Here is a 56,736-nt window from a genome sequence, read left to right on the forward strand (position 1 = left end):
TTGGGGAGATCGACAAGGATGGAGATATCTACATTGCGATCGTTCGTGGCATCTCTGCTGAGAATCCCGCTCACTATCGCGTACTCATCACCTCGCGGCTACCCTCCGAGGATAAACGTTCTGGCAACGGGTCATTAATGGTGGCGTCTCGAATTCAAACAATGCACGCGGAATCCGATGCCAACCTTGTGCGCTTTCTCGACGCGTATGGGCGATCGCAAGCTTACTTGCTTGTGCCTGCGATATTGCGGAGCGGGAGTTCACCGCAGTTCCTGCTGGAGCTTGCCATCCTGAAGCGGAAATTGAGCGTAAAGAATGCGTCAGAGGTGGGGGAGCATGAGATAGAAATGATGGCGCTTGAACCCGAGTAGTGCCGTGATCGCTACGGTGATTGAAACGTAGTGCCAAGCTGCATGTTTAGATGGTGGCATCTGGTTCAGTTGTGAACCTGTGAATGGGGCGTGTCTTGCGCTGTCTGACATCCGGCCCCTTGGTGACGTTTGTGGAGTTGGATCGCGAGGCTTGCTTGCGCATCTCGATCCAGGCTTCCACTTCAGCCAGATCCCATACGACGCACCTTGGTGTCAGGTTGAAGCGGCGCGGGAACTCACCGCGTCGCTCCATTTCGTAAATCGTTGTTTCAGCCAAAGGGACAATCTGACGCAGTTCGTGGCGGCGGATGGTGCGCCGGAAAGGAAGCGGACTGCGCTTGGGGAACTGTGGCAGCGCCTCATAGGCTTCCGTCCCAGGCAAGGGGAGAGATTGGCCAAGGGCGGCGTCGAGAACATTGGATGCCTGCGATAGGGTTTTCACCTCGAACTCCATGAATACGCTGTATGGAGACATGGTGAATTTCAGTACCTATCGGCACAACCTGTTGTGGCGTAGGTGGGCATAGAACGTTTACGCCTTCGTGCTCATCCGGTTACACAGTTACACATCGTGTCCCGTCCAGCGCGCTTCGCCTCGCCCAATACGGCGGATGCTGACACTCGTTCCGTCCGGCAGCGGCTCGACTTCAAGCAGGCTCGGTGCTTCGGCCTGAAGCTTCTGTCTGATCGTCGTGAGCTGCACAAAGTCAGGCGTTGCAACAGACACTTGACCACTTTGCGGATCAATCTCCACTCGCATGGGGAATGCGGAGCGCGAGGGCCATTGCATCGTCCACTCTTGCGATGCCCATTTTCCATCTACGCTTGAAAGAACGTCGCGCCGGAACTGCTGCCAGATTGACTTTGTTTCGAGCGTAGGCCAATTGGGGACATCATCGAAAGCTTCCACTGCCGCTGAACGCAGCCAGGTCTTCATCTCTGCGCGAGTGGTGAAGTCAGGCGCCATTTGCTCAACTACCGCCTTGGCCGCGACGCGAGAGGGCAAGCCCGCTCGGACAAGCATAGCCATCGCATTGGATGGAAGCCCAGCTTCCAGGCATGCGGCGGCGGCACCTTCAACAAGCATCTCTGATTCGCCACCATTGATGCGTCGATTCATTCGGACGGCTTCTATCGCCCATACCAGGCGATAGACGAAGGCATCGTCCACCACGCGCATTCCCTCTTGGCCGATGACAGCCACGTCCTCACCTCGAATCCAGGCGCTGAGAAGATCTTTCCAGTTTGCAGGCAGTGGATCATCTGGAACAAAGGGCCGGATCGCAAGAAGCTTGTCTCCCATTCCACTGAGTGCGGCAGTCAAGACTTCCACATTGCCAAGGAGGGCGGCAGCATCGCCAAGGTCAAGAAGCTCCGTCAGTTCTGTAGCTATTGCATCGATGGCGAGCCCAGATTCCAGGCCCACACCCATCGCAAACTGTCCCTTGCGCTGCTCGATCGTTGTCTTGTTCCAGATGAGCTGTGCTCTACTGACGAGAATCCAGAGCTGCTTTTGCTTTTCGAGGACATCAAGTCGAGCAATTTGCCTTGACCAAAGTGAGCCAACAAGGGCCTCATCAAGCAGCCGTGGAAGATCCGCGCTCTCTGCATCAAGCGCTTCGATCAGGCCGAGGACAGTTGCGTCCAACCGCTCGATAAGGCTTTCTATCGAGTCCGACTCTTGATCGCTCTCTACTGCGTCGGGGAACCAAGCACCCTGTGTGCTTGACAGGTAGTCCATGGCATCCTCCCGCGCAAATACTCCCGAAGTAGAGAGACGCCTGATCACCTCGTTGACGACGACGATGATGCCACTCGAAAGCGAGCGGGCCTTGGCCGACGTGACCAGCTCTCGCCACCTCTGATGACGCCAGTCTTCCGGTTGATGCATCACGTGGATCACCAGTCCTTCAAGATCCACAAACGCGCGGCCGGCGCGTCCTGCGACGTTGGCAAACTCTTCTCCCGTGATCAGCGTGCCCGCCCTGTACAGGTTGGGGATCAGGAGCACCGCAGCATTGAGGTTCAAGCCTTGGGCCAACGTCGGTGAGGCCACAGTAACGCGCAGAACGCCTGCGGCAAGCAGTGCCTCTACTTCACGCAAGAAGGGGCCTGGGAGGCGCCCATGATGAATGGCGACGCCGATGGCCAGGCAACGGACTGCTGGGTGCTCGGCTCCCAGCCATTCCCGACCCACGGCCATAGCACGCTCGACTTCCTGGGGATTGGCAAGCAGTGACGGAAGAAAGCCTCGTCGTTGCAACTCCAGAGCGGTTTCTGCAAATCCCTCAACATGATCACGTTGGGTGCAAAAGACGAGCGCTCGTTTTCCTTGCTCGGAGAATTTCCACGCTGCCGCCAGCGTCAACTCTTTGTTGTCTCTGGGGAACGGCGTCCGACGGGGGCGAATAGGAGGAACTTCCGGCACAAAATGGCGAATGAATGGCCCATCGTGCTCAAGGTCGAAGCTCAGACGTGCGGAATTGCCAATCCAGGACAACGTGCCAAATCGCTGGCGCGTAGGTCGCCAATCTGACTGAATCGGGTCGCCTGGAGCATCACTGCGAATCCATGCAGTCAGGTCATCGAGTTGATCCCCTGCCGGCAGGATCGCTGAAAGACAAACGATTCGTCGGTCGTCATGGTCAGGGCGCCGCAGCAATCGCTGCACCAGATTCTCATAGCGGATCTCGCGCTCGCTCGGGCCGATCAGATGCCCTTCGTCGAGGACGATCAATCCAACGTCGTCAATGATGTTAGGATCATTTCGCAGCGCAAAGTCCAGTTTTTCTGGCGTGGCGATAACGATGCTCTGTTCCCGAAGAGCGTCCTCATCTGTTCCAGCTACGCCGCTGCTTCCATAAAGCGATGAGACAGAGAACCCAAGAGGCGTGAATGTCTTGCGAAATGAACGCTCGGTTTGGGCCGACAGTGCACGCAGTGGCGTCACGATCAAGACCCGATGTCCACAAGCCAGTGCCATCAATGCCGCGATCTCTGCTATTCGAGTCTTGCCCGCACTAGTAGGAAGCGCGACCACCAAGTCGTCGGATACGTCGGCAGCTCGTTGCGCTGCCAGCAACTGAGAAGGCCACAGTTCCACCTCTGATGAGCGCCGACTATACAACTCGGAAACAAACAGCTTCCTGAGCTGGGCATAGTCTCCTGAACCGGGCGGGCCTTGGATGGGCAAGACCTTGTGTAGGCTGCTTGACCAAAGGTCATCGATGAGGTTTGCGGTGATCCGGAGAATCCACCAAAGTGAAACTGCACTGGCTGCCTTCGTCAGCGAAGTTGCTCGCCTTAGCAGGTTGCGCGCTTCCACAACGAGGGAGTCATGGCCGGTTTGCAGGCCAAACTCGAAGAACACCAGCGCCCTGAACATTGTTGATGTCGCCACGCGGGAGACTACGTCGTCGGGGTCAAGTTCCCCTTCTGCCGCTGCTCGGCTGATGGCTTCATCGCCGTTGACGGGGTCGTGTAGCCACGCCCTTGCACGCTGTCCAAGTCCTTTCAGATCGCGCACGATCAGCAGTGCAAGTGCATCCTCGGCTGGCGAGCGGTTCTGGTCAGCTTGCGCTTGTGTCAGAAGAGAGAACGCCAGTGCGGAGTAGTTTGCCAAGTGATAGGCAGCAGCCCCGACCGTTCGATAGAAGCCTCGGAATGTTTCTTCCTGCGGGCCGTTCTGGACCAGTGCCTCGAAAGCACCACCCGCATGCACGAAGCCACGCCGCCAAGTCTCCTGATCCCCCCCAAGCTCCCGCAATGCCAGTGATGCTCGCAGTACGGAAAAGCCATAGTCAGCGAGGTCCGCGTCGATTCCTTCACTGAAAGCGGGGGCATCCGGTGGCAAATGTCCGTCATGACGAATCAGCGCTCGCGCCTGACCACGGGCCTGCAGGCGACCTCGATATCCGTCTTGGGTGGTTTCGCGCAGGAAGCCGGTTAGTTCTTCAATCGTTTCCAAGTGCCAGCGCCCTTTCGTAGCAGGCCCGGATAAAGGCCTGGTGATCCTCTATGCGCAGGTGTGCAGATAAGTGAGGGCGGTTTCCGCCCGCCGCTGCCAGATCATCAAGCTGCGCCTGAGGGGTCGCGTTGCCTGACATGGTGAACAGCATGTGGCTGGTCCTCGCGGGGGGCGCTGCTCTGCTGGCGACTTCGTTGCGAATCTTCCGGCCGACGTCCCAGCGCTCACCGCCGCCTTCCATAAGGCGATCCGCGACGAACAGCAAAGATGTGGCAGTGGGGCGACCGTCATCCCGAGATAGCGCCTCGCGGGCCTCTGAGATGGTGGCTTTGGCAAGGTTGGCGCGACTTTTCGACTCGCCTTTCAGAAAATGCAGATTGGCTTGGTCATCGAGCCTCAGTCCAACGAAGTCATCGCCACGCAGCGCCATTTCCCGACCGTCCTTGTAACGCAACCGACGGACCGGAACTTTGAAATCAAGGTGTTCTTCGACCAACTCGGTTGCGAGTATTTCGCCGAGTTCTCCCGAACGCGCTCGGACTGAGCGTGGCATGCGCTCGGACAAAATAGCAGCTGCACCTGGATACCCCAGCTCGCGCACGTCATCGGCTATTTGGACCAGGTTGTCGTAGTGAGATCGGATGCGGGTGGTGAGAATCGCTTCAATAGCGGCTCTTCCCCCTTCACGCTCGGCTAATCGCCATAGCTGCTTGCCGGCGTCTTCCTCGACTTCTTTGTCGCACCAAGGTTGATACAGCACGTCCCCTCCCTAATTTACTTGCTACGTTTTGCTACATTGTGCCGGAGACTTCCTGTTCATACACCCAGGACAAGACGGACTTCGATTCCGCACCCGTGCTCAAGCTGTTTACGCCCGACGCCGGCGCGACCTGGTTGCTCAGTGCGATCGACCGGGAGGAGCATGACCACGCCTTTGGCTTGTGCGACCAGGGCTTGGGTTTTCCCGAGCTGGGCTGGGTCAGCCTGCAGGAGTTGTCCACGGTACGTGGTCGGCTGAGGTTGCCGATTGAGCGTGATCGGGCCGAGAAGCGGCTGAACGCCCATGTGCGCGATGCGCGGCACGCCGGCCGGATCGTCGCTTGAGCTTGAACGGGGTGTCGAGAGAGGCCCCGTTCCTTGTGCAGCGCGTTACGGCGCCGAATCAGCTTTCTTCAATGAACCTTCAACGAGGCCAGTCGTCGCTGCGCACGTTTTCGAAGAAGTCGGGGCCGACCTCGATGCGCAGCGAAGCGTGGCGCTGCAGGATCTTCCGTGCCACTTCGGGTGAGGCGTAGTCCGTGAAATCGAGGATGTAGCTGTAGATCATCTCGCCGCTGTGGCCATCCTGCGGTTCGGCGTCCACATCAACGAGGTTGCCCACTTCGTGCGGGTCCAGGCCCAACAGATCGGCATAGGCCTGGGACATGCTGCGCACGGGCGGCCCGTCTTCGTGGTCGTCGCCGCCCCAGTCCATATCGAGATCTGCGTTGGTCACTTGGCAGTCCACCGACCCAAAGCAGTGGCGGCCCAAACGCTGCACGCTCAGGGTGCCTTCCACATTGACGATGTGGCCCGCGTAGGGGCGCTCGGTGTCGATGCCAAGGCCAACGTGTCCGTCGAGGTCGATATCCAGCGCACCGCCGACCGGGACTTTCTCGAACTCGACCTCGAAATCGAAATAGACCTCATCGACGCCATCGTAGTTGGCGTTCGCCATTTCGCTGTTCACGTCGTCATCCTCGATGACCACCTGGTCAACGTGCTGGCGCAGGTAGTCCTCGAAGGCGGCATAAGAGGCATGGATGCGCGTGTGGGGCGCTCGTTCCCGGAAGGCTGTTTCGATCAGTTCATGCAAGCGATTCGGGGGCGGGGCTGCCCCCAGTTCACTGGCGCGTTGATCGAGCAGGTCTTCGTCCAGCACGACGTGGGAAACGTCGGTCAGGCTCGCGGGTTCTTGCGTGGTGGCTTGCGCCACCTGGTAGGCGGCAAACGTCTTGTAGCCCAATGCGGCGGCGATGAGTTGCTGCGCATGTCCAAGCGGCACAGGCACGGCAGCAGCGGCACTGTTCTTGCGAAGGGAATGGGCGAGGTCGGAAATGCCGGGGGACATACGATTCTCCTGTTTTAGCGGGGACCAATCGAGCGCTTACTTGGTCCACGCCCAGGCGACATCGCATGGTGGGTGGCACAAAAAGGGAGAAATCAGGAAAACCGGTCTTGATTGAGCCGCTCGAAGCTCAGGCGGACGAGGCCTTGGCGACATTATCCGCAAAATCAGCCCAAGCACAAACCCCATCCGGGGTCAGATCGTCGCAGGGGCGTCCCCGGCCAAGGGATGGCCGGTCGCGCTGTCGTGCTGCGCATCGAGCCCCACTGCGCGGGTCTCGCCCCCGGTGGGCTTCCATCGTTCCCTCGCTGCGCTCGGCTGACGCCTCCGGCCCCGCTTTGTGATCGGGGCCTGCGCGCTCCGCTTGCCCGGTCAAGTCTGTTGGGCGGGGAGGGCGGTCTTGCTGTTCCCTTCACCGTATCACGGCGTTCTCGCTGTCAAGGGCTGCGCGCCTTCGGCGCTTGCGGCCGTGGCCGTCTTCGACTCTGTGACGGCTTGCGCTGCGCCGTGCTGCGGCCGGTTCCAGGCAATTCCGCCTGAGCAACCGGAGCACGATCATGTCGCAACTTTCTCTGTCTCTCGATTCTTCGCTGCTGGTGCGTGACGCGCAGGGGCGTTACCTGCTGGCGTCGGCGGACCAGATCCTGGCGGCGGCACGCCAGGTCATCGATCTGAAGAACCCACGCGGGACGCTGTTCACTTCGCCGGCGCTGGTCAAGGACTACCTGCGCACCAAGCTGGCCAGCTTCGAGCACGAGGTCTTCGCGGCGCTGTTCCTCGACAGCCAGCATCGGCTGATTGAGTACGTGGAACTGTTCCGCGGCACCATCGATCAGGCATCGGTGTATCCGCGCGAGGTCGTGAAGGAGGCCCTGCGGCTCAACGCAGCAGCGGTGGTCTTTTCGCACAACCATCCGAGCGGGAGTCCCGAGCCTAGCCAGGCCGACAGGGTTCTGACCCAGCGCCTCAAGGAGGCCCTGGCGCTGGTGGACGTGCGCACGTTGGATCACATCGTCGTCGGCGGCGCGGTCACCACATCGTTCGCCGAATGTGGCCTGCTTTGACCCAGGGGGCTTCGGCCCCCTTTTTTGCTGCGCCCGGCGGCGCAACTCCGGCCCTCGCGGGCCTGCACGTGCTGCGCACTTGCCGAAGGCAGGTCTGCGTGGGTGGTGGGCTGGGGCGGTCTTGCTGTTCCCTTCATCGTGCCACGGCGTTCTCGCCGTCAAGGGCTGCGCGTGCAAGCACGCTGGCGGCCTTCGGCCGTCTTCGACCCCTGACCGCTTGCGCTGCGCCGTGACCCGGAGGTGACGGGCAATTCCGCCCGGCAATCTTTAGGAGTTCACTATGAACAACGCACTCATCACCGACGAGCAACGCGCAGTGCTGCTGGCCAATGGCCGCGAATCTTTGGATAACCCGGACTTCGATCCGGCCCCTGTGGTCAAGCTGTTCACGCCGGATGCCGGTGCGACCTGGCTGCTGACCGAGATTGATTCCGACGACCACGATCACGCTTTCGGTCTTTGTGACCTGGGCCTGGGGATGCCGGAAATCGGCTGGGTCAGCCTGGGCGAGTTGGCGACCGTGCGCGGTGGGCTGGGCCTGCCGATCGAGCGCGACCTGTCGTTTCGCGCCGGGAAGCGGTTGAGCGCCTATGCGCGCGATGCGCGGCTGGCCGGGCGGATCGTCGCCTGACCCGGCCCTTGGAGCGCCGCGAGGCGCTCCTTGCGCTTTCTCAACCATCACAGGAGATCAATGCCATGAGCAGCCATCACGACTACATCATCGAAATCACGGGACAGCACGATGCGCTCAAGCCGTTCGCACCGGAGAACGGCCAGCCCTTGCGCTTCAGGATCGGCGACGGAGTGATCTACACGAACGATGCCGGCCGTTCTCGCCAGCTGATTCCGCCGTGATGCAAGGGCTGAAGTTTTCGCCCTTGTTCGGTATCATGTATGTCGATTGACGATGGTGTTGCCAGAGTCGTCGCCCCGCAAATCGCTCCATCTCCCGCGCCAGCAATAGATGCTCGCTTCTGACGGTAAAGGCGACGGTAAGGCCTCATGTTGATCACTGCCATTCCCTTTAACCACGCGGGTTTAGGTGGCCTGTTGATGATGGAGTGGGAATGATGTAATGGGTCATATATGAGTTATTGACTGCTTCGAGCAGCAGCATGAACTCATATATGATTGATTAAGGACTAATTAACAAAAGCCAACAAGATTCCATATATGATCCTTACTACACCTTCTTTGGTTGTAAGGATTCGTATATGAGCGACAATGTCTCTCCGCAAATCAAGCGCGAGTTGGCCGTACTGGGGCAACGGCTCGCCGACTTGCGTCTCGCCTTGAACCGCACCCAGGCAGAGACAGCACGGCAGGCCGGTATCGGTGTCAGCAGCTTGCGGCGTCTGGAGTCGGGTGAGAACGCCTCGCTCGATACGTTCCTTCGCGTTTTGACGGCACTTGAGCTGTCCTCGGGCTTGAGCTCCTGGATCCCTGATGCCGCCGTCCGACCGGTTGATCGAGTGAAACTGTCCGGGCAGCAGCGCCAGCGTGCCTCCGGCAGTCGAATTGCCGACTCCCGTCACGGGGCCGCCTCAGCCTGGGCTTGGGGCGATGAGTCCGCGTCCGCGGAGCCTTCGGAATGACCGATGCCACCGTCCGCCTTTGGGGACGCGATGTGGCTGCTGTCAGTTGGCTGGCCGATCGGGGCGTTGCGGCGTTTCAGTACATGCCGGCGTTCGTTGAGAGTGGTGTGCGGTTAGCCCCGCTGACGATGCCATTGTCGTCTGCCGTCCGGCAGTTCCCCGAGCTTCCCCGTGCATCTTTTTATGGCTTGCCGGGTCTTCTGGCCGACTCCTTGCCGGATCGCTTTGGTAGCGCATTGATTGATGCGTGGCTGGCTGCGCAAGGGCGAGATAGCACTTCGTTCAATCCTGTTGAGCGTCTGTGCTACATCGGTACGCGTGGCATGGGGGCGTTAGAGTTTGCGCCTGCAATTTTACGCGGCGGCACCGCAACACAGCCGGTCGAGTTGGATGCATTGCGCCAGCTCGCTGCCGACGTGCTCAATGATCGCCGCGCGTTGGTTGGCGAACTGCGCGGCGGCGATGATCGCGTGGCCTTGCGGCAGATTCTGCGAGTAGGTACATCGGCCGGTGGGGCAAGGGCCAAGGCGGTACTGGCCTGGAACGAACACACCGGGCAGTTTCGCTCCGGTCAGAGTGAATCCGACGAGGGCTTTACGCAGTGGATTCTTAAATTCGACGGCATCGCCAATAACCGCGACAAGGAACTGGCGGATCCGCAGGGATTCGGACGCGTCGAATATGCGTGTCACTTGCTAGCACTCGCAGCGGGGGTGGACATGACGCCATCAAGACTGCATGAGGAGGGTGGGCGCGCGCACTTCATGACGCGCCGCTTTGATCGCGATATGCAGGGTCGAAAGCTCCATATGCAATCGCTGGCAGCTATGCGTCACTTCGACTTCAATGCCGCCGGTGCCTATTCCTACGAGCAGGCAGTGGAAACTGTACTCCGTCTGCAACTTCCTGCGCACGATAGGGAGCAACTGGTCCGACGCGCATTCCTCAATGTGTTATTGCGCAATCAGGACGATCATGTCAAAAATATCGCGTTCCTGATGAATCGGGCAGGCGAGTGGCGTCTCGCTCCGGCGTTTGATGTGACCTATGCGTATAACCCGCAGGGGCTGTGGACCGGACGACACCAGATGACCTTGGCCGGCAAGCGTGATGACTTTACGGTCAGTGATCTGCTGCAGTTCGCTGCTGTTGCAGGCATCAGGCGAGCAGCGGCGTCGCGACTTCTCCGCGAGTTGCATGCGGCGGTACGTCGCTGGCCGGAGTTTGCAGAGCAGGCCGGTGTCAACGGCGAGACCATGCGCACCATTCACGGCGCGCTCCGTCTGGACCTGGCGCCGCCTTCGGCAACAGTACAATAAGCGGCATGACCATCGAGAACCCCGATCTGCATTTCATGCGCATGGCCTTGGATCTGGCCGTGCACGCTCGTGACACCCACGGTGAGATTCCGGTTGGTGCGCTGGTGGTGAATGCACAGGGTGAGGTGATCGGTCGCGGCTTTAACCGCAACATCATGGACCGCGATCCGTCCGCCCATGCGGAAATGGTCGCATTGCGTGAGGCCGGCGCTGCAGCAGATAACCACCGACTGTTAGGTTGCACTGTCTATGTGACGCTGGAGCCCTGCACGATGTGTGCCATGGCGATGATCCACGCGCGAGTCGGACGAGTTGTTTATGGCGCGGCGGATCCAAAGACGGGAGCGGCCGGCAGTGTCTTTAATGTGCTGACCGATGAGCGCCACAACCACAAGCTGCTGGTGACCGGCGGAGTGCTCGCCGAGGCCTGCGGAACGCTGTTAACCGACTTTTTTCGCGGGCGGCGCAGCCGACGAGTCTGATGCCGGGCGGCGGTGCGTTTCAATCTCGTAATCAATTTCGCTGTTGAACGTCATCATGGCGATGCGCACTTCGCGCCACATGTAGATGCAGCCCAGCAGCATCAGCGATACACCTAAGATGCTGAATCCAATAGGCAGGAAATTAAGTCGCTCATGGCCGAGTATGTTAAACGCCAGGGCCAGACTGCAGCCCACGTAACTGGCCATTGACGCATAGAGCATAGAAACTGCCTGCAGTATGAGCTTGGAACGCTGACGATGGCGCAGAATTTGAACTGCTTTGTAGGTTTGCTCCTCGCGCGCGTGATCGTACTCGCGCAGCAGAACGCGCAGACGATCGACAACACGGGCCAGACGCGCGTTGGCGGATGTCAGCAGACCGGCCGTGCCCGTCATCAACAGGGCGGGTGCCAGCATGGCGCCCAGCACGCTAGTAGGGTCCAGCTTGGGCAGTGGAAGGGCAATGGCGGCCAGAATTTCGGACATGCGACTACTGTAACAAACCCGCTACACTGAGGCATTCGTTTAGTAACGCCGGAACTGTGTTTTGCCCATGATTGCCGATCGCGACAACCTGATTTGGATTGACCTGGAGATGACCGGCCTCGATCCGGACACCGATACGATTCTTGAAATCGCCACGCTGGTCACCGATTCGCAGTTAAACATTCTGGCGCAAGGTCCCGAGTTTGCGATCGCGCAGCCGTTGGACCGCCTCGAAGCCATGGACGACTGGAATCGTAACCAGCATCGCGGATCGGGTCTATGGCAGCGGAGTCTGGAGCAGGGCGTGAGCCTTCAGCATGCAGAGGCGGCCACGGTCGAATTTCTGCAGCAGTGGGTGCCGGCCGGGGCATCGCCAATCTGCGGCAATTCAATCTGTCAGGATCGGCGTTTTCTGGTGCGGCACATGCCCGCGTTGAACTCGTATTTCCACTACCGCCAGATTGATGTCAGCAGCCTTAAGGAGCTGGCACGTCGTTGGGCCCCGAATCTGCTCGAAGGCGTGGTCAAGCGCAACGCGCATACCGCAATGTCGGATATCGCGGACTCGGTCAACGAGCTGCGACATTATCGGCAGTTCCTCGGGGCCTTCGCCGGTAACTAGTCGGCCTTACTTGGCGGCAGGCGGTTCCGGATAATCGCCGTCGCCGTCGTGTGCAACCGATCGCGTCACTTTCAGCAGATCGCGGCCATCGGCATCGTGATGATAGACATGCAGATCGCGCGTCGGATACGGAATATGCAGGCCGTTGGTCATCAGCGTCTCGCGCACGGCGCGGTTCAAATCGCTACGTGCATGCAGCAGGTCCGAGTTGGCAACCCATGCACGCAGTTCCAGATCGACGCTGCTTTCGCTTAGCGCGGTGACGAGCACTTCGGGGGCCGGGTCCTTGAGCACGCGTGCGTCGGCTGCAGCCAGCTCGAGCAGGACGCGGCGGGCGTCGTCGAGATTGTCCTCGTAGCCGACACCGACTTTGATCTCCAGGCGACGCTCGGCCTGACGACTCATGTTGATGATCGCTTGCGAAGTCACCATCGAATTGGGCATGACCACATCGCGGTTGTCGAGCGTGCGCAGATTGGTCGTAAAAATACGCACCTGCGTGACTTTGCCTTCCTGCCCGCCGATTTGCACGAGATCGCCGACGTGGAACGGTTTCTGCACAATCAGCAGAACACCTGAGGCAATGTTCGCCAGCGAGTCTTTGAGCGCCAGGCCGATGGCCAGACCGGCGGCACCCAGCATGGCCAGCAGCGATGCCGGCGGGACGCCCAGCTGCTGCAGCACGGCCACGCCAACCAGCACCATGCAGAACGCATAGGCAAAGTTCTTTAGGAACAGGCGGGAGATCGTCTCGATGTGTGAGCGTGCCAGCACACGATCCAGGCCTTGGATCAGGCGGCGAACGAGCCAAACACCAATCAGTGCAATAGCAACCGCACCGAAGACGCGCAACCCCAGGGTTTCCAGGGCGGCGCGCCAATCGATGCGTTGGGCGTTATCGAGCGTATCGGAAATCAGAAACATTCCGATATTTTACTTGTTTACGCCTTGGCTGCCTTGACCTTAGCCAAACGCAGCCACGTATCCACCACGGTGTCGGGATTGAGCGACACGGATTCGATACCTTGTTCCATCAGCCACTCGGCCAGATCCGGGTGGTCCGAAGGACCTTGACCGCAGATGCCGACATACTTGCCCTTGGCGCGCGCGGCTTGAATGGCCATGGACAGCATCTTCTTGACGGCTGGATCGCGTTCGTCGAACAGATGCGCCACGATACCGGAGTCGCGGTCCAGACCCAGCGTCAGCTGCGTCAGGTCGTTGGAGCCGATCGAGAAGCCATCGAAGATGTCGAGGAATTCGTCGGCGAGCAGGGCGTTCGAGGGCACTTCGCACATCATGATGACCTTGAGGCCGTTCTCGCCCTTGACCAGACCGTTGGAGGCCAGCACTTCGAGTACTTTGCGGCCTTCGTCGAGCGTGCGCACAAACGGGATCATGATCCAGCAGTTGGTCAGGCCCATTTCTTCGCGGACCTTGCGCACTGCACGGCATTCAAGCGCAAAGCAGTCAGTGAACGAAGGATCGACGTAACGCGAAGCGCCGCGGAAACCGATCATCGGGTTTTCTTCGTGCGGCTCGTATGCGGCGCCGCCGATCAGGTTGGCGTATTCGTTCGACTTGAAGTCGGACAGACGCACGATCACCGGATTCGGCGCAGCCGATGCCGTAATGGTGGCAATGCCTTCGGCCAGACGATCAACGTAGAAATCAACCGGCGAGCTGTAGCCGGCCATGCGCTCTTCGATGCGTTGGCGAATCTCAGCGGGCTGCTTGTCAAATTCAAGCAAGGCCTTGGGATGCACGCCGATGTGCGAGGCGATGATCATCTCCAGGCGGGCCAACCCGATACCGGCATTCGGCAGCATGGCGAAGTCGAAGGCGCGCTCCGGGTTGGCCACGTTCATCATGACCTTGAGCGGCGCTTCAGGCATGGATTCAAGGTCGGCGACGTGACGGTCGTAGCCCAGCTGGCCGTCGTAAATGAAGCCGGTATCACCCTCGGCGCAGGAGACGGTGACGGGTTGGCCGTCGACGATGGTGTCCAGCGCGTTGCCGGTGCCGACTACAGCCGGAACGCCGAGTTCGCGCGCAATGATGGCGGCGTGGCAGGTACGGCCACCGCGGTTGGTGACGATGGCAGCCGAACGCTTCATCACCGGCTCCCAGTCGGGGTCGGTCATGTCGGCAACCAGCACATCGCCGGGCTGCACACGGCTCATGTCGCTAAGTGAGCGCACCACGCGAGCCACGCCGGTACCGATGCGCTGACCGATAGCACGGCCTTCGGCAATGACTTCACCGCGTTCGGTGAGAGCAAAGCGTTCGATCTGCGTAGCCTTGCCGCGCGATTTCACTGTTTCAGGGCGGGCCTGCACGATAAACAGCTTGCCGCTGACACCATCTTTGGCCCACTCGATATCCATCGGACGGCCGTAATGCTTTTCGATCGTCAGTGCCTGACGGGCCAGTTCCTGCACGTCCTCATCGCTGATGGAGAAGGTGTTGCGCAGTTCCATCGGCGTGTCTTCGATGCGCACGCGCTCACCCGGCTGATCCGAGTAGACCATGCGCAGTTGCTTGGCACCGATTGAACGGCGCAGGATGGCCTTTTTGCCTTGCTCCAGCGTGGGCTTGTAGACGTAGAACTCGTCGGGGTTCACAGCGCCTTGCACGACCATTTCACCCAGGCCGTACGACGAAGTGATAAACACGACGTCGCGGAAGCCGGATTCGGTATCAAGCGTAAACAGCACGCCGGATGCGCCCACATTGGAGCGCACCATCAGCTGCACACCGGCGCTCAGGAAAACGTCTTCGTGCTTAAAGCCGTGGTGCACGCGATATGCAATGGCGCGGTCGTTATACAGCGAGGCAAACACTTCCTTGACTTTGTGCACGACATCGTCGGCGCCGGTCACGTTGAGGAAGGTTTCCTGCTGGCCTGCGAACGAAGCATCCGGCAGATCTTCGGCGGTGGCCGAGGAGCGCACAGCGACCGCAACGTCACCGCCGCCGTTCTCTTCGCACAGTTGCTCATAGGCGGTGCGGATATCGGCATCCAGCTGGGGTTGCAGCGGCGCATCAATCACCCACTGGCGGATTTCCTGACCGGCACGGGTGAGGGCGGGGACATCTTCGACATCGAGCGTGGCGAGCTTGTCGAAAATCCGCTGATGCAGCGTGTTATGGGCGATGAAGTCCTTGAAGGCATCGGCCGTCGTTGCGAAACCACCGGGGACCGAGACGCCCAGACCGGACAGATTGCCGATCATTTCGCCGAGGGAGGAGTTCTTGCCCCCCACGCTGGCGAGGTCATCGAGACGAAGGGCGTGCAACCACAGAATATTCTGGCTCAAGCGGGAACTCCAAGGCTTGTGATAGGTTGGAAAGGCTACGCATACGAATGCGGGCTGGCCATATTGTCGCCGCCTGGCCCCTCGGATTCAAGCAAATTAGCCCTAATCTACCCATTAACGATCCAATTTCTCATTTCCATGCCCGATACTCGATCTGTTTTCTACGTCTCCGATGGCACCGGTATTACTACCGAAACGCTGGGCCATACGCTGTTGTCGCTGTTTCCGGGCAGCAAGTTCGTCTCGGAGCGCATGCCGTTTGTGGACACACCGGAAAAGGCGGAAGAGGCAATCGCGGAAATCATGGCGAAGTCCGCTGCATACGGAACGCGGCCGATCGTGATCAATACCTGTATGGATCCGCAGATCGGGCAGATCCTTGCTCGATCCGGCGGAATGATGCTGGACGTGCTCGAGCCTTTTATCGCCCCACTTGAAGCGGAGTTGGCGGCGTCCGCGCAACGCAATATCGGCAAGGCGCATGGCATCGTCGATTTCGACCGCTATCATCGGCGCATCAACGCGATGAACTTTGCGTTGGCCTATGACGACGGTCAGCAGATCAATTACGACGAGGCCGATGTCATCCTGGTCGCGGTGTCGCGTGCCGGCAAGACGCCGACCTGCGTGTACCTTGCGCTGCACTACGGCATCCGCGCCGCGAATTACCCGCTAACGCCCGAGGATCTGGAGCACGATCGGCTGCCGGAGCGCCTTCGCAAATATCGGAACAAACTGTTTGCGCTGACCATTGATCCGATGCGTCTGTCGCAGATTCGCCAGCAGCGTCGTCCCAACTCAAAGTATGCCGATCTGAGTAACTGTCGTTCCGAGGTGTCCGCGGCCGAGGCGCTGTTCCGTTCCGAGCGCCTCCCGACCTTGTCCACCACCAACAAGTCCATTGAAGAACTGGCGTCGAACATACTTTCGACGCTGGATATTCAGCGGGAGATGTACTGATGGGGGGGAAGTGGATCGTGGATCGCGAGACCCGACTGGTTCTGGGTCGGGCCAGCGGTCGTCATATTCGCTTGCCGCGCTTGAGTCGGCTGTCCTATCTGATGGGTTTGTATGCGGAGAATTTCCGCAAGTTGAATTCATGGCTGCCCGTGCGGACCATGGCTCCGGGTGTGCATCATCTTGAGGTCGAAGGCAGCCCCGCCGTTCGCGTCGAAGTCATCGAACAGCATCGGTTCACTACGGAGCTGCGTCTGTCTTACGACATGACCGATACGGTGACGGGAGAATACGATCCGTCGGCACATGTGCGGGTCTATCACGACACGCACCAGACGGAAGTGACGCACTGTTACGTCGGTCGCAACTGGCAGGACGCGATTGGGATGTCGCCGCCACGCGACATGCTTTATGCGCATCGGCTACAGATGAATGTCTTCTTCGGTAAGTGGCTCGATTACCTGCATCAGCAGGGATACTGATCAAACCACGTCGCCACATGCCGTGTGGCGATGTCCCCACGGGGATTGGATGCGGTGCACTCCATGCACCGCACGCTCGCAAGGCTCGCGCAACCTGCGGTTGTCCCGCAGGGCCATCCTTGGCCCTGCGTCGAACCCCTGGGGGTTCATCATCCCGTGTGGAACGCACATAGCAAAAGAGCCACTCTTGCGAGTGGCTCTTTGCTTTATAGTGGCGTCCCCACGGGGATTCGAACCCCGGTCGTCGCCGTGAAAGGGCGGTGTCCTAGGCCTCTAGACGATGGGGACGCAGTAAACAAAATCAAAAACTTTGTCGGCCTAAAACAAATTTTATTTCTAGTCCTGGTGGAGCCAGGCGGGATCGAACCGCCGACCTCTTGCATGCCATGCAAGCGCTCTCCCAGCTGAGCTATGGCCCCGTAGGACTGGAAAGACGACTATCTTAATTTGGAATTTCACTTCCGTCAAGCCCATCGTGAAAAAATTTTGCAATGTTTTTCTGATGGGGTCATCAAGGAGCGCAATGGTACCGACTTCCGCCGATTTCGACAAGGGGGAATCGGCCCAATTTCGGGTGAATGATAAACTCAGCATCCAACCTGGCTGACGTTCAAATTGCTCATGACCACTACTGCTGCGCAAGCACTCGCCCGTCCCGGCTTCGATGCCAACAACCTTCCGTACGGTGCATTTGTGCGCACAGGGCAGGCGCAATCGCGTCTTGGTGTGCGTCTGGGTGATCACGTGCTGGATCTGCAGGCACTGGCACTGGACTTGAATTCGGATCTTGCAAACTGGTTCGAAGGCGGCAATCTCGACTCCCTGTTGCAGGGTACCCCGGCTGATTGGGATGCTGTACGCGCAGCCATCGTAGAGTGGGTCTCGACGCCTGCACATGCGCAAACGGTAGAGGCGCACGCCATCGCGCTGAGCGACGTGGAGATGGTGATGCCGTTTACTCCGGCGGACTATGTCGACTTCTACGCCAGCGAACAGCACGCGCTGAATGTGGGCAAGATTTTCCGTCCGCAGAATCCTGATCTGCCGGCGGCTTGGAAACAACTGCCAATCGGCTACCACGGTCGCAGCGGCACCCTGTTTGTTTCCGGTACGCCGGTTGCGCGCCCGAACGGACTGCGTCGCGTCGACGGCAATATCGAATACGGTCCTTGCCGCTTCCTCGATATCGAGGCGGAGATGGGCTTTGTGTGCGGTAACGGACGGATGGGACCGATCAGCTTGGCCAATGCCGATCAGCACGTCTTTGGTGCCTTCATACTCAACGACTGGTCCGCACGTGACATTCAAGCCTTCGAATACGTGCCGCTGGGACCATTCCTGGGCAAATCGTTTGCCACATCGATCTCACCATGGGTCGTGCCGCTGGCCGCACTGAGCGCTGCACGCATTTCCACGCCCACGCGCGATCTTCCACTGGCTGTGTACCTTGATGACGCTCGCACCACGCCTAGCGGTCTGGACGTGCAACTCGAAGTCCTGTGGAACGATGAGATTGTCTCGCGTCCGCCATTCCGCGTGATGTATTACAGCTATGCGCAGATGGTGACGCACATGGTGGTCAACGGCGCATCGCTGCGAGCGGGTGACGTGTTCGGTTCGGGGACGATCTCCGGTGACGATGTGCGTCAGCGAGGTTCATTCCTGGAGTTGACCTGGAACGGCGCCGAGCCCATTACGCTTGCCAATGGCGGCGAACGCAAGTCACTGGTCGATGGCGACGTAATTGAAATGCGGGCGACGGCCCCGGGCCCCGACGGCAGCATCATTGATTTCGGCAGCGTCATCGGGCGCATTACCGCCTAATCACCGCTCGTCATGCAGTCCCTTGCTCCACAGTCGCGGAGCAGAGGATTGCATCACTCGGGATCGTAGTCGAGATTCGAGGCCAGTAAGCGCTCGGCCTGCGCTTGTGTGAGCCCCTTGCGGCGCGCATAGTCCTGCACTTGATCAACGGTCAGGCGACCCACCACGAAATACGTGGAATCGGGATGCGCAAAGTAAAAACCGCTCACGGCCGCTGCCGGCAACATGGCAAAGCTTTCGGTGAGTTGCATGCCAATACCCCGCGCGTCGAGCAGACGGAACAGCGTGTCTTTTTCTGAGTGTTCGGGACAGGCAGGGTAGCCTGGTGCCGGACGAATTCCGCGATATGCCTCGGCGATGAGCGAGTCATTTTCCAGAGTCTCAGAACTTGCATAACCCCAGTGCTGCGTGCGAACTTGCTGATGCAGCCACTCGGCGCAGGCTTCAGCCAGGCGGTCAGCCAGGGATTTCAGCAAAATCGAGTTGTAGTCATCGAGCGCGGCATCAAAACGTGCCAAATGCGGTTCAATCCCCAGTCCTGCAGTGCAGGCAAACGCACCAATGAAATCCTGAGAATTGCCCTGCGCATCCGGACCTTCAACGAAATCTGCCAGACAGTAGTTCGGGCGGTCGAGCGGCTTGTCGACTTGCTGGCGCAGAAAGTGCAGGGGGACATCGCCGGTATCGGTGTGGGCGATTACATCGTCACCTTGGCGAGTAGCCGGCCACAAGCCAATGGCGGCGCGCGCCTGCAACCAGTTCTCGGCCACGATGCGATCCAGCATCTCGCGCGCATCATTGTACAGTTCGGTAGCCTGTGTGCCGACGACCTCATCCTTAAGAATGGCGGGAAATTTTCCGGCCAATTCCCACGTCTGGAAGAACGGCGTCCAGTCAATGAAGGGAACCAGCGCGCTCAAGGGCACGTCCAGATGCTGCACACCCAAGGTACGGGGCGTGACGATGGCATCAATGGCAGATTTCGCAAAGCCGCGTTGCCGCGCTGTGTCTAGGTTGATCAGGCGACTCTGATCGTTCTTCAGCAGATGGCGCTCGCGAATCTTGCCGTATTCCGCATCGTTGGCGGCGACAAACGGCTCTCGCAAATCCGGTGAGAGCAGGGATTGCGCAACACCAACGGCACGCGATGCATCTTTGACCCATACCGTCGGTGCGGCATAGTGCGGATCAATCTTAATCGCCGTGTGAGCGCGGGATGTCGTGGCACCGCCAATCAGCAAGGGCATCTCAAAGCCCTGACGCTTCATTTCGCGTGCGACGTGCGACATTTCCTCGAGTGACGGCGTAATGAGCCCCGACAAACCGATCATGTCAGCGTTTTCACGCTTAGCTGCATCCAGAATCGTCTGCGCTGGCACCATGACGCCCAAGTCAACAATCTCAAAGTTGTTGCAGGCGAGCACTACACCGACAATGTTCTTGCCGATGTCATGCACATCGCCCTTAACGGTGGCTAGCACGATCTTGCCTTTGGAGCTGCTGCTGTCGCCACCGGCGGCTTTCTCGGCCTCGATATAGGGCAGCAGATGGGCAACGGCTCGCTTCATGACACGTGCGGACTTGACCACCTGCGGCAGGAACATCTTGCCGGCGCCGAACAGATCACCAACGATGTTCATGCCGTCCATCAGAGGGCCTTCAATAACGTGCAGGGGGCGCACGGCCTCGAGGCGCGCTTCTTCGGTATCCTGCTCGATAAATAAGTCAATGCCATGCACGAGGGAGTGCTCGAGCCGCGCTGCCACCGGCTGCTCGCGCCATGTCATATCTGCAGTCTTGGCTTTGCCTTTCTGCGGTTTGAACTGATCGGCGATCGCCAGGAGTCGCTCAGTGCCATCGGCACGACGATTCAGGACGACGTCCTCGACTGCTTCGCGCAAGACGGGGTCCAGATCGTCATAGATGGGCAGGGCACCGGCGTTGACGATGCCCATGTCGAGCCCCGCACGAATAGCGTGATACAGGAACACCACGTGTATCGCCTGACGCAACGGTTCATTGCCGCGGAAGGAGAACGAGACGTTCGAAATGCCGCCGGAAATATGACTTTGCGGGAAGCGTTTCTTCAGCTCACGCGCAGCCTCGATAAATGCGACGGCGTAGTCGTTGTGCTCATCAATACCGGTAGCGATGGCAAACACATTCGGGTCGAAGATGATGTCGGCGGGCTCGAAACCGACTTGCTCGGTCAGCAGATGATAGGCGCGGCTACAGATGTCGACCTTGCGCCGAAATGTATCGGCCTGACCGTCCTCATCGAACGCCATGACCACCACGGCCGCACCGTAGCGACGCACCAACCGAGCCTGGCGCAGAAACGACTCTTCGCCTTCCTTGAGCGAAATCGAATTGACGATGCATTTGCCTTGCACACATTGCAGTCCGGCCTCGATGACATCCCACTTCGAGGAGTCGATCATCACCGGAACGCGGGCAATGTCGGGCTCGGCAGCAATCAGATTGAGGAAATCAATCATGGCCTGCCGCGAATCGAGCATGCCTTCGTCCATGTTGATATCAATGATCTGGGCGCCGTTCTCCACCTGTTGCCGGGCAACGACCAGAGCCTCGTCGAAGCGGTTCTCCAGAATCAGTTTCTTGAACTGTGCCGAACCGGTCACGTTGGTGCGCTCACCGACATTGATAAAGTTCAGATCGGGCGTCAGGATCAGCGGCTCGAGTCCGCTCAGCAAGGTGTAGGTGCTCATGCGGCCACCTCCGATTTTTCAGTTCGACGAGTGCGCGGGGGTACATCGGCAACGGCCTCACGAATCGCCCGGATATGGTCAGGGGTAGTACCGCAGCACCCGCCCACGATATTCAGCAGTCCCGATTCGGCAAACTCGCGCAGAATGACGGCCATGTCATTCGGAGTCTCATCGTAGCCGCCAAAGGCATTGGGCAAGCCGGCGTTGGGATGGCAGCTGATAAACGTTTCCGGTGCGACTTGCGACAGCAGATCGACATAGGCGCGCATATCGGCCGCACCCAGAGCGCAGTTCAGTCCGATGCTAAGCGGGCGCGAGTGGCGCAGCGAATACCAGAAGGCATCTGTGGTCTGACCCGACAGCGTGCGGCCTGAAGCGTCGGTAATCGTGCCGGAGATCATGACCGGTACCCGATAGCCCCGCTCTTCGAATACATTCTCAATGGCAAACAGGGCAGCCTTGGCATTCAGGGTGTCGAATACGGTTTCAACCATTAGCGCGTCGGCGCCGCCATCAAGTAGGCCGTGGGCGGCCTCGATGTAGGCAATTCGCAGCTCATCGAACGAAGTGGCCCGATATCCGGGGCGATTGACGTCCGGGCTCAGTGAGGCCGTTCGCGAAGTGGGGCCCAGAATGCCGACTACAAAACGCGGTCGATCCGAGTCGCGCTCAAATTCATCACAGGCCTCGCGCGCCAGACGGGCGCCGGCTTCGTTTAGTTCCCGCGCCAGATGCGTCAGACCGTAATCCAGCAACGATAAGGTCGTCGAGTTGAACGTATTGGTTTCGATGAAATCGGCGCCGGCCGCAAGGTACTGGCGATGGATGTCCTTAATCAGCTCCGGCTGCGTCAGGCTCAACAGGTCGTTGTTGCCGCGCTGGTCGTGACCGCAGCCACAGGCCTGACCATGCGCATGATCAGGGCTATGTGCAAACAGGGCATCGTAGCCCTCGCGAAAGCGATCGCCACGGTAGTCAGCTTCCTGTAATTCATGGCGCTGAATCATCGTGCCCATGGCGCCGTCGAGTAAAGCGATGCGTTGTGCCAACAGTGATTCCAATGCGGCGACGCGTTGCGGATTGCGATAAGGGAGTGTCAACATGGTTTAGGCCTTGGTTGCCGTGGCGGCAATCAGTTCAAAATTGGGATGGCGTCGTTCGCGACTGATCTTCTGACAGGAATCAATGCGCAAGCCGGCGTTCTCGAGCATCTTGCGCAGCTCCTTGACCTCAAAACCCATATTCAGATGGTCAAAGGTGCGATGCGCCATGGTGTGTCCGTGTTTGGCCAGCGTTGTCACCAGCATGCGACCCCCACTACGCAACACACGTGCGGATTCGCGCACAGCGGTTGCCGGATCCCGGGAGTAATTGATGGCTTGCATCAGCACCACCAGATCAAAGCTGCGATCACGGAACGGCAGGTCATGCATATCGCCGCACTGCAGTTCCACGTTGGCGAGATTGGCCAGACGCGGAGCGGATGCCTCGAGCGCGGCCTGGGATACATCGAGGCAGACATAACGTTGACTGCGCGGTGCCAGCAGCTCGGCCAAAGCGCCATCGCCCGAAGCCACATCGAGCACATCGCCGACGGTCAACAGCTGCAGGGTGGAGCGGGCCAGTGCTTCCCAAGTGCGGCCGGGAGTGTAGTGGCGCTCGAGGTCATCGGCGACGGAATCCGTCAGGTCACCCGCCGCACGCGAACGCAGAAAGCGTTGCAGTGCATCGGCATCGGCGGCAAGCACAGGATCCTTTGCATCGGAGGACACGATGTCCCAGAGACGACGCGAGGAATCGGACAGCGAATCGGAGTCCATTCGATAAAACGACGACACGCCCGCTTTGCGGTCACGGACAAGACTTGCTTCGCGAAGTTTTGCCAAATGCGTGGAGACGCGAGGCTGCTGCAAGCCGGTGATTTCACACAACTCTGCAACGGTCAGCTCTGCCTTGGATAACAACGCGAGCAAACGCACGCGAGTTGGCTCTGCGAACAGGCGAAATTGGTCCGACCAATCCTGCAAATCCATGAATATCTCTTAATCATGATGGATTGATGCATTGTCGCTATTTTTGCAGTGTTCGTCAACGTATCGAAACAAACCAATACGGCATCAGGGTTACAATGGGCGCTTCAACAACTCAGTACATTGACTGAAGGAGATTCGTCGCGTGGACTTTAAGCTGACTGAAGAGCAACTGATGATTCAAGACGTTGCACGTCGCATTGCACAGGACAAGATTGCGCCCAGTGCAGAGCACCACGATGCCACCGGCGAGTTCCCCCTCGACAACATCCGCACCCTCGGCGAAAACGGCCTGATGGGTATTGAAGTCCCGGCCGAATACGGCGGCGCCGGCATGGATCCGATCAGCTATGTGCTGGCCATGATCGAAATTGCAGCCGCAGATGCAGCGCATTCCACCATCATGTCCGTCAACAATTCGCTGTTCTGCAACGGCATCCTTAAGTACGGCACCGAGGAGCAAAAGCAACTCTACGTGCGTGCCATTGCCGAAGGTCGTGAGATCGGTGCCTTTGCACTGACCGAACCGCAGTCAGGCAGCGATGCCACCGCGATGCGCTGCAAAGCCGTCAAGCGCGAAGATGGCACCTGGGTCATCAACGGCAAGAAGTCGTGGATCACTTCGGGTCCGGTTGCTAAATATATTGTGCTGTTCGCCTTGACCGATCCGACGGCCGGCGCGCGCGGCATTACGGCTTTCATGATTGACACGTCCAAGCCCGGTTTCCACAAGGGCAAGACGGAACCCAAGCTCGGCATCCGTGCCTCGGCCACCTGCGAAATTGAATTTGCGGACTACGTTGCCTCGGCCGATGACGTGCTCGGTAAGGAAGGCGAGGGCTTCAAAATCGCCATGACGGTGCTGGATGCCGGCCGTATCGGTATTGCCTCGCAAGCCATCGGTATCGCCCGTGCCGCTTACGAAAAGACCTTGGAATACGTGCGCGAACGTCAGGCCTTCGGTGCGCCGATCGGTACCTTCCAAATGACGCAAGCCAAGATCGCCGACATGAAGTGCAAGCTCGATGCCGCCACGCTGCTGACGCTGCGTGCTGCCTGGCAAAAGGGTCAGTTCGACCAGGGCGGTGCCAAGTTCAGCAACGAGGCTGCCATCGCCAAGTTGACCGCTTCCGAAGCGGCGATGTGGATCGCCCATCAGGCCGTGCAGATTCACGGTGGTATGGGTTACTCCAAGGAAATGCCTCTCGAGCGTTACTTCCGTGATGCCAAAATTACCGAAATCTACGAAGGCACCTCCGAGATCCAACGCCTCGTGATCGCCCGTAACGAAACAGGACTGCGCTGATAATCATGGCTTCGATCCACGTATCACTGACTCCGATCCTCAACTCCCTCAAGTCCACTCTGCCTAAGACTCGCGTCGCTCAGGCGCAGGCCTTCGCCAAGGCCTTCTACCATCGTCTCGAAGAGGACGAGGCACCGGTACATAACGCCGAAGGCTGGGCCGCACTGGCTGCCGAGTTCCTGCAGTTTGCATCCACCCGCAAAAAGGGTGTGCCGGCCGTTCGTGTGTTCAACACCGACAGCAAGGCTAATGGCTGGAATTCGCCGCATACCGTTCTGCAGATCGTCAATGACGATATGCCGTTCCTGGTGGACACCGTCAGCATGACCTTGGCCAACCTGGGTGTCGGCATTCACGTGCTGGGTCACCCGGTGGTGCGCTTCTCGCGCGATGCCAAAGGCAACCTGAAGGCAGTCGGTGAGGGTAACGAAGAGTCGGTGATGCATCTGGAGATCGATCGCCAAACCCCGTCGGAAATGCGTGAGATCGAAAAAGCCATCCAAGGTGCACTGCAGGATGTGCGTCTGGTGGTCAATGATTGGCGCGCCCTGCGCGACAAGATGCAGGAAACCGCAATGGCCGTCGGCTCGCGTCAGCCCGGCAAGACGATTTCCGCTGCCGGTCTGCAGGAAGCGCAGGATTTCCTCAACTGGGCCGCCGCGGATAATTTCATTCTCATGGGTTACCGTGAGTACTACCGTGAAATTAAGGGCAAATCCGATGTGCTCAAGCCGGTCGAAGGCACCGGCCTGGGCCTGATGCGCAAGTCGTCGGGTGAGTCGCGCAAGATGACCAGCCTGGCCGCGCACCTGATGCCGCAATCGGGCGCCGTGCAATCGCTGATTCTGACCAAGACCAACGGCCGCTCTACCGTGCATCGTCCGGGCTACCTGGATTACATCGGTGTGCTCGAGTTCGATGCCAAGGGCACGCCGGTCCGCGAGCAGCGCTTTGTCGGTCTGTACACCTCTAATGTGTACACCACGCGTCCGTGGGATATTCCGATCGTCCGTCAACGCTACGAATACGTGGTGGACAAGTCGGGCCTGGCGCCCAATAGTCACAACGGCAAGGCACTGCGCCACATTCTGGAAACGCTACCGCGCGATGAGCTGTTTCAGTTGGGCGAAAAGGAACTCCTGAATATGGGGCGCGGCATTCTCGGTCTGCAGGAGCGCGTTCGCAGCAAGCTGTTCCTGCGTCGTGATACCTATGGTCGCTTTTTCTCGGCCCTGATTTATATCCCGCGCGATCGCTTCAATACCGAAGTCCGACTCCGTATCGAGTCCCTGCTCAAAGATGCACTCAACGGCGATCACGTCGATTCGTGGGTCTATCTGAGCGAATCGCCCATGGCCCAACTGCACCTGATGGTGCGTCCGCCGTCCGGCGATGTGCGCGATGTGGACACCGCCGAACTCGAGGCCCGCATCATCGAAATCGTCCGTAACTGGAACGATGTCCTGCGCGAGTCGCTGTCGGCACGCCTCGACGAAACCGAAGCGATGGATCTCAATCACCGCTTCGGTCGTTCGCTGCCGCAGAGCTACATTGAAAGCTACGGCGGTGATGCCGCAGCCGAAGATGTCATCCAGCTGTCACGGCTGGTCGATCCCGAAGATCTGCGCCTGACGCTGGCTCCGCGTGATTCCGATGGCAGCCTGCGCCTCAAGTTCTATCGTCTGGGCGAGGATGTCGCACTGTCCGATGCCCTGCCGGTCATGGAAAACATGGGCCTGCGCGTCATTGCCGAAAACCCGCACCGTCTCGATACGCCGGGCGGCACGGCCTACATCCAGGACTTTGAAGTCGAGCTGTCCGGCAAGGATCTCGACGTGGCCGCCAATCGTGCCAACTTCGAAGAGGCCTTCGTTAAGGTCTGGAACGGCGACGCCGAGAGCGATACTTTTAACCGTCTGATTCTGGCTGCAGGTTTGAGCTGGAAGCAGGTGGCAATGCTGCGCGCTTACTGCAAGTACTTGCTGCAGACCGGTGTGCCGTTCTCTCAAAGCTACATGGAGCAGACGCTTAACCGCTATCCGCTGCTGACCCGGATGCTCGTCGAGCTTTTCGAAGCCCGTTTCGATCCGCGTACCGGTTCGGAATCCAAGGCCGAAATTAAGGCCGGTGCCGATCTGTTCAAGGCACAGGTGCAAACGCTGGCCGGTAGTGATGCATCGGTTCTGGCAGCCATTGAGCCTGTGCTCGGTGCCCGTAGCGGCAAGCGCGATGTGCAGATCAAGGCCGCCCAGGACACGCTGATCGGTCTGCTGGACCGCGTCACAGCGCTCGATGAAGACCGCATTCTGCGCGCCTTCATGGGCGTCATCGGCGCTACCTTGCGCACCAGCTATTACATGGAACGTGAAAACGGTCTGCGTGCCGATGGCGGCCCGGCCGATTACGTCAGCTTCAAGTTTTATAGTGCTGCCGTGCCGGATCTGCCCAAGCCGCGTCCGTACCGCGAAATTTTCGTCTACGGCCCACGTGTCGAAGGCGTTCACTTGCGCTTCGGTCCCGTGGCGCGTGGTGGCTTGCGCTGGTCGGATCGTCGCGAAGACTTCCGCACCGAAGTGCTGGGTCTGGTCAAGGCACAGATGGTCAAGAACACAGTCATCGTGCCGGTCGGTTCCAAGGGCGGCTTCTTCTGCAAGCAATTGCCGGATCCGGCCGTAGACCGTGATGCGTGGTTCAACGAAGGCGTCGCTTGCTACAAGCGTTTTATCAATGGCCTGTTGGATATCACCGATAACCTGGTCGACAACAAGATCGTGCCGCCGAAGCAAGTCGTTCGTCACGATGGCGATGATCCGTACCTGGTGGTCGCGGCCGACAAGGGCACGGCCACGTTCTCGGATACGGCCAACGGCATTGCCCAGGCGCATGGCTTCTGGTTGGATGATGCCTTTGCATCGGGCGGCTCAGTTGGTTATGACCATAAGGGTATGGGCATCACCGCTCGCGGTGCATGGGAGTCCGTCAAGCGGCACTTCCGCTCGATCGGCGTTGACAGTCAGACCACTGACTTCACGGCGGTCGGCGTCGGCGACATGTCGGGTGACGTGTTCGGCAATGGCATGCTGCTGAGCAAACACATCCGCCTGGTGGCCGCATTCGATCACCGCCACATCTTTGTCGATCCGAACCCGAACTCGGCTACCTCGTTCAAGGAACGTCAGCGCCTGTTTGATCTGCCGCGCTCGAGCTGGGCCGATTACGACACCAAGCTCATTAGCAAGGGTGGCGGGGTGTTCCCGCGTTCGGCCAAGTCCGTGGCCATCTCGCCGGAAATGCGCGGTGCACTCGGCCTGGCCGATGATGTCACTGCCATGAGCCCGAACGAGCTGATGACCGCCATCCTCAAGGCACCGGTGGATCTGCTGTGGAACGGCGGTATCGGTACTTATGTCAAGGCAACGTTCGAATCCAATGAGGACGTCGGGGACCGCGCCAATAACGCGATCCGCGTCAACGGTAAGGACTTGCGCTGCAAGATCGTCGGCGAGGGCGGCAACCTGGGTCTAACCCAGAACGGCCGTATCGAGGCTGCGCAGCACGGCGCCTTGCTCAATACCGACTTCATTGATAACTCGGCCGGCGTGGATACCTCGGACCACGAAGTCAACATCAAGATCCTGCTCAATGCTGCGGTCAAGGCCAAGTCGCTGACCCTGCCTGCACGCAACAAGCTGTTGGCTGCCATGACCGATGAAGTTGCCCAACTGGTACTGGTGGATAACTACCGCCAGAACCAGGCGATCAGTCTGATGGCGCACATGAGCACCTTCCGTCTGGGTGCCAAGAAGCACTTTATTCAAACGCTGGAGTCGCAAGGCTTGCTGGATCGTCAGATCGAGTTTTTGCCGTCGGACGCCGAGCTCGAGGAGCGCGGCCAACGCGGTGCGGGCCTGACCCGTCCGGAACTGTCGGTGCTGCTGTCCTATAGCAAGCTGGTGTTGTTCGAGCAACTGCTGCAATCGGATATTCCCGAAGACAGCTACTTTGCCGGCGAACTGATCAGCTACTTCCCGGAACCGCTGCGTCGCAAGTACGCCAAGGAGATGCAAGGCCATCGCCTGAAACGCGAAATCATTGCGACGATGGTGACCAACTCCACCATCAACCGCATGGGTGCCACGTTTATCCTGCGCATGCAGGAAGACACGGGCCGCACGCCGGCTGAGATTACCCGCGCATTCACCGTTGCCCGCGAAGTCATTGGTGCCCGCGCCTTGTGGCGTCAGATCGATGCGCTCGACGGCAAAGTGCCCGAATCCACGCAAATTGATGCGCTCTACAGCATCTGGAATGCACTGCGTACGCTGAGCCGTTGGTTGCTGCAACGTCCGGGCGCTGTTCCGGGCGTGGCAGAGGGCATTGCTCTGTACGGCGAAGACCTGGCCATCCTGCACAGGAATCTGGCCAAGGTCGTCAATCCGCAGCGCAAGAAGGAAATCGCCGATAGCGCAGCGCAGTGGCAGCAGCGTAAGGTCCCCGAGGCACTGGCCTCCGAACTCGCCGTTTTGCCGTTGATCGTCTTTGCATTCGACATCGCCGACATCGCCAAGACTGTGCGCCAGGACATCGTGCAAGTGGCCGAAGGCTACTTCGCCTTGGGTGCCGGTCTACAGATCCCCTGGCTGTACACACAGATCGATCAGATCAAGGTCGAGGGCCGTTGGCAGGCTCTGGCCTCGGGGGCTTTGCGTGACGAGCTGGGTACCCAGCAGCGCACTCTGGCACTGCAGATCTTCGGCAAGGGTGGTCGCAAGACGCCGGCTGCCAAGGTCGCCGAATGGCTTGCACGTGATGATGCGAGCTGGCGGTTCACGCAAAGCATGCTGACCGAGTTGAGTGCACAGAAATCGCTCGACTATCCGACCTTGTCGGTGGCAGCACGTCGCCTGGCCCTGTTGGCTAGCCAAGGCTAAGGGCTATACACTGGGGGCATGATTCCAGCTCATGCCAAACTTGCCTTTGTAGCCAGTCCGACGCCGGAAGCGCAGAGCGCGCTTTCGGCGTTGGTCGCTGCACACGGCCAACATGAAGTCGCTGATGCCGATCTGATCGTTGCCTTAGGCGGCGATGGCTTTATGCTGCAGACCTTGCATCGCTTTGGCGAGTTGGGCAAGCCGTTTTACGGCATGAAGCTGGGCACCGTCGGTTTTCTGATGAATCATCAGGAGTTAGATGGTCTGCTCGATCGTCTGGCACAGGCCGAGCCCGCCCGTCTGCGCCCACTCGAAATGATCGCCACCAGCGAGTCGGGCAGTTCCGTGCGGACCTTGGCCTTTAATGAGGTCAGCCTGCTGCGGCAGACGCGTCAGGCCGCCCACATTGCCATCGTGCTCAATGGTAAGGAACGGCTTGAGGAACTGATCTGCGACGGCGTCATGGTCTCGGCACCTGCCGGCTCCACGGCGTACAACTTCAGTGCCGGCGGTCCCATTCTGCCGCTCGATAGTCAGACTCTGGCGCTCACACCGATTGCTCCGTTCCGTCCGCGTCGCTGGCGCGGTGCGGTGTTGCGTGCCGATACGGAAATCCGTTTTCGCGTGTTAGATGGCCTAAAACGCCCGGTCAGCGCAACCGCCGACTCGCACGAGGTGCGTAACGTGACCGAAGTGAGCATTCGTGAGGCCGGCGATGCCTATGGCGTCACGCTGCTGTTTGATCGCGGTCACAATCTCGAGGAACGCATCCTCGCCGAACAGTTCACTTCAGGTTGACCAATGCCGGACCGTGATGCCGACCCGTTAATTGTTGCGATTTCTTCGCGCACACTTTTTGACCTTGAAGAGAGTCACGCGCTGTTCGAGCGCGATGGCATTGATGCCTACCTCGATCACCAGCGCAGCCAGGAAGAGGTGGTGCTGCAGCCCGGGGTGGCGTTTCCGCTGGTGCGTAAGTTGCTGGCTCTGAACGAGGGCGCGCCGGCCGAGGCGCCACACGTCGAGATCATCCTAATCTCCCGCAATTCTGCCGATACCGGTATGCGCATCTTTAACTCGATTGCGCATCACGGCCTCAACATTAAGCGAGCGGCGTTCAGTAATGGCGCGGCGCCGTTTCCCTATATCAAGCCATTCGGTTGCGATCTGTTCCTTAGTGCCAATGGCGAGGATGTACGCAACGCACTCGAGGCCGGTGTCGCAGCGGCAACGCTCTTGCCCGGAGGCCCCAATCAGTCGCGGCACGATCAGCTGCGGATCGCGTTCGATGGCGATGCCGTTCTGTTCGGTGACGAGAGTGAGCGCGTTTCGCGGCAGGAGGGCCTGGAGGCCTTTACGCGGTTCGAGATGGATCACCGCGAACAACCGCTAAGTGGCGGGCCGTTCCGTGGCTTCCTCGATGCATTGCATCGCTTGCAGCAGGCGTTTCCGACGGGTGAGCAGTCACCGATCCGTACAGCCTTGGTGACGGCGCGTTCGATCCCGGCGCATGAGCGCGTTATTCGCACCTTGCGCGACTGGAATATCCGGCTCGACGAGGCGATGTTCCTGGGAGGTCGTGCAAAAGGACCGTTCCTTGAAGCCTTTGGCGCCGATATTTTCTTCGACGACTCGATGCACAACATTGATTCGGCCCGCGATCACGTGGCGGCAGGGCATGTGCCCCATGGCGTCTCAAACGCCTGAGACCAGTTCCAGCAGCATCTCGGCAAAGCGCTCCGTTTCGTCCAGTACGCGCTGAACTTCCGCATCGTCGGCAAACTGAGTGCGAGCTTCAGTAAGCTCCTGCACGAATTTGGCATGACCAACCGGGGATTCGGGGTCGAGCAGATTCTTGCGGCAATGGGCGAGCCACTGCTCACGTTCCGATGCAGATAGCGTGTCGGGGTAATTGCGAGCCCGAAAGCGGAACAGCAAAGTCGGCAAGCGTGGATCGAGCTCCGAGCTGTCCGGTAGCGTGCCGAGCTGATCGGGTGGCGTGCGTCGGACCTTGCTCCGAAAAGCTTCGGCGGGCGGTGTAAAGAATCCCGCGAATATGGCGCCATCCACATCGTCTACAGGATCGAAGCCGCGTCGCACGGCGCGCAACGCCATAAACAGCGCATTCGTATCGAGGTCGGCGCTCAGCTGCGCAGCGCTTGCAGATATCGCAGCACGGTACCAACCCAATCGCTGCAGTTCGTCATCACGCGTTTGGCGTAAGGGGAATAGCGGCGGTGCTTCGTTGATCGAAAGGCGCCGCAGCATCCGCGGCCATGGTAAATCTTTTGGCGCTTGGATCCACGCCATCAGCTCGGCCGGATCCTCATGCAGATTCAGCACGTAGTATTTGTTGGCGTCGCTCTCATCGGCAAACAGAGGCAGCAATGGGGCGGCGGAGAAGCTGCGCAAGCCGAACTGGCCCTGAATACCGACCAGAATCTCCGGCGGTTCGCCGCTGAGCAACTCGCGCACTTTATGTTTGTTGCGCAGGGTCAGCAGGTAGTCCCACAGACGCGGCTGGCTCTTACGCAAGAGACGCGCCATGCCGATGGTGGCCCTGACATCGGACAGCGCTTCGTGCGCATCACCGACACGGACGTCATTGGCCTCGGCCAGCGCTTCGAGCCGGAAATGGACATTGCCATCGGCATTGCTTGGCCATTCGATGCCGTCGGGACGCAGCGCATAGGCCGCGCGCAGCGCGTTGATCGTATCGAAGCGCGTGTTGCCGTTGCGCCATTCGCGGTCGTAGATCGGCAGAAAGTTGCGATACAGCAGGTTGCGGACCATGCCATCGTCAAAGCCGTAGGTGTTATGACCAAGACTGCAAGTGTTGGCGACCGCCATGGCATCGGCAATGTGCAGAGCCGCCTCGGCCTCGGGGAGGCCGTGCTCCCAATGTTGCCACGGGCTAGTGCGTGTGATTGCGCAAGCCATAGGCGAGGGCAGACAATCGGTCGCCGGACGGATCAGCAGATCGTGCGTCTCACCGGTGTCGTTGAGATCGTCATCGGTGCGGATGGCCGCAAACTGCGCGATCCGATGCCATTGCGGATTGATTCCGAAGGTCTCGAGATCGTAAAAGAGAAAACTCACGCAGTTACGTCGGTAAAGAGCGGCAAGCGTTCGCTAACCAGAGCGGCGGCACGATCCCAGTCGACCTGATCCGCGCTGTCGATGTCGCGAGTCAGTTCATCGAGAATCCCATTTTGCGCGAGCGTGCGCTCGTAGGCCTCGCGGTAGGGCATCAGTCGAAAGGTGACCATCGTGTAGTGCGGCAGAAAACGCTCGGGGTGACGCGCCGACAGTTCAATTTCCAGTTCGCGCTGCAGCAGGAACAGCGGATCGTCGACCTTGTCGCGCATCTCCAGATAGTTATCCAGCGCCATCTGCTGAATGGCACGTGCGTTCGGCAAGCGTTCCTCCTGGAAGGCCCTGAACGCCGCGGCACGATCGCTCTGCGCGCCGAGATGACGGGCTAGGGCGACACAGTCTTCGAAGGCGGCATTCATGCCCTGACCATGAAACGGGACCATGGCGTGAGCGGCATCGCCGAGCAGGACGGCACGGTCATCCATCGCCCAATGATCCAGATACAGCGTGCCCAGAACGCCAACCGGGTTGTGCTCCCAGTCGTATTCCAGATCGTCAATGTGGATCGAGGCGGACTGAAACTCACGATCAAAGAAGGCGCGAGCCTCTTCACCGGTCTGCAGTTCCGCAAAGCTCGGCGAGCCCTCGTTGGGCAAAAACAACGTGACGGTAAAGGTCTTTTCATCGTTTGGCAGCGCGATGCACATGTAGGTGCCACGCGGCCAGATGTGCAAAGCGTTGGGCTCGAGCGAGAAATCGCCACTGTTGTCAAAGGGCGGAATCTCGAGCTCTTTGTAGCCGTGCCCCAGAAACTCAGTACTGGCGGTGAACTGTTGCGGGTCCCGATCTGCCATCGCGCGACGCAAGGCCGAGCCGGCGCCATCGGCACCGATCAATGACGTAAAGGATTCCTCTAACGGGCCATCAGGCGTCAGCAGTCGAATACGACGCGAGTCGAAATCGACAGTCTGCAGCTCGTGGTGAAAATAAATCTCGACGCCCGCATCGGCCGCAAAGTTCAGCAGAATGGAATTGAGGTCGCCACGGTGTACGGACCAGATGACTTCGGTATCGTCCTTGCCGTATCGCAAAAAGCTATGCGTGCCGTTGCGGTTATGCACCATGCGGCCACGCATCATTACACATTGGTCGATGACTTCATCGTCGGCGCCGGCCAGACGCAAGGCATGGTAGCCGCGTTCGGCCAATGCCAAGTTGATGGAGCGGCCACCTTCGTATTCTTCGACGCGCGGATCGCCACGTTTCTCGTGGATGCGAACCTTAAAACCCTGACGTGCAAGCAGCGCACCCAACAGCGCTCCGGCCAAGCCGGCCCCAATAATTGTGATGTCGCCGCGATCGGCCACTACGGAATCAACCATTGCACCACTCGGTTAACGTATTGGCCAAGCGCAATACATCCTGATGGGTGTTGTACAGCGGCACCGGTGCAATGCGGATGACGTCGGGCTCGCGCCAGTCGCCCAGCACGCCACGCGATTCCAGGAACGAGAACAGCTCACGGCCCTTGTCGCGACCCGCGCGGATCCGCAGGGACACCTGACAACCGCGGCGCTCGGGTTCGCGCGGGGTAACGGCTTCAATGGTGTCGGCAAAATGACGATCTACCAGCGCAAACAGATAGTCGGTCATGGAGCGCGCGTACGCATAGCGGCGATCTGCCGGCACGCTGTCAAACAGCTCCAGAGAGGCGCGCAACGGCGCCATTGCCAGCACCGGCGGATTGCTCAGCTGCCACGCCTCGGCGCCTTGCGCCGGTTCAAAATGCGAGGCCATCTTAAAGCGCGTGTCCTGCCGATTGCCCCACCAGCCGGCCAAGCGCGGCCGATCGGAACCGTTGCCGTGCTTGGAATGCACAAAGGCACCGGCCACAGCACCGGGACCCGAGTTGACGTACTTGTAGTGGCACCAGACCGCAAAGTCGGCGTCGGCATCGTGCAGATTCATCGTCACATTGCCAATGGAGTGCGCACAGTCAAAGCCCACCATGGCACCGGCCTCATGGGCCCAAGCGGCAATCGCCTTGAGATCAAAGACCTGACCGCTGCGATACTGCACGCCGGGCCACAGCACCAGGGCCAGACGATCGGCATTGTCGGCAATGGCATTGCGAATGACCTCATCACTGAACCAACCGTCGGCAGCGGGCTCGACTTCGATCAGATCGTGCACCGGATCCAGGCCGTGGAACTCGAGTTGCGATTGCACCACGTAGGAATCCGTAGGAAAGGCACCTTTTTCGATCAGAATCGCCCTGCGTTCATTAGTCGGCTTAAAGAAGCTCGCCATCAGCAAGTGCAGATTGACCGTCAGCGTATTCATCGCAACGACCTCGGATGGTTCCGCGCCGACTAAGCGGGCCACGCCATCACGTACTAGCCGGTGATACGTCAGCCACTGCGTCTCACCGGTGAAGTGACCGTCGACACCCAGGTCGGCCCACTTGCCGAGAATTTCGTTGACCGTGTCAGCCGCACGGACCGGCTGCAGGCCCAGCGAATTGCCGACGAAATATGCCATATCCGCACCATCGTGCTGCGGGATGCGGAATGCATCGCGGCGAGTCACGTCGGCGAATTGACGGTCCAGTTCGGCGACCGCGTTGGCGTCAAACAGATTATCGAGCATGCTCAGGTATCCGGCATTTGGTAATGATCAGGCGCAGGATGCACGGTGCCGCATTGCGGGCAGGTGCGATGGCTCAGCGAACTGTAGAACTCATCGAAAATCGGCGGAAAATCCGTCTCGATGTTGTGCAGATGGAAATACTTTTCAAACAGGCGGTGATTGCAGTTAGGGCAGTACCACTGCAGGCCGTCATTTTCTTCGGGCCGACGACGACGCTCGATCACCAGACCGACCGAATTCGGAAGGCGCTGCGGCGAGTGGGGGATCTCCGGAGCCAGTAGATACATCTCACCGGCACGGAGCGGAATTTCTTTCACTTGTCCCTGATCCTGCACACGCAGAATCATTTCGCCCTCAAGCTGATAAAACAGCTCAGCACCCAAGTCGTAGTGATAGTCGGTGCGCGAGTTGGGTCCGCCGACCACCATCACGATGAAATCTTCGGACCAGATGACTTTGTTGCCCACCGGCGGTTTGAGCAGTGCCCGATGTTCGTCGACCCAGGCTTGCAGTTCGATCGGATTTAAACGCATACAGCGTACTCCTGATTATTTTCCGGTTTGCAATGAACGATTGCGGATGCCTTGCAGAGCGCGTCTATAGCTGGCTTCCAGCGTGGCGGGCGAATTGCAGCTCAGCTGCAGATCGGTGACACGACCGTTGCTCAGGGAGTACACCCAGGCATGAATCGTCAGGTATTGGCCACGTTCCCATGCATCAGTGACAACCGTAGTCTGTGCCACATTGGCGGCTTGCTCGAGTGCGTTGAGCTCACACAACAGATCGTGGCGCAGTGCAGGGGTCAGTTCGGGGCGGTCGTGAAACAGATCGGCATGCTGATCGCGCAAGTCCACCACATGGCGCAACCAGTTATCGGCCAGGCCGACCCGGCGATTATTGAGCGCGGCCTCAACACCGCTGCATCCGTAGTGGCCAACGACCAGTACGTGCTTGACCTTGAGCAAATCAACCGCGAACTGCAGAACTGACAGACAGTTCAGATCGGAGTGCGAGACCACGTTGGCGATATTGCGATGGACGAAGACCTCGCCGGGGGCCATGTCAATGATCTGATTGGCGGGCACACGCGAGTCCGAGCAGCCAATCCAGAGAAACTCGGGGGACTGCTGTTGCGAAAGCGAATTGAAAAACCCCGGGTCCTCACGCTCCAGCCGTTCGGCCCATTCGCGGTTACGTTCCAGCAGGTGGGCGAGATCAGACAAGCGTAGTTCCTCAGTGATTAGGGCGGACTGCCGGCAGTCGCTGCAGCAACTGGTCGTGCAATAGGGCGGGATCGTTGCCTTGCGGCGGCTGCAGTTCGGACAGATCTACACCAAAGTTGCGGGCATCGTCCTCATCCAGTCCGTCGAGTTGGACGTACCCGGCATCCATCAGCGCAGCACGTGCGGTATCTGTGGAATCGTAGGGTAGGAGGTTGCCGTCGGTGTCCAGAACCTGCGCGGTGCCGGCAGGCAATTCACGCAGCCCGCACCACAGCACATTGCGACCCAATGCAGTCAGCCACCAGTCAAACGCATCACTCATTTGAAGAAGTACTCCGACAGTAGCCACAACACCCAAGCACCGCCCAGACCGGTAATGATGGTCCACAGCGCAACCTGCGCCGGGCGAGCCAAACCGTTGAGGTTGTTGTCTTTCAGTTGCGCGTAGCGGCCAAACAAAAACCAAGTCCACTGATTGCCCTTGCCCAGATCTGCTTTCCAGTTGGGATGGCGATCGCGCAGATGCACTTTGCTCAGCGGCCAGAAGATGGCCAATGCCGTACAACCTGCAATTGCCAGCGCAATGAACGTCAGCGCCAGCGTCAGCATCAGATCATGAGTCGAGAACGTCGTTTCCATTGATTAGTACTCCGCGTTGCCGGGTGCACGCGGGTAGGCGATGGCATCACGGATGTTGGACAGACCACAGACGTAAACCACCAGACGCTCAAAGCCAAGACCGAAGCCGCCGTGCGGCACGCTACCGTAACGGCGGAAATCGCGATACCAGCTGTAATGTGCCGGATCCAGACCGAACTGCACCATGCGCGTATCGAGCTGATCGAGGCGCTCCTCGCGTTGAGAACCGCCGATGATTTCGCCAATGCCGGGAGCCAGCACGTCCATGGCGGCAACGGTCTTGCCATCGTCATTGAGGCGCATGTAGAAAGCCTTGATGTGCTCCGGATAGTTGGTCACGACCACCGGGCGACCGACGTGCTGTTCGGTCAACCAGCGTTCGTGTTCGGTCTGCAGATCCAGACCCCATTCGACCGGGAATTCAAAGGACTGATCGGCCTTTCTCAGCAGTTCGATGGCATCGGAATACTCGATACGTTCAAACGGCGCATTGACGAAGCGTTCCAGACGGTCAACCGCATCCTTCTCGACGCGTTCGGCGATGAAGGCCATGTCGTCAGCGCGCTCATTGAGCACCGCACGGAACAGATACTTCAGGAAGTCTTCGGAGACTGAGGCCAACTCGGCCAGATCGGCAAACGCAATTTCCGGTTCGACCATCCAGAACTCGGCCAAGTGACGCGTGGTGTGCGACTGCTCGGCACGGAAGGTCGGACCAAAGGTGTAGACCTTGCTCATCGACAGCGCATACGCTTCGACGTTGAGCTGACCCGACACCGTCAGAAACGTTTCCTTACCGAAGAAGTCCCGCGAGTAATCGACGGAGCCGTCCGGCAGACGCGGGGCGTTGACCATGTCCAAGGTGGATACGCGGAACATTTGGCCCGCACCCTCGGCATCGGAGGTGGTGATGATCGGCGTGCTGATCCAGAAGTAACCGTTCTCGTGGAAGTAACGATGAACGGCCTTGGCCAGACAGTCGCGGATTCGCGTTACGGCGCCGAACAGGTTAGTACGCGGACGTAAGTGAGCCACCTCGCGCAGGAACTCGAGCGAGTGCGCCTTGGGTTGAATCGGATAGGTTTCAGGATCGTCAACCCAGCCGACGACCTCAAGTTGAGTCGCCTGAATTTCGAAGGCCTGACCCTTGCCCTGCGACGGCACCAGCGTGCCCGTGGCAATCACGGCGCAACCTGCAGTGAGGCGGCGCGCTTCGGATTCGTAGTTGGGCAGTGCATCGGTCAGCACGGCCTGAATGGGATGGAAGCAGGAGCCGTCGCTGATGTGAATAAAGCTCAGGCCGTTCTTGGCATCCCGACGGGTGCGGACCCAGCCGCGAACTGATACTTCACCGCCGGCGGCGACTTTGCCGCTTAGGGCCTCTTGCACACTTAAAACCGTCATTGAATCCTTCCCGAATGAAACCTTGCCACTTGGCAACATTTAATCCGTTAGTTTACAGGCTAGCCAGCTAGGCCCGCTATAATGGGTGCATGTCGATTCAACTGACCACTGCTGCCGCCGATCGCGTTCGCCACTTTATGAGCCAAGCTGCCGCCAAAGGCGAGCCGGGCATTGGGCTGCGTTTTGGCGTGAAACGAACCGGCTGCTCCGGCTGGCAGCACTTTGCAGACCTGGCCACTGATTCCGCGGCCGATGACCACCGGTTCGAGTCGCTGGGGGTGACCGTGCTGGTCGATGCCGAGAGCCTGCCCATTGTGGATGGCACCGAAATTGACGTAATCCGCGCCAAGCTGGGTGATCAGTTCGTGTTCCGCAATCCGCAAGCCCTGGAGGCCTGCGGCTGTGGTGAAAGTTTCACCACAACGGTGGTTCCGGACCTGCCTGTGCATTCCTTGCCAAGTCTTTGATTTTCCGTCATAATATCCAACTCACACGGCCCGACTGGGTCGTTTGACCTTGCTCCACGTCGGCGTCGGCCCATTGGGTCGTCTGCAGAACGGGGGCTTTTACCGGTCGCGGATTCCTTCGGCGGCCGTTCAATCCAAAAGGAAATCACAATGCGTCATTACGAAATCGTGTTCCTGGTCCATCCGGATCAGTCCGAACAAGTACCCGCCATGATCGAGCGTTACAAGACGCTGATCGAGGGCGGCCAAGGCAAGATCCACCGTCTCGAAGACTGGGGTCGTCGCCAACTTGCTTACTCGATCAACAACCTGGTCAAGGCACATTACGTGCTGATCAACATCGAATGCAGCCAAGAGTCGCTGAACGACCTGGTTGATGGCTTCCGCTTCAACGATGCCATCCTGCGTCACCTGATCATCAAGCGTGACGGTGCCGATACCGAACAGTCCTTCATCATGAAGTTCAAGGATGAAAAGGACGCCAAGCCGGAACGCGGTCCGCGTCGCCGTGACAACGAAGAGTTCGGCGCTGATACCGATGCCGACACCAACGTGGCTGATGCCGAAACAGTTGCCGAACAGGCCTGATTCGCGCCCCGCATACCGACCAGATTAGGAATACGACAATGTCCAAGTTCTTCCGCCGCCGCAAGTTCTGCAAGTTCACTGCAGAAGGCATCAAAGAGATCGATTACAAGGATCTCAACACCCTGCGCCAATACCTGACCGAAACCGGCAAGATCGTGCCGAGCCGCGTCACCGGCACCAAGTCCAAGTACCAGCGCCAACTGGCAACGGCCGTCAAGCGCGCCCGTTTCCTGGCCCTGCTGCCGTATACCGACAGCCACGACGTTTAATCCAGGATTGGTGGAGATCTAATTCATGAAACTCATTCTTCTGCAAAAGATCGGCAAGCTCGGTAACCTGGGCGATACCGTCGATGTCAAGCCCGGTTTCGGCCGCAACTTCCTGGTTCCGCAAGGCAAGGCCGTTCCGGCCACCGCTGCTAACCTGGCCGAGTTCGACAGCCGTCGCGCCGAGTACGAAGCCAAGGCTCAAGCCATTGCTACCGAAGCACAAAGCCGTCTGGGCCAACTGCAAGACGTCGCCATCACGATGTATGCCAACGCTGCCACCGAAGGCAAGCTGTACGGCTCCATCACCAACCGCGATATCGCCGACGCGCTGACCAAGCAAGGTCACAAGGTCGCCAAGTCCGAAGTGATCATGGGCGAAGGCCCGATCCGTCACGTCGGCGAATACGACATCACGCTGCACCTCGGCCCCGATGCCGAAACCACGGTTAAGGTTACTGTTGCTCCTGAAGCAGCGGTCTGATCCGACACCGCGCGGGAACAATCCCGGCACCGTAATAGAGAACCGCAGCTTCGGCTGCGGTTTTTTTTCGTCGTCGGTTTTCCCAAGCTTATCCACAGGGTTGTGCGTATCACCGGGTGAGAAAAGCGCCTAAGATAATTCCAGTAAAGACTTCGTTGAACGCGATCCGCATATCGCGGCCCCTTCTGTCAGAATCTCATGCCCACTGAACCCAAACGCTTTAGCTCCACCGTACCGGCCGATTCCAAAATTTCGGAGTTGCGGGTCCCCCCGCAATCGGTAGAGGCGGAACAGGCTGTGCTCGGCGGCTTGCTGCTGTCGCCGCGCGCGTTTGATGACATCACCAGTGAGGTCAGCTCCGAGGATTTTTACCGTCGCGAGCATCAGGTCATTTTTGAGGCCATTGAGTCGCTCAATTCCGCCCAGCAACCCACCGACCTGATCACGGTCGGCAACTTGCTCAAGTCGCGTGGACAGGGCGATCTGGTGGCCAACGGTGCCTATCTCACCGAGCTCGCCACCACCACGCCAAGCGCTGCCAATATCAAGCAGTACGCATCGATCGTGCGTGACAAGGCCATCCTGCGCCAAATGATTGATGTGGGTACCTCCATCATCAATAAGGGCTTCCAGCCCGATGGCCGTGCCAGCCGTGACATCCTGGCCGAGGCCGAGGCCGAGGTTCTACGCATCGCCGAGACGCGTTCGCTGGGCAAAGCCGACTTCACCAATATCAATGACGCGCTGGCCGATGCCTTCGCCATGCTCAACGAACGGGCCGAAAATGGCGGCGGTATTACCGGCTTGCCGACCGGCTACGTGGATTTTGACAATCTCACGGCGGGTCTGCAAAAGACCGACCTGGTGATCCTGGCGGCAAGGCCAGCTATGGGCAAGACGGCGTTCGCGCTGAATATTGCGCAGCATGCGGCGCTCAATCCTGACAAGCCGGTCAATGTCGCGGTGTACTCCATGGAAATGTCGGCGTCGCAGTTGGCAATGCGTCTGATTTCGAGCGTGGGTCGCATTGATGCGCAACGTCTGCGTACGGGCCAGCTCGAGGACATGGACTGGCCGCGCGTGTCGCTTGCCATCAAGCAACTCAATTCCTCGGCCGGCAAAATCTTTATTGACGATGAGCCCGGTCTGAGCCCAACCAAGCTGGCCGCCAAGGCCCGTCGCCTCAAGCGTGAGCAGAACGGCGAGCTCGGTCTGATTGTGATCGACTACCTGCAGCTCATGTCGGTGCCGGGCAACAACGAAAACCGCGCTACGGAAATCTCCGAGATTTCCCGTTCGCTTAAAGGCCTGGCCAAAGAGCTCAACGTGCCGGTGATCGCGCTGTCGCAGCTCAATCGCTCACTCGAAACGCGTACTGACAAGCGCCCGCAAATGGCCGACTTGCGTGAATCGGGCGCTATCGAACAAGACGCCGACATGATTGTCTTTATCTACCGCGATGAGTACTACCACAAGGAAAATACCGCTGCCAAAGGCATTGCCGAGATCATCATCGGCAAGCAGCGTAGTGGTCCTACGGGTACCTGTCGTCTGCGGTTCTTCGGTGAGTACACGCGCTTTGACAATCTCGCCCGCGATGCCGAGGGCGTCTACGACGCCGATTACGAGTAGGGCAAGGGCAAGCACAAGACCGGCCGGTCAACATGCAAACACCGCATGTTGCGTTTCCAATCGCGTTTCAGCGTCTTAAACTATCGGTATGTCCAGACCGACCACTGCTACGATTCACCACGCCGCGCTGCGGCATAACCTACAACACATCCGCAAGGCCGCTGCCGGCGCCAATGTCATGGCCGTCGTCAAGGCCGATGCCTATGGCCACGGCCTGGAGCGAGTCGCCGGCGTCCTGCGCGATGCCGATGCCTTTGGCGTTGCCGCCCTCGGCGATCTCGAGCGCTTGCGCGCAATCGGTCTTGGCAATCGCGTACTGATTCTTTCCGGTTTCGATGAACCGGCCGACTTGCCCAAGCTGCGCGACTTGGCCGGTGACACGGCCATCCACCATGAGTTTCAGCTCGAAATTCTCGAGGCCGCAGCACCGCAATGGAACGGGGCGCAGGCACTCGATGTGTGGCTCAAGGTCGATAGCGGCATGCATCGCCTTGGCTTTGTGCCCGACAAGGTAGCCGGCGCCTATGCGCGACTGCAACGTCTGCAGCAGCAGGGTTTAGTCGGCGAGATTCGTGCCATCAACCATTTCGCCTCGAGTGATGAGTTCGAGAACCCAAAGACCTTGCAGCAACTGCAGGCCTTTGATGCCGCCACACATGGCATGAGCATTGAACGCACAACCGCTAATTCCGCGGCGATTTTCGGCTTTCCGCAGACGCATCGCAATTGGGTGCGAGCCGGTGGGGCCCTGTACGGTCAGACCGTGGTCGAAGGCAAGTGCGGCGCCGATTTCGGACTGCGCCCTGCGATGACACTGCATACGCGGTTAATTGCCGTCAATTCAATTCAACAGGGCGAAACGGTGGGTTATTCCGAACGCTTCCGTTGCCCGGAGAACATGTTGGTGGGTGTGGCTGCAGTCGGTTATGCCGACGGCTATCCGCGCATCGTCGAGGAGGGCACACCGGTGCTGGTCAACGGCCAACGCACGCAAATCATCGGTCGCGTCTCCATGGACTTGACGACCATTGATCTGCGCAATATTCAAGGCGCAGAGGTTGGAGCGAGTGTCACCTTGTGGGGCGGCGACTTGCCGGTCGAAGAGGTTGCACGTCATGCCGGCACGATCGGTTACGACTTGACCTGCTCCATTACGCGGCGCGTTCTCTTCACGGACGCGTAAGGTCCTCTTCACATTAAGATCATCACGCTTAACCGTCTAAATTTCATCACGCCACCGTTCAGTTTCGCCTTTATACACTCAACTTGCGATTCACACTTCGCCTCAACAAATTAAAGGACGAGACAATGAAAGCAATGATGATCAAGTCGGTTATGACCGCCTCGCTGGTTGGCGTATTGGCTACCGGTTGTGCAACCACCGGTTACATGGGCCCCGACGGCCAAGCCGGTACCTCCAAGACCACCAAGGGCGCCGTGATCGGCGGTCTGGTTGGCGCCGTCGCCGGTGTCCTGACGGGTGACGATGCCGTTGAACGTCGTCAACGTGCGCTGGTTGGCGCCGGTGTTGGCGGTTTGGCCGGTGGTGCCATCGGCAACTACCAGGACCGTCAGGAACGCGCTCTGCGTGACCGTCTGGCCGGTTCGGGCGTCCAGGTTGTCCGTGACGGCGACAACATCACCCTGAACATGCCGGGCAACGTGACCTTTGACCACGACCAGTCGAACGTCAAGCCACAGTTCTACGGCACCCTGGGTGAGGTTGCTTCGACCTTGAACGAATACAACCAAACCGTGATCCAAGTTGCCGGTTTCACCGACAGCACGGGTACCGATTCGTACAACCAAGCTCTGTCGGAACGTCGCGCCAATGCCGTCGCTTCGTACCTGACCTCTAAGGGTGTCGCTTCGAACCGCATGGTCATCAAGGGCCTGGGCGAGTCGTATCCGATCGCTTCGAACGATTCGGAAGCCGGTCGCGCCCAAAACCGTCGCGTTGAAATCACGATCGTTCCGGTTACCCAGTAATCGATTGATCGACGGCGCCAGGGATTCGGTGCCAACGCTACAGAAAGGCGCCCCTTCGGGGCGCTTTTCGTTGTGGCCCGCTACACTGTCTGACATGTCATCGAACCGTTTTCCGATTCTCCTGCCCGTAGCGGCCATGCTTGGCGCCATCCTCAGCCTTTGCCTGGGCTCGACGGTGGCCAAGCAACTGTTTCCGATCATTGAACCCTCAGGCACGACGGCCTTGCGTGTCGGCTTCAGTGCCATCGTGCTGTGCATTGTGTGGCGTCCGTGGCGCTACGGTTGGCCGCAGCGTGCCGACTGGCCGCGCATCGTGCTGTACGGCAGTGTGCTCGGACTCATGAACTGGATGTTCTACCAAGCCATTCGCACCATTCCGTTCGGTCTGGCGGTGGCGATTGAACTGATCGGTCCGCTGGGTGTCGCGTTCCTGTCGAGTCAGCGCCTGAGTAACGTGGTCTGGGTACTAGTAGCAGCGGGCGGTTTGGCCTTGCTGTTGCCCCTGGCCAGCGTCCCGCAGGCAGGCCAGCTCGATCCCGGCGGCATGATGTGGGCGTTCAGCGCCGCCATCTGCTGGGGCCTGTACATTGTGATCGGGAAGGGCGCCCAACACCTGCCAAGTGGCCAGCTGTTGCCGTTGGGTCTGGGCGTTGCGACCTTGCTGATCGCACCGATTGGCTGGGCTGCGGCCGGGACCAAGTTGTTCACGCCGAACGTGCTGGCGATTGGTCTGCTGGTTGGCATCGTGTCCAGCGCCATCCCGTACACCTTGGAGTTCTTTGCCATCAAGCGGCTGCCCAAGTATGCCTTCGGTACGCTGGCAGCCATTGAACCTGCAGTGGCCGCTATGGTCGGCTGGGTGACGTTGGGCGAAACTCTGACCGGCCGGCAAATCGTAGCGGTTGCACTGGTCATGGCGGCCAGTGTCGGAGCCGTTCTGACCTCGCGCAATCAGATTGAGGCGGCGGCCCCGCAATAGGCCCTAGCTATTGAATCCATGAAAAGGATGCATTGGTAGTTGTCATGAATTGGGGCTATCGTCACTGGACCCCATTCAAAGGATTTCCGCCATGACGGATTCGACAAAAAAATGTCCGGTGACGCATCTGACCACCGCATTCGGTGTCCCGGTTCCTGATAACCAGAACAGCATGACGGCAGGTCCGCGCGGACCCTTGCTGATGCAGGATGTCTGGCTGCTCGAAAAGCTGGCCAACCTCAACCGCGAGGTGATTCCGGAGCGCCGCATGCACGCCAAGGGCAGTGGTGCCTTCGGTACGTTTACGGTGACCAACGACATCACGCGCTATACCAAGGCCAAGATCTTTTCGGCCGTCGGCAAGCAGACCGAAATGTTTGCCCGTTTCACCACGGTGGCCGGCGAACGTGGCGCGGCCGATGCGGAACGCGACATCCGTGGTTTTGCCCTCAAGTTCTACACAGAAGAAGGCAACTGGGATCTCGTCGGCAACAACACGCCGGTGTTCTTTCTGCGCGATCCCCGCAAGTTCCCCGATTTGAACAAGGCCGTCAAGCGCGATCCGCGTTCCAACCTGCGCAGTGCGCAAAACAACTGGGATTTCTGGACGCTGTTGCCCGAGGCGCTGCTGCAAGTGACCGTGGTGATGAGCGATCGTGGCATTCCGCGCACGTACCGTCACATGCATGGCTTCGGCTCGCACACGTATAGCTTCATCAATGCGCAGGGCGAACGCTTCTGGATCAAGTTCCACATGCATTCGCAGCAGGGCATTGAGGCCTTTACCGATGAGCAGGCTGCTGCCGTTGTCGCCGGCGACCGCGAAAGCCATCAGCGCGATCTGCTCGACTCGATTGATCGCGGTGACTATCCCAAGTGGAAGATGTACATCCAGGTGATGCCGGAGATGGAGGCAGAGACCTATCGCGTGCATCCGTTCGACTTGACCAAGGTGTGGCCCAAGAGCGATTACCCCCTGATCGAAGTCGGCGAGTTCGAACTCAACCGCAATCCTGAAAACTTCTTTGCCGATGTCGAACAGTCGGCCTTTGCTCCGAGCAATCTGGTCCCCGGTATTGGCGTCTCGCCCGACAAGATGCTGCAGGCCCGCCTGTTTGCCTATGGCGACGCACAGCGCTATCGCCTGGGCGTCAATCACCACCAGATCCCGGTCAATGCCGCGCGCTGCCCGGTGCACACCAATCACCGCGATGGCCAAGGCCGCACCGATGGCAACTACGGCGGTCTGCCGCATTATGAGCCCAACAGTTTCTCGCAATGGCAGGAACAGCCGGAGTACAAAGATCCGCCGCTGCGGATCAATGGCGACGCCGACTTCTGGAACTTCCGCGAAGACGATGCCGACTACTTCACCCAACCCGGCGCCCTGTTCCGCAGCTACAACGACGCGCAAAAGGAACGTCTGTTCTTTAACACCGCACGGGCCTTGGGCGATGCCCCGGATTTTATCAAGCAACGTCATATTGATAACTGCACGAAGGCCGATCCGGCTTACGGTGCCGGCATCCAGGATGCATTAGCCCGTCTGGCTGCCGGCAATTTGCCGACGCCGGCAAACGATCATCCGACCGCCACACCCGGCGCCGAGGATGTGGATTACTGATCCCCGGGTCCTGTACCAGTCGCAAAAAGAAATCGGCCGCATTAGCGGCCGATTTCGTTAGCGCAGAAGAAAACTCACCGCCAGCACCAGTAGGATGATCGCGCCGGCGTACTCTGCGCCTTTGCCAACCAGCGTACCGATCTGTCGGCCGAGCCAGACGCCCAGCAGGGACAGTACAAAGGTGCAGATGGCGATCACTGCGGCGGTCTGGCTAATGGACAGGTCCACAAAGGCCAGGCCAACACCGGCCGCCAGGGCATCGAGGCTGGTGGCGACGCCCGCGACCAGCAACTCGAGGTTGGAGACGCGGCCATCTTCGCCACCCAGGGCGTCGTCATCGCCCACGCTGCGGGCTTCCTTGAGCATTTTCAGAGCCACGCCGGCGAGTAGGGCGAAGGCAATGTACCGGCCCCAGGTCTCCACCCACACCGCTGCAGCGCGGCCCAGATACCAGCCGATCAGCGGCATTAGGCCCTGCATCGCGCCAAACACGATCGCAATGCGGGTCGCTTCGCCCCAGCGCATGGTCTTAAGACGCGCCCCGTGCGACACGGACACCGCAAAGGCATCGGCCGCCATGGCAAAGGCAAGGGCGAGTAGGGCAATCAGACTCATCGGATTCACACAAAATGGGGTCGTAGCTATTTTAGCAAGACGTGTGAATCAAGCGCCCAAACGACTCTCGCGTCGGCGTGACGGTTCAGACCGAGGGTTCGACGGATGCGTCATTGTCGGCGGCGGGGTCGGTGAGCCGCCGAATCGTCAGAGCGCAGCGTTGTTCAATCAAGGTAATGATTTGCTCAACCACGGCATTGCCAGCAAAACTGTGCCCCGGGTCAGACCGGAGCTTGCGCGCCGACACGATCTGCGAAAAGCCAGACTGCCAGCTCATCCGCCATGGCCGTCATCCTCTCGTTGACCGTCGGAAGCAGCAGATGGCAATCCACATGCAAGCGATATTTCCCGATCGGGAATGCTGTGCGTGTCCTGCTTCCAAACTGACACCTATTTGCACCGACCACCATCCGACTGGCGATGGCCAAAGGGCACCGCCGGCTAGCATTGCTGGAATCAGGAGAAGCGAAGTCCGCAGGAACCCCCAATAACGCGCGGGAACTGGCACAAATAGACAAGAAAAAGCCCCAACTGATAACAGTTGGGGCCTCGTCATTGGTGGAGGTGGGCGGAATCGAACCGCCGTCCGAAGGCACTCCATCCCCGGCACTACATGCTTATCTCACTGTTAGATCTCGCCCCGCAGTAGCACAATGAGCGAAGCGCACTGCGGGACCACCCTGTTAAAGGTTAACTACAGACCGACAGGTGGCAAGCTGTAGCGATTCCGTGATAATAACCTTACGCAGCGAGCACGGACACAAGCTGTTTCAGGGCATAGCCTTAAGCGGCTAAAGCGTAGTTGTCGTCGTTGGCAACTAAAGTTTGCAACTGGATTTACGTGGACAGTTACCCCCACGGCATGCGCCAAGTGATTTTGCTACCCTCGTCGAAGCCAGGTGCACCCCCGTATTCCGATGAGGCAGGAAAGGTAACGACGCCTTTCACCGCTTGTCCCCGACAGTATAGCGCAGTCTGCACCCGCAGCCCCCGGCGTCAACGCGGCGTTGTCATGCGTTTAGCTACACTATTGCTATGAATTCAGCACAAGGCCCTACCTACGGCACACCTGAAATGCGTCGCCTGCAGCGCCTGATGGTGGCCGCGCGCATTGCCATGTCCGTGGCCATCGTATCGGCGACCGTCCTGGCCAGCGTCCTATTTTCGCGATACGAGCACCTCACGCTCGACGGTCTGCAGACCATTCGCATGTTGATTATCATTGCCGGCATTATGGGTTTGGGCGCGCTGACGCTCAGTTCCCGCTGGGCCACGCGCCGCGATCACCTCATCGCCGACGCCCGCTACATTGCCCTGCGCGAAGAGGAACAGGCCAACCTGCGCTTTCAGAGCGCGCTGGAATATAGCATGGTGCCCAAGGTGCTGGTCGATCGCGATGAATTCATCACGGTGGCCAACCCTGCGTTTGCAACGCTGGTGTCGCGAACGCCTTCGGAACTGATCGGTTCGCGTATCGATCAGCTCATGACCACACTGCCCGAAGAGCCCGCCGGCGCTCCACCGGTCACCACACTGCGCGAAGAAGTCAAAGTGGATTACTGCACCATCACGCGCCCGTCCGATCAGAGTAGGCGGATCCTGCGCCGAATGACTGTGATGATTCCGCGCTCGCTCAACGAGAGCTATTCCAAGATTGTCCAATTTGACGACCTGACTGGTACCCTCGAGGATCAGCGTATGCTGGCCAATGACAAACGCATTCTCAAAGAACGTGTTGAACAGCGCACCCGTGCGCTGCAGATCCTCAATTCCGAGCTCGAAGGTTTTGCCTACAGCGTCTCGCATGACTTGCGCGGCCCCTTGCGCGCGATCGATGGCTTTGGCCAAGTATTGCGTCATTCAGCGGCGGATAAACTCGATCCGACCGAGTTGCAGTATCTCGACCGCATCATTTCCGCCACGCAAAAAATGGGCGAACTGATCGACTCGCTACTGCGCATGTCCCGTCTCTCAACGGCGCAACTCGACATGGCTGATCTGGATCTGACGCAACTGGTGAACGATGTCCTGCTCGATGTGCGCACCGAGCATCCGGGCCATCCGGCGGACGTCAAAGTAGACGAGGGCATGCGAGTTCGCGGCGATCGCGTGCTGCTGCGCAATGCCTTCGCCAATCTGATCGGCAACAGCTTTAAGTTCTCGCGCAATACCCAGCAGCCGCAGATTGAGATTCGCATGGTCAATCGCAATCGCTACTGGAACGAGGTCACTGTCAGCGACAATGGCGCCGGCTTTGATCAGCAGTATGCGGAAAAACTGTTCCGGCCGTTCCAGCGCCTGCATCGCAGCGACGAGTTCGAAGGCCATGGCATCGGCTTGGCCTCGGTCAAACGGGTCATAGATCGCCATGGCGGCACCTTGTCGGCCACCGGCGAGCCGGGGCAGGGCGCAACGATCAGCATGACGCTGCCGGCCGCCAGCATCAACGAGTCCGAATCCGACAGCGATTAAGGGCGAAACGGCCTTGCGGCAGCAGGACGCTTAGGCGTCCTTGTTATGCGACCGCATGGCGCGCTGCTTGTCGCGCTGCCAGTCCTTGTCGCGCTGGGCATGCCGCTTGTCATGCTCCTGCTTACCCTTGGCCAGGCAGATTTCTGCCTTGACGCGATTGGCCTTCCAGTACAGAGCGGTGGGCACCAGGGTGTAGCCGTCGCGCTGAACCTTGCCGATCAGGTTGTCAATTTCATGGCGGTGCAGCAGCAGCTTGCGGGTGCGGCGCTCATCGGCCACGACATGGGTGGAGGCGTGGACTAGCGGCGTCATCTGCGCGTTGAACAGATAGAGTTCGCCGTTGCGAACCACGGCGTACGCCTCGCCGATGTTGGCGCGACCGGCACGGATGGACTTCAGTTCCCAGCCCTGCAGCTCCAGTCCGGCCTCGAATTTGGTTTCCAGGTGGTATTCATGGCGCGCACGCTTATTGAGCGCAATCGTGGAGGACGCTGCGCCGCTTTTTTTGTTCGTAGATTTCTTGGCCATTGTGCCTATTATAAAATAGTCTGTTGATTCCACGATTCCCTGCGCATGCCCAGTATTTCCCGTTCGGCCCTGGTCGAGCATTCCAGCCTGAAAATGTTCAACCTTGTGAACGATGTCGAGCACTATCCGGAGCGTTTTTCGTGGTGTGAATCGGCCGAGGTCAGTGAATCGACCCCCGACCGCAAGGTCGCCAAGCTGCAGCTGCGCATGGCGGGTTTCAGTACCTGGTTCCAGACCGACAATGCGCTGAATCCGCCGCACGACATCCGTATGCGCTTTGTAGATGGCCCGTTCCGCACGCTGGATGGCCTGTGGACCTTCCACGCGCTCGATGAGTCGGCCTGCAAAGTCAGCCTCAAACTCAACTTTGAACCGCGCATCGGGCTGCTGGGTCCGGCCTTTGCCCTGGGTTTTCAGGCGCTGGCCGATCGCATGGTCGATGACTTTATCCGCGTCGCCGACCAGGTCGGCCCGACGGCTCTCGACGAATGAAAGTAGAGATCGTCCGCGCGTGGCCAGGACAGGTCCAAATGGAATCGCTGGACTTGCCTGCCGGGGCAACGGTTGCGGACGCGCGCGCTCAATGCGGTTGGGATGAGCCTATCGTCGCCATCTTCGGTGAGCGCATCACCGATGAACGCAGGGCACTACGCGAGGGCGATCGGGTCGAGTTTCTGCGCTTGCTGATTGCCGATCCGAAAGAGGCGCGCCGTCGTAGGGCAGAGCACAATCCGCTGCCGCGCACGCATCGCGCGCCTAAATCCAAGCGATCGGTTTAAGGGCCGAAGCCCGCGGGCTCAGCCGCCTTTTTTCTTCTTCTCTTTGGCCAGATTCGGGCCGAATTGCTTGCGCGCATTCTTGGCCAGATCCGAATCCTGTTCCGGGAAGTAATCACCCTCCCAGCGGGTTACGGCATCGTTTTCGAAATAGACCGTGAAATTATGGATCTCGGCGCGATTGACGCGACCAATGCGCTGCGAAGAGGTGTAGTCCCAGCGGGTGGCATTGAACGGATCGGCAATGGATGGCGTGCCGAGCAGGTTGAGGACCTGTTCCTTATTCATGCCCACTTGCAGTTGCTGTACGGCAGCAGATTCCAGCAGATTGCCCTGATAGATTGGCTGGCGGTAGACGCACGCGCTCAAACCCAGTGTGGTGACGGCAACAGAAATCAGGAGCAACTTGCGCATAGGGGATGTGACGACCGGCAAACGGGGAAACCCAAATGATACACTGCTACGGACCTTTCGCTTCACCGTTCAGATATTCGTTCAGGAGTTGACATGGAACAGCCGCAGGAGCTGCGTAACGCCGGCCTCAAGGTGACCCATCCGCGTGTTCGCATCCTGAGCTTGCTCGAGAATGCCGATCAGCACCACATGACGGCCGAAGACATCTACCGCGAGCTGACGCGCGCCGGTGAGGACATCGGTTTGGCCACGGTCTATCGGGTGCTGACCCAGTTCGAGGCGGCGGGTCTGGTGCTCAAGCACAACTTCGAATCCGGCCAGTCAGTCTATGAGCTCGATCGCGGTGAACACCACGACCACATGGTGGACATTGATACCGGACAGGTCATCGAGTTCGAATCGACCGAGATTGAGGCCATCCAGTCGCGCATCGCCGCTGAACATGGCTTTGAGATTCAGGCGCACTCGCTGGTGCTGTACGTCCGCAAACGCAATCCGCCTGCAGTCGACTGAGTTCCGCGCCGACCAAGCGCAAGCAAAGCGCGGTCAAACAAAGCGCCGTTTACTCGACGGCCTGTGACTCCAGCAGGGCCCGGGCTGCCGCCTTGGCCTGCACCGTCAGTTTGGCACCACCCAGCATGCGGGCAATCTCATCTTCGCGGCCTTGCGCATCCAGCAATTGAACGGCGCTTTGAGTGAGCCCCTGCGCGGCAAATTTCTGCACCTGGACATGATGATGGCCGGCACTGGCGACTTGCGGCAGGTGAGTCACACACAGCACTTGGCGCTCTTTGCCGAGTAGCCGCAGGCGACGTCCAACCGCTTCGGCGACGGCACCGCCAATGCCTGAGTCCACTTCGTCGAACACCATGGTGGGCACCGGATCGAGACCCATCGTTACCACTTCGATGGCTAACGACAGGCGTGACAGTTCGCCGCCCGATGCGACTTTTCGCAGGGGCCGTGCCGGCTGTCCCGGGTTTGCAGCGACCAGCAGCTCAATGCGCTCGGTACCGCTCGGGTCCGGGCGATCCGGCGAGCTCCATTCCAGTTCGCAGGCAAATTGACCGCCTTCCATGCCCAGATGCTGCATCATCTCGCTGACTTGCTCGCCCAGTTGGGTAGCCGCTGCAATGCGCGACTGGCGCAGGGCATCGGCGGCGCGCGCATAGGCCGTTTTGGCTATGGCGAGTTGCGGCTCCAGATTGGCCAGTTCCTGCTCGGCCTGCGCCAGGGTTTCCAGTTCGTGCGTGATGGCCGTCAGACGATCCTGCAGCTGCAACACATCGCAGCGATGTTTGCGGCTTAACTCATGCAAACGCGCGAGCTGGCGATCGAGTTCGGCCAGCGTCTCCGGGTCCGGATCCAGCCGATCGAATTGCCGCTCCAGTCGGTCGACCGCCTCATTCAACGAGGTCTCCGCCTCGACCAGCAAGCTCGCCACCTCAGCCAGCTCGGGATCGGAGTCGCCTTTACGCTGCAGATCCGAAAGCATTCGCCGCACGCTATTGAGCGCACCGGCCATCTCGTCGTCACCTTGCAGTGTGGTGATTTGCCGGCGCAGCAGTTCGCGCATCGAATCGGCATTGGCCAGCAGACGGTGGTCGCTCTGCAGGCGTTCAATCGCCTCCGGCTGCAAGGATTCGCGTTCGAGCTCCGTGGCCTGATGCTGCAGGAAGGCCAGACGGTCACTGACATCGCCTCGGTTCTGCAACTCGGCCTGGCGATCGAGCAGGCGTTGCCATGCTTGCGCGGCCTCTTTTACGGCGGCGGTGAGTTGGGGATGGCGAGCAAAGCCATCGAGCAGGTACAGCTGTTTACTACGCTGCAGGAGCGCCTGTTGGTCGTGCTGGCCGTGGATTTCCAATAGGCGCGAGGCCAGCTCGGCCAGTTGCGCAGTGGCGGCAGGGCGCCCGTTGATCCAGGCTTTGGAGCCGCCATCGGCACGCACAATGCGGCGCAGGCTGACGGTGTCCGTGTCCTCGTCGAGCTCCTGCTCGCGCAACCAGGCCATGGCGGGATCGCTCTCACTGACTTGGAAACGGCCAGTGACCTCGGCGCGCTCGGCGCCATGACGCACGGCACCGCTGTCGGCGCGGCGGCCGGTCAGCAGCAATAGGGCGTCAATCAGGAGTGATTTACCCGCACCGGTCTCGCCGGAGATGACCGTCAGGCCTTCGGACAAGTTCAATGCGGCCTCCGATACGACGGCAAGGTTCTTGAGGTGAAGCTCGAGCAGCATGCAATCCGAATCGTCAGGCAGGTCTGCGGAGATTATCGCATTGCCGCCGCCAGTGTCGGTACCGGACTGTGCTCGCGGCGGTATCCTACGCTTGAAATGGCGATCAACTGACCTGATATTTAGTGCATGAACCATCCGAGTTGCCCCCATCTGGATTTACGGTCGCGCCAAGTGCTGCGGACCCTGATCACCCGTCACATTGAGACGGGGGATGCCGTGGGCTCGCAGACGCTGGCCAAGCAGGCGCAGCTCGAGGTCAGTTCCGCGACCATCCGCAACATCCTGGCCGACTTGGAGGAGTTGGGGCTGCTGTCGGCGCCGCATACCTCCAGTGGCCGTGTGCCTACGCCTAAAGGCTATCGCTTCTATGTGGATGCGCTGCTGCAGGTCTCGCCGGTCTCAGCGGCCGAACGGCTTGAGGTCGCCCGCACGCTAGGGGAGTCCGGGACCACTTCGCAACGTTTGGGTTGTGCCTCGGATTTGCTGAGTTCCCTGAGCCAGTTCGCGGGGGTCGTCAGTTTGCCCAAGCGCGATCGGATGGCTTTTAAGCATGTCGAGTTTGTCGGGCTCGAGCCCACTCGGGTGCTGGCAGTCGTGGTGTTTGCTGACAACTCGGTGCAGAACCGGGTGATTGACTTGCCGGTGCCGATTCAGCCCGATGAGTTGGTCGAGATCTCCAACTTTCTCAATCAGGAGCTGGCCGGTCGGTCCTTGGCGGAACTGCGGCGGCGCATGCTGCGTGAGCTACGGCAGGCCCAGGACGAGTTGCAGAACCTGATGACCGATTCCATCCGTCTGGCCGAATCCGCGCTCGATCCCATCGCCGAAGACATGCTCGTCAGTGGTCAGAATCGTCTGCTGGGCACGCCGGGGCTGACCGACATGACGCGGTTGCGGGAGCTGTTTGATGCCTTCAACAGCAAGCGCGAGATTCTGCAGCTGCTGGAACGCACCGAGCAGGCCGAGGGTGTGCAGATCTTTATCGGTGAAGAATGCGGCGCTCAACCCTTGAATAACGTCAGCGTGATTTCCGCTCCGTATTGCGATGCCGATGGCCAGGTGCTTGGCGTGCTTGGTGTGATCGGGCCGCAACGCATGGACTACAGTCGTATCGTGCCGGTGGTGCAGACCACGGCGGCGGTGCTGGGTGAATCGCTGGCAGGTCACGCCACCTCCAGGCCTTGAAAGCAGGGGCGCTAGCCCTCATGTCTCGTGTATCGCCACCGTGGGTGGCATCGTTTGAGACGCTGAGTAATGCAAGACCCTGAATTTGACCCGCAAAACCAAAGCCCGTTGAGCCAGGACCCTGCTGCGGTCGAAACTGCCGAGGCAGTCGATCCGGCCCAGGCTCGAATCAACGAACTCGAGGCCGAACTGGCCGAAGTCAAGGACAACATCCTGCGCGAGCGTGCGGATTTGGCGAACCGTCAGAACCGTCTGGCCCGTGACATGGATCAGGCGCGCAAGTTTGCCAACGAGAAGTTGCTGGCCGAACTGCTGCCCGTGGCCGATGCGCTCGAAGCCGGTCTGGCCACTCCCGGTTCCGATGGCGAGGCCTTGCGCCAAGGTCTGGAGCTGACGCATCGCGAGTTGCTGCGCGTGATGGAAGCCAACGGCCTCAAGCAAGTCAATCCGGTCGGTGAGTCCTTTAATCCGGAACATCACCAGGCGATTCAGATGATCGAGTCCGATGCAGTCGCCCCCGGCCATGTCATTACCGTGTTCCAGAAGGGTTGGCTGCTCAACGAGCGCCTGCTGCGTCCGGCCATGGTGGTCGTGCGAAATCACTGAACCTCGGGCAACCGGCCCCTTGAATGGCCGGCCGATAGCCCCATTAAGCATTCATTGGCGAGTTTTATCGCCTCACTAAATTGACACATTGCAAAGGTAAAACAACATGGCAAAGATCATTGGCATTGACTTGGGTACCACCAACTCCTGCGTCGCCATCATGCAGGACGGCAAGGCTCGCGTTATCGAAAACGCAGAAGGCGATCGCACCACGCCGTCTATCGTCGCCTACACCAAAGATGGCGAAGTCCTGGTTGGCGCCACCGCCAAGCGTCAGGCCGTCACCAATCCGAACAACACGTTCTACGCCGTCAAGCGTCTGATCGGCCGCAAGTTCACCGACGCCGAAGTGCAGAAGGATCTGGAACTGGTGCCGTATTCGGTCGTTGCGCACGAAAACGGCGACGCCTGGGTTGCGACTGCCGACGGCAAGAAGATGGCTCCGCAACAGGTCTCGGCTGAAGTGCTCGCCAAGATGAAGAAGACTGCCGAAGACTACTTGGGTGAAAAGATCACCGAAGCGGTCATCACCGTGCCGGCTTACTTTAACGACTCGCAGCGTCAGGCCACCAAGGATGCAGGTCGCATCGCCGGTCTCGACGTCAAGCGCATCATCAACGAGCCGACCGCTGCCGCACTGGCCTACGGTATGGACAAGCAAGGTGGTGATCGCAAGGTTGCCGTCTATGATCTGGGCGGTGGTACCTTCGACGTCTCCATCATCGAACTCGCTTCGATTGACGGCGAAATGCAGGTCGAAGTGCTGGCCACCAACGGTGATACGTTCCTCGGCGGCGAAGACTTCGACAAGCGCGTCATTGACTATCTGGTCGAAGAATTCCAAAAGGATCAGGGCATTGACCTGCGCAAGGATCCGCTGGCACTGCAACGCTTGAAGGATGCCGCTGAACGCGCCAAGATCGAACTGTCATCGGCCCAACAGACTGAAGTCAACCTGCCGTACGTCACGGCCGATGCGTCGGGTCCGAAGCACCTCAACATCAAGCTGACGCGCGCCAAGCTCGAATCGCTGGTTGATGATCTGATCAAGAAGTCGATTGAACCGTGCCGCATTGCACTGAACGATGCCAACCTGCGTGCTTCGGACATTGCCGAAGTGATCCTGGTCGGTGGTCAAACCCGCATGCCCAAGGTGCAGCAGGCCGTCGCCGATTTCTTCGGCAAGGAACCGCGCAAGGACGTGAACCCCGACGAAGCCGTCGCTCTGGGCGCTGCCATTCAAGGTGGCGTGCTGGCCGGTGACGT

General features: G+C 59.4%; 55 protein-coding genes, 2 tRNA genes and 1 other RNA gene (2 of these 58 cut by a window edge). 32 read left to right on the forward strand and 26 right to left on the reverse strand.

From position 1 onward, the window contains the following. On the forward strand, positions 1-371 hold the end of the coding sequence (locus V3390_RS07100) for a tetratricopeptide repeat protein (protein ID WP_331703933.1). The gene continues 2,821 nt to the left of window position 1, outside the view; only the last 371 of its 3,192 coding nucleotides appear in the window; its start codon lies beyond the left edge, outside the window; it ends in the stop codon at positions 369-371. 46 nt (positions 372-417) lie between these two features. Here V3390_RS07100 and V3390_RS07105 read toward each other — a convergent pair whose 3' ends face one another. From V3390_RS07105 to V3390_RS07115, 3 genes are all read right to left on the reverse strand, one after another. Beyond that, positions 418-846: a helix-turn-helix transcriptional regulator gene (locus tag V3390_RS07105; protein WP_331703934.1), complete on the reverse strand. Its 429-nt coding sequence runs from the start codon at positions 844-846 to the stop codon at positions 418-420. An 87-nt stretch (positions 847-933) separates the two neighbouring features. Beyond that, positions 934-4,338 carry a DEAD/DEAH box helicase gene (locus V3390_RS07110; protein ID WP_331703935.1) on the reverse strand — a complete coding sequence of 1,135 codons (3,405 nt, stop codon included), beginning with the start codon at positions 4,336-4,338 and terminating at the stop codon, positions 934-936. Beyond that, positions 4,325-5,098 (reverse strand): Hachiman antiphage defense system protein HamA, encoded by a 774-nt coding sequence (locus V3390_RS07115; RefSeq protein WP_331703936.1) that lies wholly within the window; start codon positions 5,096-5,098, stop codon positions 4,325-4,327. The genes V3390_RS07110 and V3390_RS07115 overlap by 14 nt, the downstream gene beginning before the upstream one ends. A gap of 38 nt (positions 5,099-5,136) precedes the next feature. Between V3390_RS07115 and V3390_RS07120 the strand changes: the two genes are divergently transcribed. Beyond that, the gene (locus tag V3390_RS07120) at positions 5,137-5,442 is read left to right on the forward strand and encodes a DUF2958 domain-containing protein (protein ID WP_425493027.1); all 306 of its coding nucleotides are present in this window, start codon (positions 5,137-5,139) and stop codon (positions 5,440-5,442) included. 79 nt (positions 5,443-5,521) lie between these two features. On the opposite strand, the gene V3390_RS07125 is transcribed toward V3390_RS07120, so the two are convergent. Next, positions 5,522-6,448 carry a hypothetical protein gene (locus V3390_RS07125; RefSeq protein ID WP_331703937.1) on the reverse strand — a complete coding sequence of 309 codons (927 nt, stop codon included), beginning with the start codon at positions 6,446-6,448 and terminating at the stop codon, positions 5,522-5,524. A 554-nt stretch (positions 6,449-7,002) separates the two neighbouring features. Between V3390_RS07125 and radC the strand changes: the two genes are divergently transcribed. The 6 genes from radC to tadA all read left to right on the forward strand — a co-directional run bounded on the left by radC (position 7,003) and on the right by tadA (position 10,905). Continuing rightward, positions 7,003-7,509: a RadC family protein gene (gene radC / locus V3390_RS07130; RefSeq protein ID WP_331703938.1), complete on the forward strand. Its 507-nt coding sequence runs from the start codon at positions 7,003-7,005 to the stop codon at positions 7,507-7,509. A gap of 280 nt (positions 7,510-7,789) precedes the next feature. Beyond that, entirely contained in the window at positions 7,790-8,140 is a 351-nt protein-coding gene (locus V3390_RS07135) for a DUF2958 domain-containing protein (RefSeq protein WP_331703939.1), read from the forward strand. Between the two features lie 65 nt (positions 8,141-8,205). Next, positions 8,206-8,364 carry a hypothetical protein gene (locus V3390_RS07140; RefSeq protein WP_331704358.1) on the forward strand — a complete coding sequence of 53 codons (159 nt, stop codon included), beginning with the start codon at positions 8,206-8,208 and terminating at the stop codon, positions 8,362-8,364. Positions 8,365-8,723: 359 nt separating this feature from the next. Further along, positions 8,724-9,104, forward strand: coding sequence for a helix-turn-helix domain-containing protein (locus V3390_RS07145; RefSeq protein WP_331703940.1), 381 nt, complete (start codon positions 8,724-8,726; stop codon positions 9,102-9,104). Then, entirely contained in the window at positions 9,101-10,423 is a 1,323-nt protein-coding gene (locus V3390_RS07150) for a type II toxin-antitoxin system HipA family toxin (RefSeq protein WP_331703941.1), read from the forward strand. The genes V3390_RS07145 and V3390_RS07150 overlap by 4 nt, the downstream gene beginning before the upstream one ends. A 5-nt stretch (positions 10,424-10,428) precedes the next feature. Further along, positions 10,429-10,905, forward strand: a complete 477-nt coding sequence (gene tadA / locus V3390_RS07155) for a tRNA adenosine(34) deaminase TadA (protein WP_331703942.1) — start codon at positions 10,429-10,431, stop codon at positions 10,903-10,905. Here tadA and V3390_RS07160 read toward each other — a convergent pair. Further along, a complete protein-coding gene (locus tag V3390_RS07160) occupies positions 10,864-11,391 on the reverse strand; it encodes a DUF2721 domain-containing protein (protein WP_331688634.1) in 528 nt (175 codons plus the stop codon). The two genes, tadA and V3390_RS07160, sit on opposite strands and share 42 nt — an antisense overlap. A 67-nt stretch (positions 11,392-11,458) precedes the next feature. Between V3390_RS07160 and orn the strand changes: the two genes are divergently transcribed. Beyond that, entirely contained in the window at positions 11,459-12,013 is a 555-nt protein-coding gene (gene orn / locus V3390_RS07165) for an oligoribonuclease (RefSeq protein ID WP_331703943.1), read from the forward strand. Between the two features lie 6 nt (positions 12,014-12,019). On the opposite strand, the gene V3390_RS07170 is transcribed toward orn, so the two are convergent. Beyond that, positions 12,020-12,937: a mechanosensitive ion channel family protein gene (locus V3390_RS07170; protein ID WP_331703944.1), complete on the reverse strand. Its 918-nt coding sequence runs from the start codon at positions 12,935-12,937 to the stop codon at positions 12,020-12,022. Between the two features lie 17 nt (positions 12,938-12,954). Next, entirely contained in the window at positions 12,955-15,333 is a 2,379-nt protein-coding gene (gene ppsA, locus V3390_RS07175) for a phosphoenolpyruvate synthase (protein WP_331703945.1), read from the reverse strand. A 138-nt stretch (positions 15,334-15,471) separates the two neighbouring features. On the opposite strand from ppsA, the gene ppsR reads away from it, so the two are divergent. Both ppsR and V3390_RS07185 read left to right on the forward strand, forming a co-directional pair. Continuing rightward, positions 15,472-16,293, forward strand: coding sequence for a posphoenolpyruvate synthetase regulatory kinase/phosphorylase PpsR (gene ppsR / locus V3390_RS07180; RefSeq protein ID WP_331688637.1), 822 nt, complete (start codon positions 15,472-15,474; stop codon positions 16,291-16,293). Then, a complete protein-coding gene (locus V3390_RS07185) occupies positions 16,293-16,772 on the forward strand; it encodes a DUF1249 domain-containing protein (protein WP_331703946.1) in 480 nt (159 codons plus the stop codon). Before ppsR ends, V3390_RS07185 begins: the two co-directional genes overlap by 1 nt. Positions 16,773-16,984: 212 nt before the next feature. Here the strand turns inward: V3390_RS07185 and V3390_RS07190 are convergent. Both V3390_RS07190 and V3390_RS07195 read right to left on the reverse strand, forming a co-directional pair. After that, positions 16,985-17,060: transfer RNA gene (locus tag V3390_RS07190), tRNA-Glu, on the reverse strand. 55 nt (positions 17,061-17,115) lie between these two features. After that, positions 17,116-17,191, reverse strand: a tRNA-Ala gene (locus V3390_RS07195). Positions 17,192-17,393: 202 nt separating this feature from the next. Here V3390_RS07195 and V3390_RS07200 point away from each other — a divergent pair. Then, positions 17,394-18,596, forward strand: a complete 1,203-nt coding sequence (locus V3390_RS07200; protein WP_331703947.1) for a fumarylacetoacetate hydrolase family protein — start codon at positions 17,394-17,396, stop codon at positions 18,594-18,596. A 53-nt stretch (positions 18,597-18,649) separates the two neighbouring features. On the opposite strand, the gene metH is transcribed toward V3390_RS07200, so the two are convergent. The 3 genes from metH to V3390_RS07215 are packed head-to-tail and all read right to left on the reverse strand — an operon-like array spanning position 18,650 to position 23,358. Then, complete coding sequence (metH, locus tag V3390_RS07205; RefSeq protein WP_331703948.1) at positions 18,650-21,325, reverse strand: methionine synthase; 2,676 nt, start codon at positions 21,323-21,325, stop codon at positions 18,650-18,652. Further along, entirely contained in the window at positions 21,322-22,428 is a 1,107-nt protein-coding gene (locus tag V3390_RS07210; protein ID WP_331703949.1) for a homocysteine S-methyltransferase family protein, read from the reverse strand. The genes metH and V3390_RS07210 overlap by 4 nt, the downstream gene beginning before the upstream one ends. A gap of 3 nt (positions 22,429-22,431) precedes the next feature. Continuing rightward, the gene (locus tag V3390_RS07215) at positions 22,432-23,358 is read right to left on the reverse strand and encodes an ArsR/SmtB family transcription factor (RefSeq protein WP_331688642.1); all 927 of its coding nucleotides are present in this window, start codon (positions 23,356-23,358) and stop codon (positions 22,432-22,434) included. Positions 23,359-23,500: 142 nt separating this feature from the next. Here V3390_RS07215 and V3390_RS07220 point away from each other — a divergent pair, with 142 nt between their 5' ends. Genes V3390_RS07220 through V3390_RS07235 form a run of 4 tightly spaced genes read left to right on the forward strand, consistent with a single transcriptional unit; the run spans position 23,501 to position 31,299 of the window. Continuing rightward, positions 23,501-24,661, forward strand: coding sequence for an acyl-CoA dehydrogenase family protein (locus V3390_RS07220; protein WP_331703950.1), 1,161 nt, complete (start codon positions 23,501-23,503; stop codon positions 24,659-24,661). 5 nt (positions 24,662-24,666) lie between these two features. After that, the gene (locus V3390_RS07225) at positions 24,667-29,592 is read left to right on the forward strand and encodes an NAD-glutamate dehydrogenase (protein ID WP_331688644.1); all 4,926 of its coding nucleotides are present in this window, start codon (positions 24,667-24,669) and stop codon (positions 29,590-29,592) included. A gap of 21 nt (positions 29,593-29,613) precedes the next feature. Then, positions 29,614-30,390, forward strand: coding sequence for an NAD kinase (locus tag V3390_RS07230; RefSeq protein ID WP_331688961.1), 777 nt, complete (start codon positions 29,614-29,616; stop codon positions 30,388-30,390). A 3-nt stretch (positions 30,391-30,393) separates the two neighbouring features. Further along, on the forward strand, positions 30,394-31,299 hold the full coding sequence (locus tag V3390_RS07235) for a 5'-nucleotidase (protein WP_331688645.1): 906 nt from the start codon (positions 30,394-30,396) through the stop codon (positions 31,297-31,299). Here the strand turns inward: V3390_RS07235 and sbcB are convergent. Genes sbcB through asnS form a run of 8 tightly spaced genes read right to left on the reverse strand, consistent with a single transcriptional unit; the run spans position 31,288 to position 38,603 of the window. Then, entirely contained in the window at positions 31,288-32,691 is a 1,404-nt protein-coding gene (gene sbcB / locus V3390_RS07240; RefSeq protein WP_331703951.1) for an exodeoxyribonuclease I, read from the reverse strand. The two genes, V3390_RS07235 and sbcB, sit on opposite strands and share 12 nt — an antisense overlap. Then, positions 32,688-34,070, reverse strand: coding sequence for an FAD-dependent oxidoreductase (locus tag V3390_RS07245; protein WP_331703952.1), 1,383 nt, complete (start codon positions 34,068-34,070; stop codon positions 32,688-32,690). The genes sbcB and V3390_RS07245 overlap by 4 nt, the downstream gene beginning before the upstream one ends. Further along, a complete protein-coding gene (kynU, locus tag V3390_RS07250) occupies positions 34,063-35,337 on the reverse strand; it encodes a kynureninase (RefSeq protein WP_331703953.1) in 1,275 nt (424 codons plus the stop codon). The genes V3390_RS07245 and kynU overlap by 8 nt, the downstream gene beginning before the upstream one ends. A 2-nt stretch (positions 35,338-35,339) precedes the next feature. Next, positions 35,340-35,870: a 3-hydroxyanthranilate 3,4-dioxygenase gene (locus tag V3390_RS07255; protein WP_331688649.1), complete on the reverse strand. Its 531-nt coding sequence runs from the start codon at positions 35,868-35,870 to the stop codon at positions 35,340-35,342. 15 nt (positions 35,871-35,885) lie between these two features. Beyond that, positions 35,886-36,560 carry a carbonate dehydratase gene (gene can, locus V3390_RS07260; RefSeq protein WP_331703954.1) on the reverse strand — a complete coding sequence of 225 codons (675 nt, stop codon included), beginning with the start codon at positions 36,558-36,560 and terminating at the stop codon, positions 35,886-35,888. Between the two features lie 10 nt (positions 36,561-36,570). Continuing rightward, the gene (locus tag V3390_RS07265) at positions 36,571-36,882 is read right to left on the reverse strand and encodes a hypothetical protein (RefSeq protein ID WP_331703955.1); all 312 of its coding nucleotides are present in this window, start codon (positions 36,880-36,882) and stop codon (positions 36,571-36,573) included. Further along, positions 36,879-37,199: a hypothetical protein gene (locus V3390_RS07270; RefSeq protein ID WP_406805102.1), complete on the reverse strand. Its 321-nt coding sequence runs from the start codon at positions 37,197-37,199 to the stop codon at positions 36,879-36,881. The genes V3390_RS07265 and V3390_RS07270 overlap by 4 nt, the downstream gene beginning before the upstream one ends. 3 nt (positions 37,200-37,202) lie before the next feature. Next, positions 37,203-38,603, reverse strand: a complete 1,401-nt coding sequence (asnS, locus tag V3390_RS07275) for an asparagine--tRNA ligase (protein ID WP_331703956.1) — start codon at positions 38,601-38,603, stop codon at positions 37,203-37,205. An 89-nt stretch (positions 38,604-38,692) separates the two neighbouring features. Between asnS and V3390_RS07280 the strand changes: the two genes are divergently transcribed. From V3390_RS07280 to V3390_RS07320, 9 genes are all read left to right on the forward strand, one after another. Beyond that, positions 38,693-39,070, forward strand: a complete 378-nt coding sequence (locus tag V3390_RS07280; RefSeq protein WP_331688653.1) for a HesB/IscA family protein — start codon at positions 38,693-38,695, stop codon at positions 39,068-39,070. A gap of 150 nt (positions 39,071-39,220) precedes the next feature. Continuing rightward, entirely contained in the window at positions 39,221-39,658 is a 438-nt protein-coding gene (gene rpsF / locus V3390_RS07285; RefSeq protein ID WP_331688654.1) for a 30S ribosomal protein S6, read from the forward strand. Positions 39,659-39,696: 38 nt separating this feature from the next. Then, positions 39,697-39,927, forward strand: coding sequence for a 30S ribosomal protein S18 (gene rpsR, locus V3390_RS07290; RefSeq protein WP_331688655.1), 231 nt, complete (start codon positions 39,697-39,699; stop codon positions 39,925-39,927). Between the two features lie 25 nt (positions 39,928-39,952). Further along, the gene (rplI, locus tag V3390_RS07295) at positions 39,953-40,408 is read left to right on the forward strand and encodes a 50S ribosomal protein L9 (protein WP_331688656.1); all 456 of its coding nucleotides are present in this window, start codon (positions 39,953-39,955) and stop codon (positions 40,406-40,408) included. A 198-nt stretch (positions 40,409-40,606) separates the two neighbouring features. Next, positions 40,607-42,040: a replicative DNA helicase gene (locus tag V3390_RS07300; RefSeq protein WP_331703957.1), complete on the forward strand. Its 1,434-nt coding sequence runs from the start codon at positions 40,607-40,609 to the stop codon at positions 42,038-42,040. Between the two features lie 88 nt (positions 42,041-42,128). Next, positions 42,129-43,223 (forward strand): alanine racemase, encoded by a 1,095-nt coding sequence (gene alr, locus V3390_RS07305; protein ID WP_331703958.1) that lies wholly within the window; start codon positions 42,129-42,131, stop codon positions 43,221-43,223. A gap of 125 nt (positions 43,224-43,348) precedes the next feature. Beyond that, on the forward strand, positions 43,349-44,029 hold the full coding sequence (locus tag V3390_RS07310) for a YiaD family glycine zipper/OmpA-like lipoprotein (RefSeq protein WP_331703959.1): 681 nt from the start codon (positions 43,349-43,351) through the stop codon (positions 44,027-44,029). A gap of 94 nt (positions 44,030-44,123) precedes the next feature. Continuing rightward, a complete protein-coding gene (locus V3390_RS07315; protein ID WP_331703960.1) occupies positions 44,124-45,008 on the forward strand; it encodes an EamA family transporter in 885 nt (294 codons plus the stop codon). Between the two features lie 91 nt (positions 45,009-45,099). Continuing rightward, complete coding sequence (locus V3390_RS07320; protein WP_331703961.1) at positions 45,100-46,632, forward strand: catalase; 1,533 nt, start codon at positions 45,100-45,102, stop codon at positions 46,630-46,632. A gap of 57 nt (positions 46,633-46,689) precedes the next feature. Here V3390_RS07320 and V3390_RS07325 read toward each other — a convergent pair whose 3' ends face one another. From V3390_RS07325 to ssrA, 3 genes are all read right to left on the reverse strand, one after another. Then, complete coding sequence (locus V3390_RS07325) at positions 46,690-47,247, reverse strand: manganese efflux pump MntP (RefSeq protein ID WP_331703962.1); 558 nt, start codon at positions 47,245-47,247, stop codon at positions 46,690-46,692. 85 nt (positions 47,248-47,332) lie between these two features. Continuing rightward, complete coding sequence (locus V3390_RS07330; RefSeq protein WP_331703963.1) at positions 47,333-47,524, reverse strand: hypothetical protein; 192 nt, start codon at positions 47,522-47,524, stop codon at positions 47,333-47,335. A gap of 279 nt (positions 47,525-47,803) precedes the next feature. After that, positions 47,804-48,156, reverse strand: a transfer-messenger RNA (tmRNA) gene (ssrA, locus tag V3390_RS07335). A gap of 126 nt (positions 48,157-48,282) precedes the next feature. Here ssrA and V3390_RS07340 point away from each other — a divergent pair. Continuing rightward, entirely contained in the window at positions 48,283-49,719 is a 1,437-nt protein-coding gene (locus V3390_RS07340; protein WP_331703964.1) for a sensor histidine kinase, read from the forward strand. Between the two features lie 30 nt (positions 49,720-49,749). On the opposite strand, the gene smpB is transcribed toward V3390_RS07340, so the two are convergent. Next, complete coding sequence (smpB, locus tag V3390_RS07345) at positions 49,750-50,247, reverse strand: SsrA-binding protein SmpB (RefSeq protein ID WP_331688673.1); 498 nt, start codon at positions 50,245-50,247, stop codon at positions 49,750-49,752. Between the two features lie 45 nt (positions 50,248-50,292). On the opposite strand from smpB, the gene V3390_RS07350 reads away from it, so the two are divergent. Further along, positions 50,293-50,739, forward strand: coding sequence for a type II toxin-antitoxin system RatA family toxin (locus V3390_RS07350; RefSeq protein WP_331688674.1), 447 nt, complete (start codon positions 50,293-50,295; stop codon positions 50,737-50,739). Beyond that, complete coding sequence (locus V3390_RS07355) at positions 50,736-51,026, forward strand: RnfH family protein (protein WP_331703965.1); 291 nt, start codon at positions 50,736-50,738, stop codon at positions 51,024-51,026. The genes V3390_RS07350 and V3390_RS07355 overlap by 4 nt, the downstream gene beginning before the upstream one ends. 18 nt (positions 51,027-51,044) lie before the next feature. Here V3390_RS07355 and V3390_RS07360 read toward each other — a convergent pair whose 3' ends face one another. Then, complete coding sequence (locus V3390_RS07360) at positions 51,045-51,437, reverse strand: outer membrane protein assembly factor BamE (RefSeq protein ID WP_331688676.1); 393 nt, start codon at positions 51,435-51,437, stop codon at positions 51,045-51,047. A 93-nt stretch (positions 51,438-51,530) separates the two neighbouring features. Between V3390_RS07360 and fur the strand changes: the two genes are divergently transcribed. After that, positions 51,531-51,950 carry a ferric iron uptake transcriptional regulator gene (gene fur, locus V3390_RS07365; RefSeq protein WP_331688677.1) on the forward strand — a complete coding sequence of 140 codons (420 nt, stop codon included), beginning with the start codon at positions 51,531-51,533 and terminating at the stop codon, positions 51,948-51,950. 49 nt (positions 51,951-51,999) lie between these two features. On the opposite strand, the gene recN is transcribed toward fur, so the two are convergent. Continuing rightward, the gene (gene recN / locus V3390_RS07370; RefSeq protein ID WP_331703966.1) at positions 52,000-53,679 is read right to left on the reverse strand and encodes a DNA repair protein RecN; all 1,680 of its coding nucleotides are present in this window, start codon (positions 53,677-53,679) and stop codon (positions 52,000-52,002) included. A 126-nt stretch (positions 53,680-53,805) separates the two neighbouring features. Here recN and hrcA point away from each other — a divergent pair, with 126 nt between their 5' ends. The 3 genes from hrcA to dnaK all read left to right on the forward strand — a co-directional run. Continuing rightward, entirely contained in the window at positions 53,806-54,864 is a 1,059-nt protein-coding gene (hrcA, locus tag V3390_RS07375) for a heat-inducible transcriptional repressor HrcA (protein WP_331688679.1), read from the forward strand. 69 nt (positions 54,865-54,933) lie between these two features. Next, a complete protein-coding gene (gene grpE, locus V3390_RS07380; RefSeq protein ID WP_331703967.1) occupies positions 54,934-55,470 on the forward strand; it encodes a nucleotide exchange factor GrpE in 537 nt (178 codons plus the stop codon). A gap of 106 nt (positions 55,471-55,576) precedes the next feature. Next, on the forward strand, positions 55,577-56,736 hold the 5' portion of the coding sequence (gene dnaK, locus V3390_RS07385) for a molecular chaperone DnaK (protein ID WP_331703968.1). The gene runs 757 nt beyond the window's last position; only the first 1,160 of its 1,917 coding nucleotides appear in the window; its start codon is at positions 55,577-55,579; the stop codon falls past the right edge of the window.

It is taken from the genome of Aquilutibacter rugosus, assembly GCF_036541335.1.
GTDB lineage: Bacteria > Pseudomonadota > Gammaproteobacteria > Xanthomonadales > Xanthomonadaceae > Aquilutibacter > Aquilutibacter rugosus.

Bases quoted from the DNA above. Each gene is read 5' to 3' on its own strand.
- V3390_RS07105 (WP_331703934.1), bottom strand. From the start codon at position 846: ATGTCTCCATACAGCGTATTCATGGAGTTCGAGGTGAAAACCCTATCG.
- V3390_RS07125 (WP_331703937.1), bottom strand. From the start codon at position 6,448: ATGTCCCCCGGCATTTCCGACCTCGCCCATTCCCTTCGCAAGAACAGT.
- radC (WP_331703938.1), top strand. From the start codon at position 7,003: ATGTCGCAACTTTCTCTGTCTCTCGATTCTTCGCTGCTGGTGCGTGAC.
- V3390_RS07135 (WP_331703939.1), top strand. From the start codon at position 7,790: ATGAACAACGCACTCATCACCGACGAGCAACGCGCAGTGCTGCTGGCC.
- V3390_RS07140 (WP_331704358.1), top strand. From the start codon at position 8,206: ATGAGCAGCCATCACGACTACATCATCGAAATCACGGGACAGCACGAT.
- V3390_RS07145 (WP_331703940.1), top strand. From the start codon at position 8,724: ATGAGCGACAATGTCTCTCCGCAAATCAAGCGCGAGTTGGCCGTACTG.
- V3390_RS07150 (WP_331703941.1), top strand. From the start codon at position 9,101: ATGACCGATGCCACCGTCCGCCTTTGGGGACGCGATGTGGCTGCTGTC.
- tadA (WP_331703942.1), top strand. From the start codon at position 10,429: ATGACCATCGAGAACCCCGATCTGCATTTCATGCGCATGGCCTTGGAT.
- V3390_RS07160 (WP_331688634.1), bottom strand. From the start codon at position 11,391: ATGTCCGAAATTCTGGCCGCCATTGCCCTTCCACTGCCCAAGCTGGAC.
- orn (WP_331703943.1), top strand. From the start codon at position 11,459: ATGATTGCCGATCGCGACAACCTGATTTGGATTGACCTGGAGATGACC.
- V3390_RS07170 (WP_331703944.1), bottom strand. From the start codon at position 12,937: ATGTTTCTGATTTCCGATACGCTCGATAACGCCCAACGCATCGATTGG.
- ppsR (WP_331688637.1), top strand. From the start codon at position 15,472: ATGCCCGATACTCGATCTGTTTTCTACGTCTCCGATGGCACCGGTATT.
- V3390_RS07185 (WP_331703946.1), top strand. From the start codon at position 16,293: ATGGGGGGGAAGTGGATCGTGGATCGCGAGACCCGACTGGTTCTGGGT.
- V3390_RS07200 (WP_331703947.1), top strand. From the start codon at position 17,394: ATGACCACTACTGCTGCGCAAGCACTCGCCCGTCCCGGCTTCGATGCC.
- metH (WP_331703948.1), bottom strand. From the start codon at position 21,325: ATGAGCACCTACACCTTGCTGAGCGGACTCGAGCCGCTGATCCTGACG.
- V3390_RS07210 (WP_331703949.1), bottom strand. From the start codon at position 22,428: ATGTTGACACTCCCTTATCGCAATCCGCAACGCGTCGCCGCATTGGAA.
- V3390_RS07215 (WP_331688642.1), bottom strand. From the start codon at position 23,358: ATGGATTTGCAGGATTGGTCGGACCAATTTCGCCTGTTCGCAGAGCCA.
- V3390_RS07225 (WP_331688644.1), top strand. From the start codon at position 24,667: ATGGCTTCGATCCACGTATCACTGACTCCGATCCTCAACTCCCTCAAG.
- V3390_RS07235 (WP_331688645.1), top strand. From the start codon at position 30,394: ATGCCGGACCGTGATGCCGACCCGTTAATTGTTGCGATTTCTTCGCGC.
- V3390_RS07245 (WP_331703952.1), bottom strand. From the start codon at position 34,070: ATGGTTGATTCCGTAGTGGCCGATCGCGGCGACATCACAATTATTGGG.
- kynU (WP_331703953.1), bottom strand. From the start codon at position 35,337: ATGCTCGATAATCTGTTTGACGCCAACGCGGTCGCCGAACTGGACCGT.
- V3390_RS07255 (WP_331688649.1), bottom strand. From the start codon at position 35,870: ATGCGTTTAAATCCGATCGAACTGCAAGCCTGGGTCGACGAACATCGG.
- V3390_RS07265 (WP_331703955.1), bottom strand. From the start codon at position 36,882: ATGAGTGATGCGTTTGACTGGTGGCTGACTGCATTGGGTCGCAATGTG.
- V3390_RS07270 (WP_406805102.1), bottom strand. From the start codon at position 37,199: ATGGAAACGACGTTCTCGACTCATGATCTGATGCTGACGCTGGCGCTG.
- asnS (WP_331703956.1), bottom strand. From the start codon at position 38,603: ATGACGGTTTTAAGTGTGCAAGAGGCCCTAAGCGGCAAAGTCGCCGCC.
- V3390_RS07280 (WP_331688653.1), top strand. From the start codon at position 38,693: ATGTCGATTCAACTGACCACTGCTGCCGCCGATCGCGTTCGCCACTTT.
- rpsF (WP_331688654.1), top strand. From the start codon at position 39,221: ATGCGTCATTACGAAATCGTGTTCCTGGTCCATCCGGATCAGTCCGAA.
- rpsR (WP_331688655.1), top strand. From the start codon at position 39,697: ATGTCCAAGTTCTTCCGCCGCCGCAAGTTCTGCAAGTTCACTGCAGAA.
- rplI (WP_331688656.1), top strand. From the start codon at position 39,953: ATGAAACTCATTCTTCTGCAAAAGATCGGCAAGCTCGGTAACCTGGGC.
- V3390_RS07300 (WP_331703957.1), top strand. From the start codon at position 40,607: ATGCCCACTGAACCCAAACGCTTTAGCTCCACCGTACCGGCCGATTCC.
- alr (WP_331703958.1), top strand. From the start codon at position 42,129: ATGTCCAGACCGACCACTGCTACGATTCACCACGCCGCGCTGCGGCAT.
- V3390_RS07310 (WP_331703959.1), top strand. From the start codon at position 43,349: ATGAAAGCAATGATGATCAAGTCGGTTATGACCGCCTCGCTGGTTGGC.
- V3390_RS07315 (WP_331703960.1), top strand. From the start codon at position 44,124: ATGTCATCGAACCGTTTTCCGATTCTCCTGCCCGTAGCGGCCATGCTT.
- V3390_RS07320 (WP_331703961.1), top strand. From the start codon at position 45,100: ATGACGGATTCGACAAAAAAATGTCCGGTGACGCATCTGACCACCGCA.
- V3390_RS07325 (WP_331703962.1), bottom strand. From the start codon at position 47,247: ATGAGTCTGATTGCCCTACTCGCCCTTGCCTTTGCCATGGCGGCCGAT.
- V3390_RS07330 (WP_331703963.1), bottom strand. From the start codon at position 47,524: ATGAGCTGGCAGTCTGGCTTTTCGCAGATCGTGTCGGCGCGCAAGCTC.
- V3390_RS07340 (WP_331703964.1), top strand. From the start codon at position 48,283: ATGAATTCAGCACAAGGCCCTACCTACGGCACACCTGAAATGCGTCGC.
- smpB (WP_331688673.1), bottom strand. From the start codon at position 50,247: ATGGCCAAGAAATCTACGAACAAAAAAAGCGGCGCAGCGTCCTCCACG.
- V3390_RS07350 (WP_331688674.1), top strand. From the start codon at position 50,293: ATGCCCAGTATTTCCCGTTCGGCCCTGGTCGAGCATTCCAGCCTGAAA.
- V3390_RS07355 (WP_331703965.1), top strand. From the start codon at position 50,736: ATGAAAGTAGAGATCGTCCGCGCGTGGCCAGGACAGGTCCAAATGGAA.
- V3390_RS07360 (WP_331688676.1), bottom strand. From the start codon at position 51,437: ATGCGCAAGTTGCTCCTGATTTCTGTTGCCGTCACCACACTGGGTTTG.
- fur (WP_331688677.1), top strand. From the start codon at position 51,531: ATGGAACAGCCGCAGGAGCTGCGTAACGCCGGCCTCAAGGTGACCCAT.
- recN (WP_331703966.1), bottom strand. From the start codon at position 53,679: ATGCTGCTCGAGCTTCACCTCAAGAACCTTGCCGTCGTATCGGAGGCC.
- hrcA (WP_331688679.1), top strand. From the start codon at position 53,806: ATGAACCATCCGAGTTGCCCCCATCTGGATTTACGGTCGCGCCAAGTG.
- grpE (WP_331703967.1), top strand. From the start codon at position 54,934: ATGCAAGACCCTGAATTTGACCCGCAAAACCAAAGCCCGTTGAGCCAG.